The following is a 54,330-nucleotide window of genomic DNA, read 5'->3' on the forward strand; positions in this document are numbered from 1 at the left end:
AGGAGCGAGCCTGCTCGCGATAGCGGATTGTCAGTCGACACAGAGGCTGACTGATCCAACGCCATCGCGAGCAGGCTCACGCCTACAGGGTTTTTTGTTGTCTTGGCTGGCGAGTTGCCAGCAGCCTCGTCAACCCTTGTCTACACTGCCTTGACCAATGGAGGTAGCGCTCGGCAACGCGCCGGCAAAGGAGTGCGCCATGTCTCCCCGCATGCAGTTTCGCGGCCCGGCCCGGCAACGGGGGGCAATCGGTTTGATGGCGGCCGCCACCCTGGCGATAGCGCTGGGGTTCACGCTGCTGGTGATCGATACCGGCAGGCTCTACATGGAACAGCGCAAGTTGCAACGCATAGCCGATGTGGCCGCGTTGGAGGCGGTCGGCCGTCATGGTGATTGTGTGCCTCCGACGCTTAGCGCGTCGGGGTATGCCCTGGAAAGTGCCACTCGCAACGGCTACAAAGCGGCCGATGGCATGACCCTGAGTACTGACTGCGGTTCGTTGCAGACAGGGGCCGACAACCTGCGGGTTTTTGCCGTCGATTCCAGCAAAACCGACGCCGTGCGTGTGATCGTGACCCATACGGTGTCAACCAGCATTGCCTCGGGGATCCATGCTCTGTTGAGCGCTGGCCCCGTCGACCTGACGACCCAATTGACAGCCAAAGCGGTCAGTACTCCGGCAATCCTTCCACCGCTGGCCATGCTGACAATCGGCAGTACGGCACTGGTAGTTGACGCCAGCAAGTCAGCTGCGCTGAATCGGTTGCTGGGGCAGATGCTCGGAGGCAACCTGAACTTGAGCATTGCGAGTTGGCAGGGACTGGTCGATACCCAGATCAATCTATTGGGCTATCTCAATCAACTGGCCGTCGACGTGAATGTCAGCGCCGGAAACTACACCGAGTTGCTGAACAAAAATATCGCCCTGAGCAAGTTACTGGACTCAGCGATAACGGTGCTCCAGGCCGGTGGCCCCACCGCTAGCATCGCGGTCAGCGGACTGACCGGTCTAAAGGCCGCGGCTGGCAATACCTCGATAACATTGGGACAGTTGCTGCAAGTGCAGAGCGGTACTGTTTCTTCGGGACTCAACACCAATCTGCAGGTGTTTCAACTGATCGAAGCGTTTGTGCAGCTGGCCAACAGTCAAAACGCTGCCGTGGCCGATATTCCGTTGAACATTCCCGGTCTGGTCAATGGTGTTGTCAAAGTCAAAGTCATCGAACCTCCGCAGTTGTCGGCCATCGGTAACCCGGCACTGATCAATGGTCAGATCAATGACCCCAACCGCATCTTCGTCCGGACCGCTCAGGTGCGCACAGTTCTTTCACTCAACCTGCCAGTGCTCTCCGGTATCAGCGGTCTGCAGAATGCTATCAACAACAATGTTTTGGTGAATGGGCTCACCGGTACCTTGAACAGTGTGTTGAGTCTTGATCTTGGCGGGGCAATTGGCTCTGTGTTCTGTCTATTGGGCACCTGTAACACAACCGATCTGAAAATCCTGCCCACATCATCCATTGATATCGCGCTGGAGGTGGCTGCGGCCGATAGCCGCGTCACCGCTTACAGCTGCGCCAGCGATGCCACCAAGACCCTGACTACCCAGACAAACACCTCGCTGGTGAAGCTGAAAGTCGGCAGGATCGATACAGCCAATGCGTTTGCATCTTCCGCGGAAGTTGTGGTGCAACCCTTGGCGTTGATCGATATCGGTAAGGTCAGGTGCGTTGCCTTCAACTGCAACTTGTTTCCCCGAGTACCGTTTTATGGCGGCGGTCTGGGCGTGAAAGTCGACACCTCGGTGGCCAGCGCTCAAAGTAACCATGTCTACAACCAGCCCCCGGAAATCAAGCAGCCGCCGCTGTATTACAGCTTGGGCACACAAAGCATCGTAAACAGCCTGAAAACCGCCTTGGAAGGCATCCAGATCGAGGCCTACAAACCCACCGGTTCAAGCTTGCTGGGAGATTTGCTGGTGGTTTCGGCGGGAGCGCTCAATGGTGTTCAAAGCACCTTGGGTAGCACGATTCAACTGCTTCTAAGCCCGGTGATCGATCCGCTTCTCGACGGACTCCTGGCCAACCTGGGCATTACCCTGAACAAAGTCGATGTTGGTGCCAACCTGAGCTGCAAACCGCCAGGCCGGCCTTCGCTGGCGATCTAAACCGCCGGCACAATCGGCAGCTCGATACAGAACCGTGCGCCCTCGGTCGAATTCCTGACGCTGAGTTTACCGCCCATGTTCTCGACAATCCCGTAACTCACCGACAACCCCAGGCCCGTGCCCACGCCCACCGGTTTGGTGGTGAAGAACGGTTCGAAGATTCGCTCGAGCAATCGCGGGTCGATACCGCCACCATTGTCCTCGACCCACAGCCGCACCGATTGCTCGTCTCGCTCGGCGTACACCGCAATCCAGGGTTTGAAATCTGGGTTGCTTTCGCGTTTGCCGAGCAACGCATCCCGCGCGTTGACCATCAGGTTGATCAGCACTTGTTCAAGCTGATCGACATACCCGCGTACCTGTACTTCAAAAGCGCTTTCACTGATTCGCAAATCAACGCCCTTGCCGCGCATGCCTTCGGCCAGCAATGACAGCGTGCCTTCGATGGCCTGGGCCGGGTTGAACGGGTGTTGTTCGATCTCCGAGCGGCGGCCGAACACGCGCATGTGATCGACCACCCGCGCGGCGCGTTGCACCTGCGTGTCGATGCGGTTGAGCTTGTCGGTCAGGTAGTCGACCTGCACATCGCCGTTGCTCAGGCGTTTAAGCACATTGACGATGGCCATGCGCATCACGTTCAACGGCTGGTTGATTTCATGGGCCAGGCCGGTGGCCATTTCACCCAGCGTGGCCATTTTCGCGCTTTGCGTGAGCTGTTGCTGGGAGCGGCGCACTTCGGTGTTGTCGCGGCCAACGGCCTGAACTTCGAGCAATCGGCCCTGCGCGTCGAACACCCCGCGATCCGACCAGACCCACCAGGCGTGCTCGCGGCCGGGCAGTTGCAGATTGATTTCCGCGGTGCTCACCGGGAACTCCGGGCTCAACTGGCCCAAGCGCTGGAGGAACGCTTCCCGCTGTTCAGTTGACATCCAACTGCCCAGATCGACCCCCGGTAATTGCTCAGGCGCGCATTCCAGATAAGTCGCCAGCGGCCGGTTGCCGAAGGTCAAGGTCAGGTCCGGCCGGTAGCGGCAGATCATCGCCGGAGAGTCTTCCACCAGAATCCGGTAGCGCTCTTCGCTTTGCTTGACCTGTTCGGCGGCCAGGGTGACTTCGGTGACGTCCAGCCACAGGCCCACGGCCTCCACCGGCAAGCCGAGGTCATCGCGCAGCAGTTTGGCTTCGTCGAGGATCCAGTGGTAATCACCGCGATAATCACGCAACCGATAGCGCACGCTGACCGACCCTTCGCGCAGCAGCGAGCGGCTACGTTCGAAGTAGCGGTCTCGGTCGTCGGGATGAACCTTGTCCACCAGCGCGGCACCACCACAGTCGTCGAGTCCCCAGCCGAGCAGCGGCAGCAGGCTGTCACTGTAAAACGTCGGTTGCAGCGCGCCTTCGACATACTGCTGCACGTAAATAACGGCAGGGGAACTGGCGATCAGATTGTGCAGCCGGGCATGGGCGGTCGCGGCCTGTTGCTCCTGGTTCTTGATATCGCTGATGTCGAGCATGAACCCCACCACACGGCGGTTTTTGCCGATACCCACAGCCTGGCCTTGCAGGCGATACCAGATCGGCGCGGCCGTCGAACCCGGGCGATGCAAACGCACGCACATCAGCAAGGGGACGCCTTCGTCCTGTAAGGCTTGCAAGCGACTGCGCAATTCTTCGCGGTCGGCGGGATGCACCAGATCAAGCCATTCGTTTGACGGCAAGCGGGCATCTGCAAGGTTCAGAGCGTCGGCGAGCGAAGGGGCCAGTTGCACTTGGGCGCTGTCGCTGAACATCTCCCACCAACCCGTGCCGAGCAGCGCTTGCAGCGACTCCAGGCGTTCCAGTTGCAGATGGTGGTGGTGCTCGCGCAGGCGTTCCAGCAGCGGGCCGGCGAGGGCGGCGGCGAACTGAAGCCAGTCGCGGTCACTGACGTCTGGCGCCCGCTGCTGCACCGGGTAGCAGCCGCACAGCAGCCAGGCGACCACGCCCCGGGCATCGTGATAAGGCACGGCGAAACCCTCGGCATTGGCGAAGATCGCTTGCAGGCGCGGGTGTTCAATGGGGCTAAGCGCCTGCGGTGCGGAGCCGTTCAAACTGTCGAGGCCGGTGCCCAGGCGCTGAGCGTTTTGCCACAATTGTGGCCCGTCGAGCCCCGCATAGTGCTGATGAATCTGCCAGCCCTGTTCTTCTTCATCGAGCAACGCCAGGGCGATGCACGGGATGTGAAAACGCTGGGCCAGGCTTTGCAGTTGATCGGTCAGTACATCGGGTAAACGCGACAGACTGCACAGGCGCAATTGCTCACCGATCTGCACCGCGAGCAACTGGCATTGCTCGCGCAGACGCGATTGTCGACGGTCGAGGAGCAAGTCACCGATGTCCAGCAGTTGCAGCAACCAGGCGTCGGCCAAGGGTTGAATCCAGCCGCGCAAATGCAGGGGGTGGCCGCTGAGGCTGTAAAAGTCCAGGTCCAGGTTCTGGCCTTGCCAGTCTGCGGGTGCGCCCTCGACCACCAGGCTGCAATGGGGCAAGAGAAAATCGAGCAGGTGCGGCGCTCGCGCGGTGGGCGTCTGTTGGGCCAGCGAATGCCGCAACGGGCCGGTCAAATGCAGCACACGACCTTCGGCATCCAGATGCATCTGCAAGCCGACGCCCATGCCTACTGGCTCCGGGAGAGGTTGCGGCACGGGTGGATGGCGATTGAGCAGACGCCCGAAGAGCTTGTCGCCGGCACTCAAAATTGCAGGCTCGAACTGGCGGTGAGTGTGGCTGGCAAGTTCGGCACCTGGCCGATCCCCGGCAAGGTCAGAAACGGGATGACGTCACTCAATTTGGTGGTCGGGTAGTTGATACTGACCTTCAGCACGCCGGCAGTGTAGGTCGTGGTCGCATCCGTATCGACATTGAAATTCAGAGCAACAGGAATCCACGCCAATTGTCGGCTCAGTTCGTCTTTGACCACGGTCTTGAGTGCGGCTTCATAACCGGGTGTGTTCGGGTCCAGCGCCACACTTCGGCGCACGGCTTCGGCAGTCGACTGGTTGAACGACTGCATCAGCAACAGCGGCAGGCTGTAAGTGACGATTGCGTAGAACACCGCGAAAAAGATGACGAACACCAGGGCGAATTCAATCGCCGCGGCGCCTTTTTGTTTGTGGGGGAGGCTGGTTTTCATGAGTGCGTCTACCCTGACCATCACGAGGTAATGTCAGCATAGAATCATTCAGCCAAAACGGACGTTTTTTACCGGATGCAGAGTATTGTCCTACTGATCTGGCTGGCACTGTGCGCGGCGCAGGATGCACGGCAACGGCACATCGCCAACAGTTTGACCCTGGGCGCAGGGGCTTTTGCATTGGCGTATCTGCTGTGGAGCGGCAGCACCTGGCTGGGCGCGCCGGCAGAGCAGGGTGGCTGGGCGGCATTGCTCGCGCTGGCTTTCACCTTACCCGGTTACGCCATGCGAAAACTCGGCGGTGGTGATGTAAAACTCATGATCGCCCTTGGGCTGGCGACCGACGGTCGGCATGTTTTAGGCGTGTTTATCGGTGCAGGATTGGCCAGTGTCGTATGGCTGCTGCTGGCGCCAAGAGTCTGGCTTCATTTCGGTCAAGGGCTTAGAGATCGTTTGCTGTACTTGGAGCCTGGAATGTCAAAAAAACAGCCCTTTGCGCCCTTCCTGTTGGTGGGGTTGCTGTTGACGTTTGCCTGGCTCCGCTAGTCATTCGGTTTTGTACAGAGTCGAAAAGTACGACTACTTTCATACAACAAGTAGCTGTACAGCCAGCGGCTGCATGTACAGGAACGGTCAGCCTTTTGACCTTGCAGGGAGTTGCACGTGAACAAGCGTATCTCAGCAGTAAAAGTCCTTGTGGTCGACGACCAGCCATTGATCGTTGAAGAACTCTGCGAATTTCTCGAGAGCAGCGGCTACCGTTGTGTACCTTGTGAGTCCGCTCATCAAGCCATCGAACGTTTCAACGAAGACACTGACATCGGTTTGGTGCTGTGTGATTTGCACATGCCTGGGCTGGACGGGATTCAACTGGTTCAGGAGCTGCAACGCCTGTCCGGCAAGCACCGTGCATTCGAAGCGATCATGCTCACCGGGCGTGCCGACAAGCAGGACGTGATCAAGGCACTGCGAGCCGGTATTGCCGATTACTATCAGAAGCCGATTGACCTGGGTGAGTTGCTCGAAGGCTTGCAGCGCCAGGAAATAGCCTTGCAGGAGCGGCACAAGACGTTGCAACTGGGGCATCTGAACCAGAAGTTGCAGTATTTGTCGGAATCGATCGATGACCTGTATCAGGATCTGGATCGGGTTCGCCGTGCTCCGTTTGTCTCAGGCACTGCGGATTCGGAAGACGGCGCGGTCAGTGAGGCTGACCGGGAGGAGATCCCGGCGATTTTCAATCAGCTGTCGCCTCGGCAGCTGGATGTGGCGCGGTTGGTGGGCAAGGGGCAGACCAATTATCAGATTGCCTGTGAGTTGGGGATTACCGAGAACACGGTGAAGTTGTATGTGTCGCAGGTGTTGCGGTTGACGCATATGCATAATCGCACGCAGTTGGCGTTGGCGTTGTCGCCGAGTAATTCGGGGATGCGGCAGAGGGTTACGGCGCATTGAGTTTTACTGGTCTTTCACTGAACAAACTGTGGGAGCTGGCTTGCCAGCGATGGCGCCCCGCCAACCAATCAATCTCTTCCAGATGCACCACAAATCCAATTGTGGGAGCCAGCCCTGCTGGCGATGGCGGCCTGACAGCCGACCGGGATTTTGATCCAGTGCATATCCGTTGCTGCGGTAACGGCCACTTGTGGTTTCGCCCTTACGGCGAGTCCCTTTTGGCAAACGCCCCAAAAGGAACCAAAAGGTCTCGCCCCTTACGTACGGTCCCTCGCTAAAGCTCGGGATTCCTTCGCTCCGGCGTTCATCCGGGGGCATCGCCTCCGGTCTGCTTCGCGACGACCTCCTCTCGATGTGTGCGGCTGCGCCGCACGGCGCTGCGCGCCCACCCCCGGATAAACGCCTCCACTCAGCCTGCCGATGGGGCGGGTGAATCAAGAGGGCCGAGGCGGCCTACCGGCCGGCCTGTTTGTCTGGTTTATACGCATTTCAACTGTGGGAGCCCGCCTCGCTGGCGATGGCGGCCAGACAACCGACAAATTTCCTGGAATGTACCTCACCCCCTGTGGGAGCTGGCTTGCCAGCGATGACGCCCCGCCAACCAATCAATCTCTTCCAGATGCACCACAAATCCAATTGTGGGAGCCAGCCCTGCTGGCGATGGCGGCCTGACAGCCGACCGGGATTTTGATCCAGTGCATATCCGTTGCTGCGGTAACGGCCACTTGTGGTTTCGCCCTTACGGCGAGTCCCTTTTGGCAAACGCCCGGAGTGCCGGCCCAGCCAAAAGGAACCAAAAGGTCTCGCCCCTTACGTACGGTCCCTCGCTAAAGCTCGGGATTCCTTCGCTCCGGCGTTCATCCGGGGGCATCGCCTCCGGTCTGCTTCGCGACGACCTCCTCTCGATGTGTGCGGCTGCGCCGCACGGCGCTGCGCGCCCACCCCCGGATAAACGCCTCCACTCAGCCTGCCGATGGGGCGGGTGAATCAAGAGGGCCGAGGCGGCCTACCGGCCGGCCTGTTTGTCTGGTTTGTACGCATTCCAAACTGTAGGAGCTAGCCCTGCTGGCGATGGCGGCCTGACAGCCGACCAATCTCTCTCAGCCACCCCAATCCAACTGTAGGAGCTAGCCCTGCTGGCGATGGCGGCCTGCCAACCAACCTATCTCTGCCAGGCGTACTCCGTCCCTGTGGGAGCTGGCTTGCCAGCGATGACGGTAGAACAGGCAAAGTTGTTTAACCGCCAATAAAAACACCAGAACCTTCCCACACGTTTTTCAGGTTGTCCGTCGGACCTGCGATCTCTAGCCTTTGTCTGTCACTGCAAAATCAGTGATCGGGTTTGGTCGCCCGGGTTTAGAATGGCGCACAGTGCCGCGCGAGCGGCATTTTCGTGCTTGCTTAATGGCGAGCTGTGCGTGGGAGGGCTTCGGCCCTGCCGGGTTTCCATTCCCTGGTCGACCAACCTGCGTTCAGTTCGCCACCCTTCTGCTTGGTCGCAGTGATGGCGAACTCCCAATCTTCGAATGGAGCTCCACCATGATCAAACCAATCCCAAATCCCCCCGATACCGACCCCGCGTCCCCCTACGAATCCGCCTACTCGAAAAAACTCCACGAAGCCGCCGACCGTGCGCTGGACTACCATCTCAATCCCTCGAAAGACGCGGCGTTATCACGCCAACCCAGCACGATGTTTGCCATCGTTCCCGATATCAACACCGAAACCCTGTTGGCCCACGCCTGCGAATCCCTGGCTTCGGCCAGCGTCATGGCCAGTGACCTTGCAGGGTTTCTGGACAGTCCGCATCGCAATGCGCTGCTGGGCATTGCGCAGATCATCATGCTGGGTGAACTGGCGGTGAATCGGGCGCTGGATAATCTCGATCCGCCGTAGTAGGCCGCGTTAGCGTTCATCGACGGCAGAGATGCATTCCAACCCATCCTGTGGCGAGGGAGCGTGCTCCCGCGCCACGATTAGTCAGGTGCGGCTATTCCCCCGACCCACTGTCCACCGCACCCCCCGCATCCTGATCAAAAAACGCCGGAATCTCATGCTGGTAGCTCTTGAGCCAGCGTTGCATGGCCAGTTCCCGTTCGGTCGCGGTGGCGGTTTGGGTTTTTTGGGAGGCGGCCATATTGCTGCTTTGCAGCTGCAACCAGCCTTCGGTTTCCTGTTGTTGCGGTGACGCGGGGCCAGGGCCGATAGCGTGGGCATTGAGTGGCAAGGCCAGGAGGCCGAGGCAGCAGAGGGTAGTGGATTTCATCCTGGGATCTCCCTACTGAAGGGGCACGGTGGTGACCGCTGCAACTTGCGCGGCGGCGGTCGCGGCAGGTTTGGCCGGGGTCTTGAGTTTTTCCGCGCGGGCCTGGGCTTCGGTGACTTGCGCCGGGCTCAGGCCGAGGCGGCTGACCAGTTCGGCAGCGCGGCTCCAGTCGTCCTGGTAGATCAGCAGCGTCACCAGATTCTGCGCGGCCAGCAGGTCGCTTTGCTTGAGTTCCATGGCGGTGAGGAATTCGAATCGGGCATCTTCGACACGCAGTTGGTTGAGGTACACCACGCCCAGGTCATTTCGGATTTTTTCGTCGGTGGGCGCCAGTCGCGCGGCCCGTTGCAAGTGGGCCTGCGCCAGGCCGTTGTCGCCCCTGGCGGCGGCGAGTTGGCCCAGGCCGTGTTCGGCTTCGGCGGCCATGCAACCGCCGAGCAGGCTGCGGTACAACGGTTCGGCTTCGCTGCGGCCGAGCAATCGGTAGACCTTGGCTTTGCGCAGGCGCACATCGGCGAGGTTGTCCGGCAGGCTTTGCAGGTTGGCCAGGCTGGCGTGCAGTTTGCCTTCCTTGGCCATGTCCTCGGCCAGGTTCAGCGACAGCTGTTGCTCGGAGCTCAGCTTGCTGCAACTGGCGGAGTCGGTCAGGGCGCTCCAGGGTGTTTGACCGGTGCTCGCGCAACCGCTGAGCAACAGCAGACTCAAACCGGCAATCAGTGCTTTCATCAGAATCCCTCTACGAAGCAAAAGCCCGGGCCAGGGCGGTGAGCCCCGGGCCGGCCAGGACGATCAATAACGCCGGGAAGAGGAACAGCATCATCACGACGGACATTTTCGCGGACATCTTGGAGATGTATTCCTGCAGGCGCGTCAGGCGCCGATCATCGAGCAATAACTTGAGCGCCAGCAGGGATTTCATCGCGCCGCCGCCCTGATGTATCAGCTGTTGCAGGATCACGCAGGTGTCAGTGAATTCGTCCACCGCGAGCATGCGCGAGGCCTTGTTCAGCTCCTCGGCCAGTTCCAGGCCGGAGTCGACGCGGGTCAGCACCAGGCGTAATTCATGGGTCAGAATCGGCAGCAGTTGTTTGCCTTCGTTGCTCAAGACGCGCAGCGATTGCTCCACGGCCATGCCCGACTCAAACAGAATGCGCAGCAGTGGAATGAAGGTGGAGATTTCGATCGCCAGTTTTTTCCGCCGACGGTGAGCGGCGGCAGCAAGCAGACGTTTTGGCAGCAGATAACCGATGCCAACGGCAAATGCCGGGACAATCCACGGATTGGCGACCTGCGGGAAGAACAGCCCCTGGATCAGTGCACTCAGGGCCAGTGCCAGCACCGGAATCCCCACTTGGCACGCCGCGAAGATCGAGCGTTTGCGGGCGGTGCGCCAGCCGAGGGCGTTGAGCAGCGTTTGGGTTTCGTTATCGAGGCTGACCGTTTGCCGGCCCACACGACTGTTGCCCAGCGCATGCAGCCATTGGTTGAAGCGGTTATCCGCCGGGTTTTTACCGTCCAGCCGTTGCACCACTTGGCGGGCACGCCGACGCAGTTCCAGCACGACACTGAGCAGCATCAGCGATGCCAACAGAAACAGCAGCGAGCTCAACAGCAATGACAGGTTCATAGGCTACGCAACATGCGCCACAGCGCCAGACAGCCAAACACCTGAAAGCCCAGCGCGGCCATCAGCATCATTTGCCCCGAGCCATCGCTCCACATGGTCATCAGGTATCTGGGATTGGCGATCAGGAAGTAGCCGGCGACAGTGACCGGCAACGCCGCCAGGACCACCGCCGTGACGCGGGTTTCGCCGGTCATGGCGCTCAGTTGACGCGCCGCCTGTTCGCGTTCGCGGATCATCTTGATCAGGTTTTCCAGCAATTCGCTGGCGTTGCCGCCGTAGCGGTGGTTGACCTTCAGGCCGAGGGCAAACAGACGCAGTTCGTCTTTGTCGTAGAGTTCGGCGAAGTCCGATACCGCATCGGGCAGGCTGATGCCCAGTTGTACGTTGCGTTGCACCCGGCCCAAGGCATTTTTCAGTGGGTCCTGGGCGGCATCGATCGCACCCAGCACGGCATCGGCCAGGGTGCGTCCGGACTTCAGGCTGCGCACGGTGTGATCGAGCAGCGGCGGCAATTGTTCGATCATGCGCTTTAGCCGACGTTGGTAGCGCCATTCGACAAACACTTTCAGGAGCAAGGGCGGCAGCAATAACGCCAACAGCAAGCCGATCCAGCCGCCCGCTACGACGGCGACTAAAACAAGCAGCCCCCACAGGGCGAGCCACTGTTCGATACGTTCGGTCGGGCGCCCGAGACCTGCGCGCAAGAAGGCCCGCTCCAGCGCCGACCATGAGGTTTTGTGCGCCACCCGTTCCGGTTGCCCTTGGCTCAAGCGCTCCAGCACGCGCTGGGTGCCGGGTTGACGCAGGCCGCGATAGAGCAAACGCGCCGACAGGCCCAGCAAGGCCAGGCAAACGACGATGAGCAGCAGCGGTTTGAGCATGCCGTGGCCTTCAGTACGCGATAGGGGAGAGCGTCGACTCGCGACGCAATTTGTCGCCAGCCGGGTTGAGCGCCTCGCGCAGGAAACCAAAGCCACTGCGTCGGTCGAGGCGGAACAGGGTATTGGTCACGTAGACGTCTTCGCGGATGCCGATGACCTCCACCACCTCGCTGACGCAACGGCGGCCGTCGGGCATGCGGGTCAACTGAATCACCACGTCCAGCGCGGCGCAGATCATCTGGCGCAAGGTCCGTTCGGCGATGCTGCGGCCCGTCAGACCGACCAGTGTTTCCAGGCGCAGCAAAGCATCCTGGGCATTGTTGGCGTGCACGGTACTCATGGAGCCGTCGTGGCCGGTGTTCATCGCCGTCAGTACGTCGACCACTTCGACACCGCGGATCTCGCCGAGGATGATCCGGTCCGGACGCATCCGCAGGGCGTTGCGAATCAGGTCGCTGGCCTTCACCTCGCCATGGCCCTCGGCATTCGGCGGGCGGGTTTCCAGGCGCACCACGTGCGGGTGGCCCAGTTGCAATTCGGCGACGTCTTCGATGGTCACCAGGCGTTCATGGGGGTTGATCAACTGGCTGAGGATGTTCAGCAGCGTGGTCTTGCCGGTGCCGGTGCCGCCACTGATCAAGATATTGCAGCGCTTGCCCACGGCTTCCTGGAGGAATTCGTAGATCGCTTGATCGATGGTTTGCATGGCCATCAGGTCGGTGCTCTTGAGCATGTCCTGGCGGAACTTTCGAATCGACAGGCAAGGGCCGTCCAGCGCAATCGGGGGAATGATCGCGTTGACCCGGCTGCCGTCCGGCAGGCGCGCATCGACCATCGGCGATGACTCATCGAGCCTGCGTCCCAGTGGCGCAAGAATGCGTTGCATGACGCGTTCGACGTGGTGCGCATCGATGAAACGCAAATCGCTTTGGTGCAGCACACCGTCACGCTCGATGAACACCCGATGCGGGCCATTGACCAGAATTTCGGTCACGGCTGAATCACGCAGCAGCACTTCCAGCGGGCCGAAACCGGTGAGCTCGTCGACGATTTCTTCGGCCAGGCGCTCCATCTCGTAGCGGGAAATCGCCAGGTGCAGGCGCGCGATGTATTCGGCCACTTTGTCGATGACGAACTGCGACAACACTTGCCGCGAACCTTCCAGCAGGTTTTTGCCGGACTCTTCGATGGCATCGATGATGTAGCGGTGCAGCACCAGTTTCAGGCCTTCATGATCGGTATTGCCGACCACCGCGCGCGGGCTGGCGCCGAACAGTTTTTCTGCGTTCATTGCACACCTCTCAAACGACTGAACCAGGACTTGGGTTTGGCCAGGCTTTCGGAGCGTTTGGCCAGGCGTTCACCGAGGGTGCGCAGGCTTTGGGTGAGGACTTCCCGGGGTGCCAGTTCAAACAGGGTCACACCCTGGTTCTTCGCATTCAGACGCACTTCGGGGCAGTAGGCCAGGGTGGCGATGATTTCCATACCGAAGCTTTTGCCCAGGGCATCTGAGTCCGGCGCCACGCTGCGTAGATAACGGTCGACCAGCAGTTTGGCGTGATCGAGCTTCACACCTTTTTCGCGCCACAGGTTGAGCACCGCCAGGTTGCGGCGGCAATCAAGCACGTTCTGGTCGGTGTACCACAACAGCTTGTCGCAATGGCTGACGAAGGTGCGCAGGGCTTCACTGTCGGGCTGGCCGGTGAGGTTCACCACGATGTGCTGGAAGTGTTGGCGCAGGGCGCTGAGCAGCATGTACAACTCGGCAGCGCTGGTGTGTTCCAGCGGTTCATCGTTGTTGGCGTAGGCGAGGATGCGCAGGCCGACTTCGCAGCGGGTGAAGGCGCTGTCGATCAGCGTGGCATCGAGGCGGCGGACATGGCGCAAGGCATCGCCAAAATGAAACGAACTCTCCAGACCGAGCAAGGCCAGGCTGTCGCCGCGGGGTAATCCGAGGTCGAGCAGCAGCGTCTGCTGGCCGCTCTTCTGCACCACTTGCGCCATGTGATTGGCGAGCAGCGCACCGTCGGCATTGCTCTGCACGCCATACAGCACGGTCAGACCGCCCAAATGGTTGCTGGGCGCCACGGCCGGCAGGCGCTTGCTCAGGCGCCGCACCAATCCGGCGACCTCACTGGAACGTGAACCATAGGCGACAAAGTCCCGCGCGCCGGCCCGCATGGCATTGAGTACCAGTTGGTTGTCCATGCCGTCGCCCAGCGCGACGATGGCCAGCATCGGTTTGGCTTCCAGCGCGCCTTCGATCAACGCGCACTGCGCGACCACGTGTTCACGGTCAAGGCCCACGAACACCAGGTTGGCGAAGGTCACGTCGACCAGCGCCAGCAGTTCATCGAGGCTACCGCCCCCGGCACTGACCACCTGGCCCAACGGCGCGAGGGCGCCTTGCAGCCATTCAAGATCGGTGCTGTTGCGCGTGATCGCAAGAAAGGTCTGGCTGAGGTTCTGGCTCATTGCGATAGCCCGCTGCGTTTATCGAAGTCGCCGTTTTCAAGGAAGTACAGGCGATACCAGTTGGGATCGTAGTTGCGCAGTTTTTCACCGGGCAGCGATGGCAGCTGTGCATTCACCGCCAATGGTTGCACCAGGTGCGGGGTGACGATCATCAGCAGTTCCCGTTCTTCGCGATTGATCGCGGAACTGCGGAAGAACGCACCGAGGATCGGGATGTCGCCCAGCCCCGGAAACTTGTTCACCTGCGAGGTGTTTTGCGTGCTGATCAAGCCGCTGATGACGAAGCTCTCGCCGTCGGCCAGGGAGATGCTGGTGTCGGTGCGGCGAATGGTGAAGGCCGGCACGGTGGTGCCGCCGATGGTCACCGCGTTGTTGTAGTCCAGTTCGCTGACTTCGGGTGCGACCTTGAGGGCGATCTGGTCATTGCCGATCACAGTGGGTGTGAGCGTCAGGCGGATGCCGAATTCCTTGTATTCGATGGAATAGCTGTCGCTGTTGGCGCTGGGAATCGGGATCGGAATTTCACCGCCCGCCAGGAAGCTTGCGCTTTGTCCGCTGAGCGCCACCAGGCTCGGCCGGGCCAGGGTATAGGCGAAGCCACTGCCCTCCATGGCATTGATGATCGCGAGGAAGTTACCGCCACCGGCGACGATGTTGTACATATCATTGGCCAGCGGAATGCTCGGCACGGCAATGCGCGGGTCAAGGTTGCGCAGCGGGAATACCCGTGGTGTCACCGCGGTGTTCGGCACCGTGCCGGGGGAGCCGAACAGGAAGTTCGAGCTTTTGCCGTAGATCGACGTGCTGGCTTCCTTGAGTTTGGTGCGGCTGACTTCGACGAAGCGAATGTCGGTCTGTACCTGCGATGGCAGCAAGGGATCAGCGGAGGGTAGCTGTCGTGCGGTGGTCATGGCCGTCGTCGCGCGACCCTGGACGAACACCATGCTTTGGCGGGGTGCGCTGGCGCAGGCCGTCCAGACCATCAGGCTGGTCGTGCCGGAGGCGACGCCGGTGATCAGGAACGCCTGATTGCCGTTGACCCGCACATCGGCGATTTTCGGGTCACCCACGGCGATCCGGGTAATCGCTACGGGCGATTGCAACTCCTGTTGCTGCCCTTCGCCCACTTCCAGCGCGGCCGGCAATGGGCCGAGCGTGGCGCAACTGCCGGTTGCAGCGGTTGCTGACGCCAGCGGTAAGCTGCCCAGCAAGGTGGCCCAGATCAAGCCGTTGAACAACGGCGTAAAACGTCTGCGCATTAAAAGGCGTCCTTGCTCGATTCAGGGGGTCTGTTGAGTGATTTCATTACCGCGGATCACTTCCACAGCGGACTTGCGTGGTGTGGTTGCGCCACTGTTGGTGATCGGTTTGGGAGGAGCTGTCATGGCCAGTTGATTGAACTGCACCAGTTCGCGATTGGCGTTGGCGATGTTGGCCGGGGATTCGCTCTGGCCGGCCCAGTAACGGGCCAGGCGTTTTTCATCGGCGCTGCGCACCGCCAGGCGCAATACCCCGGCCTGTGCTGCGAGCATCAAGCGGCTGAGCAGTTGTTCGGGCACGGCGAGCAGCACGGTGCGGGCGCCAGCGCGTTGTTGTTCCTGCCTGAGTTTGTCGTCGTTACTGCGAGCCGGGCTGGCGGGCTGGCCGTTATTGGTCAAGCCCATTTGCTCGCCCACGCCCAGTACACGCAAGGCCGGTACCACCAGTTGCGCCGACGGTTGCAGGTTGATGGCGTCGCCGCGCAAAAACAGCAGCACATCGACATAATCGCCCGGCGTCAGTTGACCCCCGGCGTTGATCACTTCATCCACGGCGACGGCCAGAGCGCGTTCATCGGGACGAATCATCCGCGCCAAGTTACTGCCAGCTTCGAAACTTTCATCGCTCAGCCAGCTGCCGGCGCGAAGGGCGCGCCAAGGCGTGCGGCCAATGGCCTGGTCAAGTTGGGTGAGGCTGCCCGCGGGGACGGTACGAAGTTTTTCCAGGGCGACATCGTCGGCGGTGATTTGTACAAACGGCGCGATGTCCCGTTGCAGTACTACGACGGGTTGGCGAGTGGTGTCTTCTTCAACAGGCGCGGTCGTTTGTACGGTGGCGGTGGTCGTATCGGTCCCGGTTTGCACAACGGGCGCGGCGACGGGTTGGCGGGTCAGTGTGAAGCCCAGGTAACCGGCAATGACCGCACCCACCAGAGATAATCCGGCAAGACCCAGGATGAAACGGCTGTTCATGACGGCTCTCCCTTTCCTGCTGCTTAAAGCCTCGCTTTCCAACGAGAAAACTTCGCAATCAGGCAGCTATGAACATAAAACGATTTCGCTATTTGACCGTAGCGCAGCTAGAGCAAAACGCCATTACCCAGAGCGAAATATCTGGGCAAAGTTAAAGAATTCGATGAAATGCAGGGTTTTTTGACGTCAACGAAACGACTAATACTTTCGTATTAATGCGTTGTTACAGTTGTTGGAAGGGGGAATGCCGACAATGCTGATGCTGGCATAGGGGAATCATGTTGCGCTTGTGCAACACCCGGGTGCTTCAGGAGACATGTCATGCCTTTTTCCAAGCTGGTTCAGAAGGTCAAATCGGAGTTCGTTTTCTACAAGGGGCTGGTCAAGGATACCGAGGGTGCTTCGGGTATTGAGTATGCGATTATTGCGGCCATGGTGGCGGTGGTTCTCGCCGGGTTCAGCTCAGGCGTCAAGACCGCCATTTCCACTACCTTTACATCGATCAAGGCTGCTTTGTAACAGTCAGCCATGCGCCTGTTTCGAGTGATCCAAAGTCAGCGTTCAGTCCAATGCAGGGTTGCCTTATGAATGCTCCAGCAGCGCCACGACAGCAACTTCTTCTGGTCGATGACGAAGAGGACGCAGTGCTTGAGTTGGCGGAGTTGCTGGAGGGTGAGGGCTTCGTTTGTTTCACGGCGACATCGGTCAAGCTGGCGCTGCAAACGCTGACGCAGCATCCGGATATTGCGCTGGTCATCACTGATCTGCGCATGCCGGAGGAAAGTGGCATGTCGTTGATCAAGCGGTTGCGCGAGCATACGTCGCGTCAGCATTTGCCGGTGATTGTGATGTCGGGGCATGCGGACATGGATGATGTCAGTGACATGTTGCGCTTGCAGGTGCTGGATTTGTTTCGCAAGCCGATTTATCACGTGCGGTTGTTGGAGACGTTGAATAATCTTTTTCCTTTGCCGCAGGTTTATTTGGTCAAGGGGTGATTGCGGTCTTGGCCTTGGCGGCCTCTGGGCCGACCAGGCTCTTGGTTGGTTGCGTACACATCCATTCCTCCGGTAACGGCGGCTTATGGTTCCGCTTTTACAGCGGGTCACTTTTGTCAAACGACACAAAAGTAACCAAAAAGTCTCGCCCTGTACGTACGGCCCCTCGCTGAGGCTCGGGGTTCCTTCGCTCCGGCATTCATCCGGGGGCATCGCCTCCGGTCTGCTTCGCGACGACCTCCTCTCGATGTGTGCGGCTACGCCGCACGGCGCTGCGCGCCCACCCCCGGATAAACGCCTCCACTCAGCCTGCCGAGGGGGCGGGTGGATCAAGATCAAAAGCTGCAGGCGAGCTAACGCTTGGCCTGTTGAGTGGTGAGAAGCAACGGCGGTTGGGTGGTGTTCTGCTTCTGCTTCTGCTTCTGCTTCTGCTTCTGCTTCTGCTATTGCTTTTGCTCTTCTGTGGGAGCTGGCTTGCCAGCGATGACGGCCTCACAGCCGACCAACCTCTATCAGATGTCCCCAATCCAATTGTAGGAGCCAGCCCTGCTGGCGATGCCGGCCTGACAGCCAACCAATCCCTACCAGATGCACTCCAACCCTGTGGGAGCTGGCTTGCCAGCGATGACGGCCTGACAGCCGACCATTCTCCAAAAGATGCCCCCATCCCTCACCCACCCTACAACTGATAACTGAAACTGATGCTGTACCGCGGCTTGCGGTTGAAGGTATCCAGTGCCTCATCGGACATGGGTTTGGCCGCCTCGAGTGCAATGTTGTAGTACCTGGCATCGCCAAATCGCAAACCCACGGCTGCCGATGACATGTCGCTGCCTTTGACCGGCAGTTGGTTGAACCAGGTCTTGGCCCGGTCCAGGACCACATAAGGTTGCAGGACCCTGACCCAGTTCCCGTCGCGGTTGAAGCTGTAGTTCACTTCGTAAGCCGCGCCCCAGCCCTTGTCGCCGGATGCCTGGTCGTCAGGGTAGCCGCGGCCGAAGTTTTGTCCGCCGAACACAGCGCGTTCGCTGTCGGGCAGGGTGTCGTCGCTCCAGTACCACGCGGCCGACAGCACGCCTTGCCAGTGGTCGAAGAATTTATCGCTTTGCACCCCTGACAGGCGCAGACGGAAGAAGTCCAGGTCGAGGGCGCTGTTGTTGGTTTCTGCGCCCATGCTGTCGAGTCCTTGATACAGCCCGCCGCTGAGGATGCGCAGTTGTTGCGCATCGGCCTTGCGCCAATCGCTTTCGAACGCCAGGGCGCGGACGTCGGTGCGTTCTTCAACGCTGAGCGGGAAACCCACCACTTTGTAGCGGGTCTTGTCGTTGACGGCATATAACCGCGCGCCGGCACTGAGCAGTTCGTTGGGCGAGGCAATGACCGGATGGCTGAAGCCAATGGAATACCGGTCGTTTTCCCGGTGGGGTTCGAGCTCAAGGCCGTTATCGAGTCTGATATTCGTACCAAGGTCGGCGCGGTAGCGGGAGGCGGACAGTGCCAGTTGCGTGCCTTCGGCATTGAGGAACTGGTTGTAGTCCAGACGATAGTAATGTTCATCGTCATCCCCCGGTGGAAACAGGCCGCTGAGGCTCAGTTGTTCTCCCATGGCGGTCTGGGAGTTGCTGCTCACGCCGAGCAAGGCCTGGGTGCCGTTGCGGTTGTCGTCGGTGGTGCTCAGGCTGCTGGTGAAGGGCTTGCGGCTGGCCTGGGCGATAAGGTCGGTCGCGCCATCGGTGGTGCCCGGCGGCGGGACTTGCGCTTGCAGGGTCACGCCGGGTATTCGGCTCATCAACGTGGTGTAACGTTCGAACGTTTTGCGGGTCAGCGGCCGTTCGGTCTGGAGTTTGGCCACCAGTTTGTCGAGCAGGCCTTTGACCCGTCCGATGTCGCCCTGCAGTTGGTAATTCCTGATGTAGCCTTCCACCAGCACCACCCGCGCCACACCGATATCGAACGACTGCCGTGGCAGAAACGCGTAGGACAGCAAGTAGCCATCCTGTTGATAGCGGCGGGTGATGTTGCGGGTCGCTTCGATCAGGTCGGCCAGGCTGGTTTCGTGGCCCAGCAGCGGTTGGTAAATGGCGGCCAGTTCCGTCAGCGGGTAAATGGTCCCGCCTTCGATCTGCACGGTTTTGAGATTGACCTTGGTACCCATCATCAACGGTTGCGCTTGTGTGGCGCCGGGCTCCGGCACTTGCAGGGGGGCGGCTGTTGGACGATAGGCGTCGGCGGGCAGGTTGGGTACCGGCAGGTTGCGGATCGTGTCGTTGCTGTTGAGGAAGCTGGGGAGGGTGTCGGCGAAAGCGGTGCAACTGAGGGGCAGTAACAGCAGGCAAGGCAAAATGCGCATAGGACACTCCCTGTTCAAACCGCTGTGTCGCGTGGGTCTTCGTGACCCAAAGAAAAAGACGGAAGACTGATCAGAATCTTCCGCCTCCAACCAAGCGTAGGCGCTGTAGGTAAGGCCGTCGAATCGGCCAGGTGCAATTCAGCGTTGGTTTCCTCCCAGTGCGCCGGTCAGCCCACCCAACACGCCGCCCAGGCCACCGGAGGTGCCGGTGCCGGTGCCGCTGTTGACCAGCCCGCCGACCGCCGCAACGGTGCCGCCCACGGTGGTGACTGTGGTGCCGACTGCGGCGACAACCGGGTTGGCGTTGCTGCCGGTAATCGCGCCGCCGAGGTTGGCAACGGCGCCGCCGACCTGGCCGGTGAGGCTGGCGACCGGGGAGCCAATGCCGGTCGCGCTGCCGATGTTTTGGGTCAGGCCGGTCACGCCAGTGGTGACGGGATTGATCGCGGCCCCGATGCTTGTGGCGACGGTGCCCAGCGCCGCGGTCGGTCCGGTATTGGCGATACCGCTACCGCCCAGAGCACTTCCCACCGAGGCGATCAGATTACCGCCTGCCGCACCGTTCACGCCGACCGCGCTGACCACGCCATTGGTGTTGCCGATGTTCAGCCCGCTACCGACGTTGACCACAGCGCCGCCGACGGTTTCCAACAGGCCGTTGCCACCCAGGCCGCCGCCAGATCCGCTGCCGTTGGCCAGCAGGCCTCCGACCTTGCCGACCGCTGTGCCGGTGTTGCTCAGGGTGCCACCGACGGTGTTGGTCAGTGCGTTGCCGTTGCCGGCATCGGTGACTTTTCCACCTATGCCATCAACCGTGTCGCCGACTTTCTGCACGATGCCCTTGAGCGGATCGCCCAGGCCGGTGGCGTCGCCGACCTTGTCGGTGGTGCTCTCGACCATGGCGATCACCGGCACCAGTTTGTTGCCGACTTCCTGGGTCACTGAGCCCAGCGGACCGCTGGTGGTCGCGGTGCTCAACGTGTCGCCAAGCATGGTGACTCGCTCGCCGACCCCATCGAGCACCGGCGCAACGCGGGTCACTACGCCACCCACCACCGGCACGCTGTTGGTGGCGGTCGCGAGTTTGCCGCTGACATCGGAAACGCCGTCACCGACATCCTGCACGACGCCGCCGACTGCCGAGGCGGTGACACCGAGGCCATTCGGATCGGTGCCGAGTTTGCCCAAGCCATCGGCCACGCCGTCACCCAATGTGCTGACCACGTTGCCGGTGGTGTTGACCACGCTTTGTACCACGCCACCGACCACCGGAACCGAGCCCAGCGAATCGCCGATCTGCCCTACGCCATCGCCGACGCCACCGACAGTGGTGCCGACGTCCTGAAGCAGGGTGGTGGTCACCAGCGGCGTTACCGTTGGATTGGTCGGGTTGGTGGGGTCGGTTGGATTGGTCGGACTGGTCGGGTCAGTGGTGCCGCCACCGCCAGTGCCTCCTGTTCCACCTGTACCTGCCCCGCCTGTGCCAGCGGTGCCGTCTGAACCACCGGCTGCACCACCAGCACCCGCAGAGGTCTGGCCATCGGGTGAGGAACTGTCGGAGCTGCTGTCATGACCGCCACCGCCGCTGCTGCAACCGGCCAGACCTAGCGAGAGAATGAGCGCCAATGCAATTGCGGATTTGCACAAAACTTGAGTTTTCATGATTGAAAGTCCTTGCACCTGTAACAACGTCGTTGTCTTCGATGGCTGACCGGTTCTGTCGCCGGCCATGCCTCCGTCCGTTGTCCACATATCAATCGCAAGGCTTCTGCAACGCCATTCCCCACTTGGTATTAAACCGTTTTATACACGCGCGCGCGTGCTGCCTAAGGGCTAATACCTTGGGGTTAGCCGCGGGTGAAAATGCCTTTTAAATCAAGAAGGGTGTGGCTGGAGAGGGAGAAGGCGAGGAGGGAGAAAACTTAAGTGATATATACACAATTGACCATGTTTGGGAGCCGAAAAGATCGCAGCCCCGCAGGCTGCGACCTGTTGATCTGTCAGGCAACCGGTCGCCAATGCCCGACCATGTGTTCAAGATCCCCAGCCCCGATCAATTGCAGATCACCACTGGACCCCGCCGCGCTGGAAAGCAATGCGACTTCGCTGGGCAGGCGAACCGGCTTTTTGAATTGCACCGCGATCTCGATGTTTGCCGCCGGCAGATGTTCGGCCAGCGCGGCCAATGTGCGGGCCTTGTTCCAAAGCCCATGGGCGATGGCCGATGGAAAGCCGAACAGTTTGGCGCTGGCCGAGCTCAGGTGAATCGGATTGTAGTCCCCGGACACCTTGGCGTATTGTCGGCCAATATCCGCTGGCGCCTTCCACTGGGCCACTTGCGTGAGCGTCAGCGTCGACGCCAACACTTCCTCCACGGGCTCGCCTTCGAGTTTGACCCCTCGGCACAGCATCTGGCTTTGCGCCTCCCACAGCGGCCCGAGTTGATCATCCAGGGTGGTCACCAGATCGAACGTCGCGCCTTTGGCATGGGGTTGCAAGTTTTCCACATGCACGCTGACACGCGCCCGATTGAGTCCACCCATGGGGCGCAGCACGCGAATGCGATTGCTCAGATGAATCAGCCCCAGCAACGGAAACGGAAAGTCCTTGGCAGTCAGCAATTGCATCTGCAAGGCGAAGGCGAGGATATGTGGATAAGTAGGTGGCAGCAGGCTGTTGTCGGCAAAACCGCAGACCTTGCGATAGGCCGCCAGACGCTTTGCATCGACATCGACCCAGCAGCGCAGGCCAGTGGTCGGCAAGCTGGTCCCCGTGATTTTTCGTCGCGTCGCCGCCTGTGCGTACAGTCCCGGCAGGCTGGGTTCGCGATTGAGTGTGTGCCAGTCGATGCTCATGCCTAAGCCCCCAAAACACTTTGCCCGCACACACGCAAGGCTTGCCCGGTGAAGGCCCCGGTGCCCGGTTGAGCCAGCCAGGCCACCGCTTCGGCAACGTCTTGCGGCAAGCCGCCCTGGCCCAACGAACTCATGCGCCGCCCGGCTTCGCGAAGGCCAAACGGGATGTGCGCGGTCATTTGGGTTTCGATAAAACCCGGCGCCACGGCGTTGATGCTGATACCCCGCGCTTGCAACAGCGGTGCCCAGGCTTGCGCCAGACCGATCAGCCCAGCCTTGCTCGCCGCGTAGTTGGTTTGCCCGCGATTACCGGCGATGCCGCTGATCGACGCCAACAGAATCACCCGGCCGTTGTCGCGCAGGGTGCCGTTATCGAGCAAGGCTTTGGTCAACACTTGTGGCGCGTTGAGGTTGACTGCAAGCACCGCGTCCCAGAATTCCGGGGTCATGTTGGCCAACGTTTTGTCGCGGGTGATGCCGGCGTTGTGCACCACGATATCGACCCCGTCGGGCAGTTGTTCGACCAGGTGCGCGGCGGCGTCTTCGGCGCAGATATCCAGGGTGATGCTACGTCCACCCAAGCGGGCGGCGAGGGCCTCCAGATCATTTTTGGCCGGTGGCACGTCCAGCAGAATGACGTCGGCACCGTCCCGGGCCAGGGTCTCGGCAATGGATGCGCCGATGCCTCGCGCGGCACCGGTGACCAGCGCCTTGCGTCCGGCCAGCGGTCGCGTCCAGTCCGTCACCGGCGTATCGCAGGGATTCAGGCGAATTACTTGGCCGGAAACGAACGCGCTTTTTGGCGAAAGGAAAAACCGCAGCGGGCCTTCCAGTTGATCCTCGGCCCCTTCGCCGACATGGATCAGTTGCAAGGTGCCGCCGCTGCGCAGTTCCTTGGCCAGCGAGCGACTGAAACCTTCGAGCGCACGTTGGGCGCTGGCGGCGAACGGGTCGGTCAAGGTCTGCGGGTCACGCCCGAGAATCACCAGGTGCGCACTGTGATCGAGGTTTTTCATCAATGGCTGGAAGAACTCGCGCAGCTGCTTGAGCTGATCGGTGTGCAGCAGATTGCTGGCGTCGTACACCACGGCTTTGAGTTTCGGGCCGTGCCCGGGAATCCACGCCGTCGCCATCGAGGGTTCCGTGCCGTAGCTGTAGATCGCGTCGGTCAGGCGATTGGCAAAGGCGCTGACGTTCTCCGCCAATGGCCCGCCGCCAATCAGCAGAGCACCCTCCACCGGACGCAGCCGACCGGCTTGCCAGCGCTCCAGCCGAGTCGGTGAAGGCAGGCCCAAGGCGCCGACCAGACGATGGCCGATGGATGAATTGGCAAAGTCGATATAGCGGTCAGACATGGAACGCGCTCCGAAAGCTGGGGTTCAAAGTGTGGACCACGAATGGCAATCAGTCGTTCGATCCACGAGATAAGGCCTACGCTTGAACCAGGCGGGATATAAATGACAACCGAATCCCTGTAGGAGCGAAGCTTGCTCGCGAAGGTGTATCAGTTGACATAAATGTAGCTGACACACCTTCGCGAGCAAGCTTCGCTCCTACAGAGGACGGTTTCCACATCGGATATTTCATCAGGGGATTTTCATGACTCAACTGCGTCGCGTCGCAATCATCGGCGGTAACCGGATTCCCTTCGCCAGGTCCAACGGGCCATACGCCACCGCCAGCAACCAGGTGATGCTCACCGCCGCGCTCGAAGGCTTGATCGAACGCTACAACCTGCACGGTCAGCGCATCGGCGAGGTGGTCGCCGGCGCGGTACTCAAGTTGTCGCGAGACATGAACCTGACCCGCGAATGCGTACTCGGCTCGCGCTTGTCGCCTGCCACCCCGGCCTATGACATTCAGCAGGCGTGCGGTACCGGACTGGAAGCTGCGTTGCTGGTGGCCAACAAGATTGCCCTGGGGCAGATCGAGTGCGGCATTGCCGGTGGCGTTGATACCACCTCCGATGCGCCGATCAGCGTCAGCGAAGGGCTGCGCAAAATCCTCCTGCAGGCCAACCGCGCCAAGAGCACGGGCGACAAACTGAAAACCTTTCTGCAATTGCGACCGCGCCATCTGATCCCCGAATTCCCGCGCAACGGCGAGCCGCGCACCGGTTTGTCCATGGGGCAACATTGCGAGTTGATGGCGCAAACCTGGAACATCCCCCGCGCAGAACAGGATCAACTGGCTCTGGAAAGTCATCAGAAGTTGGCGGCGTCCTATGCCGAAGGTTGGCACAACGATCTGATGACGCCGTTCCTCGGTCTGACCCGTGACAATAATTTGCGGGCTGATTCGACACTGGAAAAACTTGCCGCGCTTAAACCGGCCTACGAAAAAAGCGCCAAGGGCACGCTGACTGCAGGTAACTCAACGCCGCTGACCGATGGTGCGTCGCTGGTGTTGCTGGGCAGTGAACAATGGGCCAATGAGCGTGGCTTGCCGATTCTGGCGTACCTGCGTGACGGCGAGGCCGCGGCGGTGGATTTCGTCAATGGTGCCGAAGGCTTGTTGATGGCGCCGGTTTACGCGGTTCCGCGTTTGCTGGCGCGCAACGGCCTGAGCTTGCAGGACTTCGACTACTACGAGATTCACGAAGCCTTCGCCGCCCAGGTGCTGTGCACGTTGAAGGCCTGGGAAGATCCGCAATACTGCAAAACCCGCCTCGGCCTCGATGCTGCGCTGGGTTCGATCGATCGCAGCCGGCTCAACGTCAAAGGCAGTTCACTGGCGGCGGGGCATCCGTTCGCCGCCACGGGAGGGCGCATTGTTGCGAACCTGGCGAAACTGCTGGATGCGGCGGGTAAGGGAAGAGGGCTGATTTCAATTTGCGCGGCAGGCGGCCAAGGCGTGACAGCAATCATCGAGCGCTAAGGTCCCCGTAGGAGCAAAGCTTGCTCGCGATAGCGGTGAATCAGTCAGCAACAATTTGCCTGGCATTCCGCTATCGCGAGCAAGCTTTGCTCCTACAAAGAATTGTGGTGTTGATTCGATGGGGGACATGGCCTAACGTCCGCCCATCAGCCGCCTCGCAACACAAGGCCAGTCAATGCCGACCAACGGACAAATTTCCCTCGAACGAAGCATCCCGCCGATCACCGTGCTGCCGCGTCCGTTGTATGCCCGGGTCGAGAGCCTCAATGCCGGTTCATGGACCCCTTCCCATCGCCACGACTGGGTGCAGTTTTCCTATGCCATCAGTGGCGTTCTCGGGGTGCACACCGCTGAAGGCAGTTTCTTTGCGCCACCGCAGTGGGGCATCTGGATTCCAGCGGACCTTGATCACCAAGTGGTGACGTCGATGCGCGCCGAGATGCGCAGCCTCTATGTGCGACGTGAAGATTGCCAGTGGGCGGACGGGCGTTGCCGGGTGCTGGAAGTGACACCGTTGGCGCGGGAGTTGATCAAGAGTTTTTGTTTGCTGCCTGTGGAGTACCCGCAGGGCGACAGCCAGGAGGCGCGGTTGGTGAGTGTGTTGCTGGATCAATTGGCCGGGTTGCCGGAAGTCGGTTTTTCCCTGCCATTGCCTCGCCACGAACGGTTACTGGGTTTATGCAACGAGCTGATTGAAAACCCCGACCGCAACGTGACGTTGCAGGCATGGGCAGAGCGCCTGGGCACATCGGAAAAAACCCTGATGCGCCTGTTCCAGCGTGAAACCGGGTTGAGCTTCCGTGGCTGGCGGCAACGTGCGCGCTTGCTGTCATCATTGAGTTTGCTGGAAGAGGGTGACAGCGTGACCAATGTCGCGCTGGCTTGTGGATATGACTCGACGTCGGCGTTTATTGCGGCGTTCAAAAGTCTGTTCGGGTTTACCCCGGGAGAGTTGTTTCGGCAGTAAGGGCCCCATCGCTGGCAAGCCAGCTCCCACAGAGAATGATGTGAGCCGCATGATTTCGGCTCGACGCATAACCTGTGGGAGCTGGCTTGCCAGCGATTGACCGCGCAGCGGTCCGCCGGTCAGGTGCGGAAACGGCGCACCAACCCGTCCAGCTCATTGGACAACCCGGCCAGGCTCTGCGAATCCAGGCGCGCCGAGTTCGCCAGCTCAGCCACCAGTTGCGCATCGCCATGGATCTGGCTGATGTGCCGGTTGATGTCTTCGGCCACTTGGTGCTGTTGTTCCGCCGCGGTGGCGATCTGCGTGTTCATGTCGCGGATCACGTCCACCGACTCGCGGATCTGCCCGAAGCTGCTGCGCGCTTCGCCGATGCGTGATACCGACTGTTGCGACACTTCCAGGCTGGCGTGCATCTGTTGCGTCACCTGGCTGGTGCGCTTGGCCAGGTTACCCAGCAGCCCGTCGATCTCCGCGGTGGAGTCGGCCGTGCGTTTGGCCAGTGCCCGTACTTCGTCCGCTACCACCGCAAAACCACGACCTTGCTCACCGGCCCGCGCCGCTTCGATGGCCGCGTTCAACGCCAGCAGGTTGGTCTGTTCAGCGATTGAGCGAATGGTGCCGAGGATCGACTGAATGTCATTGCTGTCGCGCTCAAGCTGTTGCATCGATTGCGCGGACTGTTCGATTTCCTGGCTCAGGCGATCGACGCTGCTCACTGCCGCGTCGATCTGCTGCTGGCCTTCGCGGGCCTGACGCTGGCCACTGTCGGCGGATTCGGCGGCCTGGCTGCAGGAGCGTGCCACTTCGTTGGCGGTGGCGACCATTTCGTGGAACGCCGTGGACACCATGTCCACCGCTTCACGCTGGCGCCCGGCGGCTTCAGCCATATCGCTGGAAACCTGGGTCGAGCTTTTGGACGTGGCGAGAATCTTCGTCGCGGCACCGCCGATGCTCTGGATCAGGTTGCGAATCGCGGTGAGGAACTGGTTGAACCAGCTGGCCAGTTGCGCGGTTTCGTCGCTGCCACGGATCTGCAGGTTTTTTGTCAGGTCGCCTTCACCTTGGGCGATGCCTTCCAGGCCATCGGCCACGCTGCGGATCGGACGCACGATGACGCTGGCGAAACTGGCGCCGACCACGGCGAAGATCACCGCCAGCACCGCTGCAATGATCGCGATCAACCAGGTCAGCTGGGTCGCGGTGCTCATTACGTCGCTTTGCTTGATCAGGCCGATGAAGGTCCAGCCCAGTTGCTCCGACGGCCAGACGTTGGCCATGTAGCGCTCGCCATCGAGTTCGACTTCGACCAGGCCTTTGCCAGCCTTGGCCAGCTGCGCATAACCTTCGCCGAGGCTGCTCAGGGCCTTGAAGTTGTGCTCCGGTTGCTTCGGGTCCACCAGCACGGTGCCGGTGTTTTCCAGCAGCATCAGGTAGCCGGTTTCGCCAAGCTTGATCTGTTTCACCAGTTCGGTGAGCTGTTTGAGCGACACGTCGATGCTGACCACGCCGCCATTGCTGCCCAGCTTGTTATCGATGGTGCGTACGGTGCTGACGTAGGACGTGTCGTTTTCGGCCCAGTAATAGGCCTCGGTACGGAACGGCTTGCCCGGTTTTGCCTGGGCCGCCTTGTACCACGGACGCTGGCGCGGGTCGTAGTTGGCCAGCTTGGCATCGTCCGGCCACGACACGTAGCCACCGGCGGCGGTGCCGAGAATCGCGTAGGCATAGGATGGGTGAGCATTGCCCAGGTCCTGCAGGAAGCCGAAGATCTTTTTGTCCATCTCGCCTTGGGGGATGGTCTCGGCGTTGGCGGCCATGTAGGTCTTGAGGCTGTCGTCGGAATTCTTGATCAACGGTTGCTTGGCCAGGTACTCGACGTTCTGGCTGATACCGTCGAAAAACAGTTGCATGGCATTGCTGACCTGACGGATTTCTCGGCCGCTGCTGTCGACGAATCCGTCCTTGGCATCACTGCGCAAGTTCAGCACAACGAGGGTGGCGACCAGCACCACGGGCAAGCAGGCGATGATTGCAAACGCCCAGGTCAACTTCTGTTTGATGTTCATCCGCGCTCCAGATTTTCTTGTAGGCCCACGCAGTGCAGATGACTCGCGGATTTTTGGCAGCCGAAAACGTTCTTGGTCTACTCGAATCCTTGAGTGCGATGCGCTATTTGTTGGGGAAGCGTTTGTCGGACAATTCACTTTGTCACTTAGGACTTCGGCTGTTGTCGGAGGAAATTGAGGGGCGCCAGGAAAAATCCTGCGAAGCGCGGGAAGGCGGATGTTAGCTTCTGTCACAAATGCCCTCGCAGGCCCTGAAGAACAAGCGACACAGCCTCGGCTATGATCATTGGCGCCCGGCGATGGACGTCAGGTTTTTGTGAGGAATCCGGCACATTGTGTGCTTTGTGTTGCTCCTGGCAGTGTTCATAGGTCGGCCCCCCCTCCCACCGGTGAGTGGATTGCCGTATAACGAATGACTTTCGCGTGTTTGGTAATAAAGGACCCACAATAAAAGCTGATGAAGACTCCAAAACGCATTGAACCCCTGATCGAGGACGGTCTGGTCGACGAGGTGCTGCGCCCACTCATGAGTGGTAAAGAAGCAGCTGTTTATGTAGTGCGCTGCGGCAACCAGCTACGTTGCGCGAAGGTCTACAAGGAGGCGAATAAACGCAGTTTCCGCCAGGCAGCCGAGTATCAGGAAGGCCGCAAGGTGCGCAACAGCCGTCAGGCCCGGGCCATGGCCAAGGGCTCCAAGTTTGGCCGCAAGGAAACCGAAGACGCCTGGCAGAACGCCGAAGTGGCGGCGCTGTTCCGTCTGGCCAGTGCCGGCGTGCGGGTGCCCAAGCCGTATGACTTCCTCGAAGGCGTGCTGCTCATGGAGCTGGTGGCCGACGAATACGGCGACGCCGCGCCGCGATTGAATGACGTGGTGCTGGAGCCTGATCAGGCCCGCGAGTATCACGCCTTTCTGATTTCGCAGATTGTGCTGATGTTGTGTACCGGTTTGGTGCACGGTGACCTGTCCGAGTTCAACGTTCTGCTGACGCCGACCGGTCCGGTGATCATCGACTTGCCGCAAGCGGTGGATGCCGCGGGCAACAACCACGCGTTCAGCATGCTGGAACGGGATGTGGGCAATATGGCGTCGTACTTCGGGCGGTTCGCACCGGAGTTGAAAAAGACCCGTTATGCCAAGGAAATGTGGGCCTTGTACGAGGCCGGCACCCTGCATCCGGCCAGCGTCCTGACCGGCGAGTTCGACGAGCCGGAAGAGCTGGCCGACGTTGGCGGCATCATGCGTGAGATCGAGGCGGCGCGCCTGGATGAAGAGCGCAAGCAAGCAGCCCGTGCCGCTGACGATGCGCCAGCCAGCAAAACCGAAGAGCCGCCTCCGCCATGGATGCAGTGATCGGCTAAACAAAAACCCGGCTTCGGCCTAATGCTGTTCACTTAAGGGAAGAACACTGTACCCGTGGCGAGGGAGCTTGCTCCCGCTGGGGCGCGAAGCGGCCCTAAAAAGGACTGCTGCGCAGCCCAGCGGGACGGTGCGGCGATGCGACGAGCTCCCTCGCCACAGGATACTAACGTTCTCTTAAGTGAACAGCATTACGGCTTCGGCCGGGTTTTTTATGCACAACACACATCCTCCTGTAGAAGCTGCGATCAGGCGCAGCAGCCGGATTCGAGGCTCTTGAGAATCGGACAATCCGGGCGATGATCGCCCTGGCAGTGCTCAACCAGGTCCTGCAAGGTATCGCGCAATTGCCCCAACTCGCGGATCTTCTGGTTCAGTTCATCGATATGCTGGCGGGCCAGCGCCTTCACATCGGCACTGGCACGTTGGCGATCGTGCCACAGGGCCAGCAGCTTGCCGACTTCTTCCAGGGAAAACCCCAGGTCCCGCGAGCGCTTGATGAAGGCGAGGGTGTGCAAGTCGTCATCACCGTACACCCGATAACCGCTGTCGGTACGGTGGGCTGCCTTGAGCAATCCGATGGATTCGTAATACCGGATCATTTTTGCGCTCAGGCCACTGTGCCGGGCCGCTTGACCGATGTTCATCGATTGTTCTCCAAGTCTGCGGGTTTCCAGGTTTTCAACAGTAACGCATTGCTCACCACGCTGACGCTCGACAACGCCATCGCTGCGCCGGCCAGTACCGGGTTGAGGAAACCGAATGCTGCCAGCGGAATACCAATCAGGTTATAGACGAACGCCCAGAACAGGTTTTGGCGGATTTTCGCGTAGGTCTTGCGACTGATCTCCAGTGCAGCGGGCACCAAGCGCGGGTCGCCGCGCATCAGGGTGATGCCGGCGGCGTGCATGGCCACGTCGGTGCCGCCGCCCATGGCGATGCCGATGTCGGCCGCAGCTAAGGCTGGGGCGTCGTTGATGCCGTCGCCGACCATCGCCACCACGCCGGTCTGTTTCAGCGCAGCCACCGTCGCGGCTTTGTCCGCTGGCAACACTTCGGCGTGCACGTCTCTGATGCCCAGTGCCTGGGCAACCACGTTGGCACTGCCGCGATTGTCGCCGGTCAGCAAATGGCTGCTGATGTGCCGTGCGCTCAATTGCTGTACCGCTTGCAGAGCACCGGGCTTGAGCGTGTCGCCAAAGGCAAACAGGCCCAGCACCCGTGGTTCGGGTTTTTGTTCGATCAGCCAGGACAAGGTACGGCCTTCGGTTTCCCACGCTGCGGCGGATTCAGCCAGGGCACCGGCGTTCAGGCCGCTTTCTTCAAGCAGACGCCGGTTGCCCAGCGCCAGTCGTCGACCTTCAAGGGTGCCGGCAATGCCGCGTCCGGTCAGCGATTGGCTGTCGGTGACGTCGTCCACCTGCAACCTGCGTTCAGTACAGGCGTCCAGTACGGCTTTGGCCAAAGGGTGTTCACTGCCCCGTTGCAGCGCGCCGGCCCATTGCAGCAGGGTGGCTTCGTCACCGTCCACCGCACTCAAGTGCGCGATGCGTGGGGCTCCGGAGGTCAGGGTGCCGGTCTTGTCGAACACCACCGCACTGACTTCATGGGCACGTTCCAGCGCTTCGGCGTCCTTGATCAGAATTCCGTAACGCGCCGCCACCCCGGTGCCGGCCATGATCGCCGTGGGTGTGGCCAGGCCCAACGCACAAGGACAGGCGATCACCAGCACCGCAACGGCGTTGATCAGCGCCGTTTCCAGTGGTGCGCCATACAGCCACCAGCCGATCAGCGTCGCCAGGGCCAGCAACAGCACCACGGGCACGAAGATCTGGCTGACTTTATCCACCAGTTTCTGGATCGGTGCCTTCGCTGCCTGAGCGTCTTCCACCAGGCGAATGATGCGTGCCAACACGGTTTCCGCGCCGAGCGCCCGAGTGCGGACCAGTAATCGACCTTCACCGTTGATCGCACCGCCGGTCACTTTATCGCCGGGTTGTTTCGGTACCGGCAGGCTTTCACCGCTGATCAACGCTTCATCGGCATGGCTTTGGCCTTCGATCACTTCGCCGTCCACCGGAAAGCGTTCGCCGGGTTTGACCAGCACCAGATCATTCAAGCGCAGGGCACTGATGGCGACATCTTGTTCACGGCCATCGATTACCTGAATCGCCCGCTCCGGGCGTAACGCTTCGAGTGCGCGGATGGCGCTGGCAGTCTGGCGCTTGGCGCGGCTTTCCAGGTACTTGCCCAGCAACACCAAGGCAATCACCACCGCCGACGCTTCGAAATACAGATGCGGCATGCGTCCGGCAGCGATGGCCCACTCGTAGACACTCAAGCCATAACCGGCGCTGGTGCCCAGTGCGACCAGCAAATCCATGTTGCCGGCACCGGCGCGCACAGCTTTCCACGCCGCCACATAAAACCGCGCGCCGAAGATGAATTGCACCGGGGTGGCCAGGGCAAATTGCGCCCACGCCGGGAGCATCCAATGCACACCGAACGGTTGCAGGAGCATCGGCAAGACAAGCGGCAAGGCGAGGGTGATGGCCGCGATCAAGGCCCAGCGTTCGTGTTGCAGGCGGGACTGTTGATTGTCGGTTTGCGGGTGTTCGGCTTCCCGGACGCTGGCGCCATAGCCGGCCTTGGTCACGGCGCCGATCAAGGTTTGCGGATCGATCTGCCCGAGCAGTTCAAGATGAGCGCGCTCGTTCGCCAGGTTGACGCTGACGCTTTTCACCCCGGGCACTTTGGTCAGCGCACGCTCGACGCGGCCGACGCAGGACGCGCAGGTCATGCCGTCGATGTTTAATTCAAGGGTTTGCTGTGGCACGCTGTAGCCAGCCTTTGCCACGGCATCCATCAAGGCTGGCAGGCTATCGGCTGGCGCCTGAACCCGCGCCTGTTCGGTGGCGAGGTTGACGCTCACGGCGCTGGCCCCGATGACCTTGCTCAAGGCGCGCTCGACACGGCCGGCGCAACTGGCACAGGTCATGCCGGCAATCGGCAGATCGAACGTGGTGGAATCGGACATCGGTCGCACTCCCTGTAGTAGATGTCTACAGGATCAACCTTGCCATGCTGGCAAGGTCAAGCGCAAAGTTTTGCCTATGCAGGAGCGAGGCTTGCCCGCGAAGGGCGCGCCACATTCAATAATCGATATCGAATGAAATGACCCCTTCGCGGGAAAGCCTCGCGCCTACAGGGTGGTGGTCTTCAGTAACCGAGCCCTGCGCGCTTCAGGTACATCCCTTCCTGCGTCATCGCAATCCGGTACTTGAGCACATCGCCCGCCCGGAGCTGAATGTCCTGCGAGCCCGGCGCCAACATGCCCGGATTGCAGCCAGGCACCTGACCCGGCAGCAGTTTGAGGCGCAGAGACACATTGCCCGGCGGCAGATTGAATGAGGTGCTTTGTTCCTGGAACAGCCGCGCCGCCAATTGGTCCTGGATGTACACGCCGATTTCGCAGCTGGTCGCGACTTCCAGGCGCTCGCGGGAAATTATCAGCACGCCATAGTCCTCCCCGGCGGCACTGGCCGACGGCACGGCGGCGAAAAGGCTGAGGAAGCCAAACAGGCTGAAAACTGACCAGCGCATGGCTGAATCTCCTGAGATCGAGTCATTGATGCTCGCAGCTTGGCCGAGCGCGACGATGATTGCCAGCCCGGCAGATCACTTCAGAACTTGACCTTGCCATGGTGGCAAGCTCGAGACTGTACTCAACCTCATTCAAGAGCCACATCCAGGGAGTTTTCCATGCAAGTGTTCAATGTTGAAGGTATGTCCTGCGGTCATTGCGTCAGGGCCATCACGGAGGCCGTTCAGGCTAAAGATCCTGCGGCCAGCGTACGGGTCGATCTGGCGGCGAAAGAGGTCGGCGTCGAGAGTGCCCTGACAGCGCAACAGGTGATCGAGGCGATCAGCGAAGAGGGCTATGGCGCCAAACTCGCCTGATCTTTTTAATAGTTAGCGAGCTATCGTAATGTTCAAGGCGTCCATGCGCGGCTAGACTGTCGGGCTGCCGACTAATGCCCCTGGGTGCCTGATGAACTTCCGTACCATTCTGATTCTTGGCGCGTTAAGCGCTTTCGGTCCATTGGCGATCGATTTCTACCTGCCGGCTTTCCCGGCCATGGCGCTCGCGTTCGGTACGGATGAAAAACACGTTCAGCTGACATTGGCCGCCTACTTCCTCGGCCTGTCCATCGGCCAACTGGCTTACGGGCCGGTGGCGGATCGTTTCGGGCGGCGCATTCCTTTGCTCACCGGCGTGGGGCTGTTCACCGCCGCTTCGCTGGCGTGCGCCTATGCGCCGAACCTGGAATGGCTGATCGGTGCACGTTTTGTCCAGGCATTGGGCGGATGCGCGGGAATGGTGATTTCCCGGGCGATCGTCAGCGACAAATGCGACGCGGTGGGTTCGGCGAAAGTGTTTTCACAGCTGATGCTGGTGATGGGGCTGGCGCCGATTCTGGCGCCGATGCTCGGCGGCCTGTTGGTCAATACGACGGGCTGGCAGTCGATCTTTCTTGCGCTGACCGGTTTCAGTGCTCTGGCAGGGTTGGCTGTGGCACTCGGCTTGCCCGAGAGCATGCCGGCCCATTTGCCACGCCAACCGCTATCGGGGGCGTTGCGCCAATATGCTCGGCTCTTGAAAGAACCGGTGTACCTCGGCCACGCGTTGACCGGTGGTATCGCCATCGCCGGGATGTTTTCCTACATTGCCGGTTCACCGTTCGTCTTCATCAAACTTTATGGCGTTCCGGCCGAACATTTCGGCTGGTTCTTCGGTGCCAATGCCGCGGGTTTCATTCTGGTGGCGCAGGTCAATGCGCGTTTGCTGGCCAAGCGCGGGCCGGCATTCCTGCTTGCGCGTGCCGTGTGGGTCTACCTGGGTGCCGGCCTGACTCTGCTTGGCGTCAGTGCATTGCACACGACACAGCTGTGGCCGTTACTGATCCCGCTCTTTGTCTGTATCGCCAGCCTCGGCTGCATTCTGCCAAACGCATCGGCGTGCGCCATGAACGGCCAGGGCGCTCGCGCCGGCAGCGCTTCGGCGATGCTCGGATGCCTGCAGTTCAGCGTGGCCGCCGGTGCTGCCGCGCTGGTGGGAGTTCTGCACGACGGCAGCGCCATGCCGATGGCCATGGTCATCAGCCTGTGTGCAATTCTGGTGGTGAGCGTGGCGATGTTCACCCGGCGTTTGCAAAATGCCCGGGCAATGGCGCAAGCCCCGGTTTAAGGGTCAGCCGGCAGCACGCTGTGGTTGGAGTACGGGGATTGAGTGAGGCGCTTGAATGCGTGATTCCAGGGTGCGCATGAAATTGCGGGCTTCGGACTCGCTGCGGAACGTTACGACATGTTGATCCAGGCGGACTTGCCACTGGGATTTTGCCAATTCTTTTAACAGGATCTTCATTACCGAATTCCTCTTGTAAAAGATGTCTCGTAGAAGGTGGCCTCGCAGGAGATTCGATTGTAGACCTGAATGCGATCGCTATCGTGACAGGGCATAACTGTCGGACTGACGGTTTGTAACAAAACACATCGCAGGCTCTGGGGCGGCCTGCGATGTTTTTTACCGGTGGTTAAAACCCTTCCAGCACAATCTTGCCCTTGGATTTGCCGCTTTCCAGCAAGGCATGTGCACGGCGCAGATTCGCCGCACTGATGGTGCCGAAATGTTCGCCTACCGTGGTTTTCAATGTGCCAGCATCGATCAACTGCGCCACGCGGTTGAGCAGATGGTGCTGCTCGATCATGTCCGCCGTTTCAAACAGTGAGCGGGTGTACATGAATTCCCAGTGCAGCGACAGGCTCTTGCGCTTGAGCTTGGTTACGTCGAGGGTTTTCGGATCGTCGATCAGCGCCAGTTTGCCTTGCGGTGCCAACGCCTCGACCAATTGATCCAGGTGATGATCGGTCTGGGTCAGACTGGCAACGTGAGTGACCTGGTTGATGCCTGCGCGCTTGAGTGCTTCGCTCAGTGGCTGGCTGTGATCGATCACGTGATGGGCGCCCAGTTCTTTCACCCAGCTTTGCGTCTGTGGACGTGAGGCGGTGCCGATGACGCTCAGCCCGGTAAGCTGCCTGGCCAGTTGCGTGAGAATCGAGCCCACTCCACCGGCCGCGCCGACGATCAGCAGGCTTTGGTTTTCGTCTGTATTACCTTCGGGCACTTGCAGGCGTTCGAAGAGCAACTCCCAGGCGGTAATCGCGGTTAACGGCAGGGCGGCGGCTTCGGCGAAACCCAGGGTTTTCGGCATATGGCCGACGATCCGCTCATCCACCACGTGCAGTTCGCTATTGGCACCGGAGCGGGCGATGGAGCCGGCGTAGAACACCTTGTCGCCGGCCTTGAACAACGTCACTTCGCTGCCGACCGCTTTGACCACACCGGCCACGTCCCAGCCCAGCACTTTGGCTGCGCCGCCTTCAGGCTGGACGTTCTGGCGGACCTTGGTATCCACCGGATTGACCGAAATCGCTTTGACCTCCACCAACAGATCACGCGGCCCGGCGACCGGCTCAGGCAGTTCGATGTCCTGCAGGGATTTTTCGTCGCTGATTGGCAGGGACGCGTAATAGGCAATGGCTTTCATGTGTGGCTCCGCAACATTAAGAGAACAAGCTATCAGGCGATCGAGCGCAGGCGCGTGAGTTCGAAGTGTTCGAGAAAATCAGGGGCCTTGGCGCGAAAGTTCTGGATGTGCGCACTGTCGTCATGGGCTTGCAGGGCTTCGTCGCTGCTCCACTTCTCGATCATGTAGAAGGCAAGGGGATTGGCCAGGTCCTGATGCAGGTCATATTGCCCGCAACCGGCTTCGGCTCGGGTCGGTTCCACCAGCGCTCGCAGGTGTTGCTCGAGGGCATCCTGTTGGCCGGGCTTGGCGATGAGGGTGGCGATAGCGGTAAAGGGCTGGGACATCTGCGACTCCGGAGCGGGTGATTTCGATGGGCAGATGATTGGCTATTTCTCCTGAAGATAAAAGCCGTTAAAAGAGCAGTCTCTTTCAATATTTTTTTGATAATTGGGTGTTGGGATGCTGCGTTTCGATGACTTGCAGTTGTTTGTTCGGGCTGCGGACCTGGGCAGTTTGTCGGCAGCTGCACGGGGTATGGACATGTCGGCAGCGGTGGCCAGCGCAGCGTTGAAACGCATCGAACAGCAACTCGGTGCCCGCTTGCTCGCCCGTTCGACCCGCAGCCTGCGTTTGACCGCTGAGGGGGAAGGCTTCCTTGAATACGCCCGGGCAGCGCTGAGCAACCTCGATGAAGGCCGGCGTTTGCTGGCCAGTGGTCAGGATCAGGTCAGTGGCGTGTTGCAGCTGTCGGCGCCGTCAGACTTCGGTCGCAACCTGCTGTTGCCGTGGCTGGACGAGTTTCAGCGCGAGCACCCGAAACTCACCGTGCGTTTGCTGTTAGGCGATCGCATCGCCGATCTGTTCCGGCAACCGGTGGACATAGCCTTGCGTTACGGCGAGCCAGAAGACTCCAGTCTGGTGGCGCTGCCTATCGCCCCGCAAAACCGCCGCGTGTTATGTGCGGCGCCGGGTTATCTGGCCCGGCATGGCGAACCGCGGCAACTGGAGCAGTTGGCGCAACACAATTGCCTGCTGTTCATGCTTGGCAGCCGCGTTCACGATCATTGGAGCTTTCACGATGGCAAGCGGGAGATCGGTTTGACCGTCAGCGGCGACCGTTTCAGCGACGACGCCGATGTCGTGCGGCTGTGGGCGGTGGCGGGGGCTGGCATCGCCTACAAGTCTTGGCTGGATGTTGCCGGGGATGTGCTTGCCGGTCGTTTGAAAATACTGATGCCTGAGCTGGTTTGTGAGCGCGCACCGCTGAATCTGTTGTGCGCCCATCGCGCACAATTGAGTAAGCCAGTGAACCTGTTGCGGGAAATGCTTGCCAGTCGATGCGCAAAATTGAGCAGTCATTTTCCGGGGTTGGCGGGTATCGATGATTAGTCGCAGTTAAAAAGCGAAATTTCCCTCAGGAACTATCACCACCAACGGTTTGCGGAGGGCAGGAACCGGCCGTCAACCCGCCTATACTAGCGCTCGCCCGAAGTACCCACCGTCGATCGCGATGGCGAAGCCCCGCTGGCGTCGGCCTGGTCACGCGTCCCAATGCCTGCCCTCTGTAACAGATACCCGGTGATGGCTTGGGTGAGCAAAGACTTTGCCCGGGCTATGGCGGTTTCTGCGTCTTGGCCGACGACACATTACTGGTCAAGATGTCTCTGAGCAGTAGACGAAACGATTCAACAGGGAGTGAATACATGGAACATGCACCTTGCATCAGCCAGATAGCCACCTTGCTGGCTGACCCAAAGCGCAGCGCAATGATGTGGGCCTTGATGGATGGCTCGGCGCGTCAAACCGAAGAGCTGGCCTTGTTGGCCGGCCTTTCTCCTTCTTCGGCCAGTGCACACCTGGGGCGTTTATCCGCCGGGGGACTATTGAAAGTCGAGACCCGAGGGCGCAAGCGGTTTTTCCGTCTGTCAGCCCCTGAAGTCGGTGCCGCGATCGAAGCACTGGCCAGCGCAACACTGGCCAGCGCGCCGCAGGACATTCCGGACATTTTCAAACGCTCCGCTCCCCTGGCCAAGCCGCAGGCTCTGCGCTCATCGATGTTGCGCGCGCGACTGTGCGGCGACCATCTGGGCGGAACCCTGGCGGCTGATCTTTATCAGCGTTTGCTGGATGCGGGGTGGATCGAGCAGTTTGATCATCGAGTGACGATCACCCTCAAGGGCTCCAACGAGTTGGCGACACGCGGTGTATATATTCAGGCGCTTGCCCATCGTCAGGGCAAGGCGGCATGTGCTTGCCCGGACTGGAGCGAGAGACGTCCACACATGGGCGGGTCATTGGGCGCTGCGTTGTTGCAGTTGTTCATGCAGTCGGGCTGGTTGAACCTGCCCAATGATTCGCGTGCCTTGCAGGTCACCGCCGCCGGGCAACGTGAAATCCAACGCTTCGTTGAGCAAACCGAGCTGGAAATGGCTTTTTAACGGCCTGACATCAAACCTGTGGAAGCTGGGTAGCCAGCTCCCACAGAGGCTGTTTTATCCGTCAGGGTTTTACCAATCGCGCATCCAGGCTGTTCTGCGCCAGGCGCTTGGCCTGGTCTTGAGTCATGCCCAAATGCGTGTGCAGCGCATGGAAGTTCTCGGTGACATAACCGCCAAAGTACGCCGGGTCATCGGAGTTCACGGTCACTTTCACGCCGCGTTCGAGCATGTCGAGAATGTTGTGCTGCGACATGTGATCGAACACGCAGAGCTTGGTATTGGACAGCGGGCACACGGTCAGCGGAATCTGCTCGTCGATGATCCGCTGCATCAGGCGCTCGTCTTCGATGGCGCGCACGCCATGGTCGATGCGCTGGATTTTCAGCAGGTCGATGGCTTCCCAGATGTACTCGGGCGGGCCTTCTTCACCGGCGTGGGCGACGGTCAGGAAGCCTTCGTCACGGGCTCGGTCGAACACGCGCTGGAACTTGCTCGGCGGGTGGCCCATCTCGGAACTGTCCAGGCCCACGGCGACAAACGCATCGCGGAACGGCAGCGCCTGGTCGAGGGTTTTCTGCGCTTGTTCTTCGCTCAGATGGCGCAGGAAACTCAGGATCAAACCACTGGTGATACCCAGTTGCTGCTCGCCATCCTTGAGTGCGGCGGCGATGCCGTTGAGCACCACTTCAAACGGGATGCCCCGGTCGGTGTGGGTCTGCGGGTCGAAGAACGGTTCGGTGTGAATCACATTCTGTTCTTTGCAGCGCAGCAGGTAAGCCCAGGTCAGGTCGTAGAAATCCTGCGACGTGCGCAACACATCGGCACCCCGGTAATACAGGTCGAGGAATTCTTGCAGGTTGTTGAAGGCATAGGCCTTGCGCAAGGTTTCGACATCGCTCCACGGCAGGGCGATCTTGTTGCGGTCAGCCAGGGCGAACAGCAATTCGGGCTCGAGCGAACCCTCCAGGTGCAAGTGCAGTTCTGCCTTGGGCAGTGCGTTCAGCCAGTCGTACATAATTCTTTTCTCATCAGGTGCAGATGGCGGACATTCTACAGGTGCTGGCGCGAACAATTGGCAAAACCTGACCAGCCGGTTCACTACACGGCTTCTTGCTCCCGTCGATAAGCATAGGTATCGGCGAAGCGCGAGAGCAGAAATTGCGCGCACGTGGTGGCCGGGTATTTCGCCGGATGCAATTCGTCCTGACACCCCGGCAGGCATTCGATGCGGGTGTCCGGGTGCGGTTCGGCGAAGAATGGCATCGAGTAGCGGTCCACGCCGAGGGGGCTGATCACCCGGTGCGGCGTCGACAGGTAACGGTCGTTGCTCCAGCGCGCCATCATGTCGCCGAGGTTGACCACGAACGTGCCTTCGATCGGTGGCGCATCGATCCACTCACCTTTGACATTGCGCACTTGCAAGCCGCCGGCAGCATCCTGGTAGAGCAGGGTGATACAACCGTAGTCGGTATGGGCCCCGGCACCTTGTTGTTCTGCGCAGCTGGCGGTATGGCGCGGCGGGTAGTGAATCAGGCGCAACACGCTGACCGGCTCGCTGAAGCGCGTATCGAAAAAATCCCGTTCAATGCCCAGTGCCAAAGTCATTGCCCGCAAGAGGGTCTGCGCCAAGGCCTGCATGTCGAAGTAATGCTGTTCCATCAGCGTTGCCCAACCGGGCAGTGACGGGTGACGGTTGGGGCCGCGCAAGGGTTTTTCCGCCAGCACGTCTGGATGGTCGGCGGGCAGATGCAGGCCCATGTCGAAAGTCTCTTTCAGATCGCTGGGTTTGCCCGGGTCGAGTTGTTCGGTGGCGATGGCGCCGTAACCACGATGGTGGCGGGTCTGGGTAATGTCGATCTTGAGCTTTTCGGCGGTTGGTTGGGCGAAGAAGCGTTTGGCACTTTCTAGCAGCGCGTCGATGCGTTCGGCGCTGATCGGGTGACCCTTGATGTAGAAAAAGCCCCACTCGCGGCAGGCGTGGTCGATTTCAGTGGCGACGGATTGCCAGGCGGTTTGGTCGTCACTGTACAGCGGGGCGATGTCGATGATCGGAAGACTGTTCATGCACAATCCTTGAAAACGTTAAGATGTGATCGTTCCCACGCTCCGCGTGGGAATGCCTCAACGGACACTCTGCGTTCGGCCTTTTGGGACGCGGAGCGTCCCGGGCTGCATTTCCACGCACAGCGTGGGAATGATCAGATGTTCCGTCATCGCCTGCAGGCTGGCTCCCACAGGGTTTGTGTGGGGGGCAAATTTACTTCGGCATCTCGGCCTTCATGCCTTCCACGTAATAATTCATCGACGCGAGCTGCGCATTGGTCGCGCTCACACCGGCAGGAATTTTCTCGGCCCCGGCCTGATCCTTGATCGGGCCGGTGAACGGATGCATTGCACCGCTCTTGATGTCGGCGATGATCTGCTCGGCTTCTGATTTCACTGCGGCCGGTACCAGGTCGCTGATGGGCAGCTCAACCGTTCCTTCCTTCAAACCGCCCCAATAGTCCTGGGACTTCCATGTGTGGTCGATCACGCTTTGGGTTGCCTGAATGTAGTGCGGTGCCCAGTCGTTGACGATGGAAGTCAGCACGGCTTTCGGCCCGAAGTGCGCCATGTCCGAAGCGTAGCCCACGGCATATACGCCGCGGCGTTCGGCCGCCTGGATCGGTGCCGGGCTGTCGGTGTGCTGGAAGACCACGTCCACGCCCTGGTCGATCAGCGCGTTGGCGGCGTCCGCTTCTTTACCCGGATCGAACCACGAGTTGACCCACACCACTTTGATCTCGGTGCCGGGGTTGTATTTGTTCAAGGCCAGTTGAATGGCGTTGATGTCGCGGATCACTTCCGGGATCGGGAACGAAGCGACGTAGCCGATTTTCTTGCTCTTGGTCATTTTCGCTGCGAGGAATCCACCGACGTAGCGCCCCTCATAGGTGCGTGCCAGGTAAGTGCCCAGATTCTTGTCCTGTTTGTAGCCGGTGGCGTGTTCGAAGATCTCGTTGGGAAACTGCTTGGCGACTTTCAACGTCGGATTCATGTAGCCGAAGGACGTGGTGAAGATCAGGTCGTATTTATCCTTGGCCATGTTGCGGATCACCCGCTCGGCGTCAGCGCCTTCAGCGACGTTTTCCACGTAGTTAGTGGTGATCCGGTCGCCGAACTTTTCCGCCAGTGCCTTGCGCCCCTGTTCATGCTGATACGTCCAGCCGTGGTCACCGATCGGACCGATATAGACGAAGCCGACTTTCAGCGGATCGGCAGCACTGACGGTCAGGCTGGCGCCAAGACCGATGGCCGCGACAACGGCGCCAAGCAGCTTCTGCAACGGACGTTTGTGCATGAATCCAACTCCATTTTGTTTTGAGGTTGGCAGGGGCAATGCAAATTGCTGACCAATAAGACAACAAAGTCGTGAAAGCGCGTTACGCCCATCGCGAGCAAGCTGTGCTCCTACAGGATCGGGTTGCTTTTGCAGGAGCAAGGCTTGCCCGCGATGAGGCCGTCCGGGTCGATAAAAGTGCAGGGTCTGGCCCGGCTGCCATTCACTGGTGCGCTAAGGTTTAACGAAACGTTAGCGCCGCACCGCAGTCAGTGGCTTATCGCACCCCACGGCAAAAGGCCCGCCATGCTCACGATTTTCAAGCAAGAAAGCTTTCTGCTACTGGCCTTGATCGCCGCCATCGTTGCGTTCCCGCTGGAACACTGGCTGCTGCACAGCGGCCAGATGGTCGCGCTGATCGGCGGGCTGGTACTGATTGCCTTCATCGTCGCCGCGTCCATGCGCGTTGCCCATCAGGCCGAATTGCTCGCGGAAAAAGTCGGCGACCCCTACGGCACCATGATCCTGACCTTGGCCGCCGTGCTGGTGGAAGTGGTGATCCTGGCGATCATGATGAGTAACGAAGCCTCGGCGACCCTGGTGCGCGACACGATTTACTCGGCGGTGATGCTCGACATCAACGGCATCCTCGGCCTGGCGGCGTTGATGGGTGGGCTCAAGCACGGCGAACAGTCGTACAACGATGATTCTGCGCGCAGCTACAGCGTGATGATCCTCACCGCCATGGGCGTTTCCATGGTGGTGCCGGAATTCATTCCCGAAGCCAACTGGAAGCTTTATTCGGCGTTCACCATTGGTGCGATGGTGGTGCTTTACACATTGTTCCTGCGCATGCAGGTCGGGCCGCACAGTTATTTTTTCAGTTACAGCTACCCGGACAAGCGCCGCAAGAAAACGCCCATGGACGAGGAACCGACGCCGGTCAACCTGACGCTGTCGATCGGCCTGCTGGTGTTGGGTGTCGTAGTGATTGGCGCGTTGGCCGAGGTGATGTCCAAGACCCTCGACCTGGGCCTGGAAGGAGCGGGCGCGCCGCCGGTGGTCACGGCAATTCTGGTGGCGGCGATCTCGGCGGCGCCGGAGATTCTGACCGCATTACGCGCGGCATTGGCCAACCGTATGCAGTCGGTGGTGAACATTGCCATGGGGGCGTCGTTGTCGACGGTGATCCTGACGGTGCCGGTGATGGAGGCCATGGCGCTCTACACCGGCCAACCCTTCCAGATGGCCATGACCCCGGTGCAGACCGTGATGATCTTCCTCACGCTGATCGTCAGCGCGATCAACCTCAACGATGGTGAAACCAATGCCATCGAAGGCATGACTCACTTTGTGCTGTTCGCGACATTCATCATGTTGTCGTTGCTGGGTCTTTGAACCGCCAGAGAAACCTGTGGGAGCGGGCTCGCCCGCGATGAGGCCGTCACATTCAACATCTCTGTTGGCTGACAGTCTGCTATCGCTGGCAAGCCAGCTCCCACAAGGATCGTGGCGATCAGGTGCCGGCAATCAACTGCCGAGCCGCCTGGCTGTGATCGGCGATCAGACCTTTGAGATCCAGCCCCTCGACCTGTCCATCGATCACTCGCCACTTGCCGCCGACCATCACCCGATCCGCACGGTCCGCGCCGCACAGCAGCAACGCTGACACCGGGTCATGGCTGCCGGAGAACCGCAGCTCATCAAGCTTGAACAGCGCCAGGTCGGCTTGCTTGCCCACCGCGAGTTCGCCGATATCGGTACGCCCCAGCAGACTGGCCGAACCTTTGGTTGCCCAACCCAGCACACGTTCCGGCGTGATCTTTTCAGCGCCGTAGCGCAAGCGTTGGATGTACAGCGCCTGACGCGCTTCGAGCATCATGTTCGAGGCGTCGTTGGACGCCGAACCGTCCACGCCCAAACCGAGCAGCGCGCCGGCGTCAGTCAGTTCGATGCTCGGGCAAATGCCGGAAGCCAGGCGCATGTTCGAACTCGGGCAATGGCAAATACCGGTGCGGGCACCGCCGAGGCGGGCGATTTCGTCCGGGTTGAAATGAATGCCGTGTGCCAGCCACGTGCGCGGGCCGAGCCAGCCGACGCTGTCCAGATAATCCACGGTGCGCAGGCCGAAACGTTGCAGGCAGAAGTCTTCTTCGTCGAGGGTTTCGGCCAGGTGCGTGTGCAGGCGAACGTCGAGTTTGTTCGCCAGTTCGGCGCTAGCGGACATGATTTCCGGGGTCACTGAAAACGGTGAGCACGGCGCCAGGGCGATCTGGATTTGCGCGCCGTCGCCACGTTCGTGGTACTCGGCGATCAGGCGTTGGCTGTCGTCGAGAATCACCTGGCCTTCCTGTACGGTCTGCTGCGGCGGCAGCCCGCCGTCCTTTTCGCCGAGGCTCATGGAGCCGCGCGTCAGCATCGCCCGCATGCCCAGTTCGCGAACACTTTCGACCTGTACGTCGATCGCGTTCTCCAGGCCTTCGGGGAACAGATAATGGTGATCGGCCGCGGTTGTGCAGCCGGACAACAGCAACTCAGCCAGCGCGACTTTGGTGGCGAGGGCGAGCTTTTCCGGGGTCAGCCGAGCCCATACCGGGTACAGGGTTTTCAGCCACGGGAACAACGGCTGATTGACCACCGGTGCCCAGGCGCGGGTAAGGGTTTGATAGAAGTGGTGATGGGTGTTGATCAGGCCCGGCAGAATCACATGTTCGCGGGCATCGAACACGGCATTGCATGGCGCCGATGGTTGTTGACCGAGGCCGAGCACTTCGACGATCACACCGTCTTGCAGCACAAGGCCGCCACGGGCATCGAGATCGTTGGAGGTGAAAATGGCGAGGGGATTTTTTAACCAGGTACGGGTCGCAGGCATGTTGGCCGGCTCCTCTGAAAGTTGGGTTCAGGGTTGCCAGCTCAGTGTTGCCCTGTCTGCTGATCCAGGGTCGCCGGGGAGGCGAGATGCGAAGTTTCGATCAAATCGCCGCCATGGGCAAGCCCGGTCCGACCGAACAACCCATGCTCCTGTGTGAGCGAGCAAGCTCGCTCACACAGGGGCGGCGGATTACCAGGGAATGGTTTCACCCCGATAATTGACGAAGTGATGCCCGCCCTTGCCGACGTACGCGTTCACCTGATCGACCAGACCACGGGTGCTGGTCTCGACATCGATGTCCGCACCTTCACCGCCCATGTCGGTTTTCACCCAGCCCGGATGCATCGACAGCACCGTGAGTCTGGTTTCGCCCAATTGCGTGACGAAGCTGTTGGTCATGGAGTTCAGCGCGGCCTTGCTCGCCTTGTACAGTGCCAGCTCCGGCGCGTCGGGCATGGTCACGCTGCCCAGCACCGAGCTCATGAACGCCAGGACGCCGGTGTCCGGGCGGATCTGCCCGACAAAACGCTGGGCCAGGTTGATCGGTGCCACGGCGTTGGTGAAAAACAACTGACCGACGTCGGCCAGCGTTGCACCACCATTCGGCGTCTGGACGTCCGGGCCCTTGACCCCGGCATTGACGAACAGCAGGTCGAACACCTCGCCCTTGAGCTGTTGGCTCAAGGCGAGCACCGCTTGCTGATCGTCCATGTCGAGTTTCTCGATCCGTACTTCGCCCAGCGCCTTCAGCGCATCGGCATTCTGCGGGTTGCGCACGGTAGCGGTGACTCGCCAGCCATCGGCCAGAAGGGTCTTTACCAGGCCAAGACCCAAGCCGCGGGAGGCGCCGATGATGAGTGCGGTTTTTGCCGTAGACATGAGTGGCTTCCTTGTAGATTCAGAATCGTGGATTCAATGGACACTGTTGCCCAAGCCGTTGTTGCAACTCTTCGCGCAGGGCGCCGAGTTCGGCCATGCGGGTTTCGATCAGTTTGAGTTTGTCTTGCAGCAATTGCGTGACGGCGCTGTCGGGATCAGGCGACTGCGAGATGGCCGCGACGCTGTCACCGATCTCGCCGAGGGTAAAGCCCAGCCGTTGAGCGGTCTTGATGTACTGCACCAGTTGCACCATGTCGGGCGGATAGTCGCGATAGCCATTGGCGCTGCGTTGCGCCGCGATCAATCCGCGCTGCTCATAGAAGCGCAATGTGTCACGGCTGACGGCGCTGGCCTGGGCTAATTCACCGATGCGCATTTTCTCGACTCATGGAGGGCTTGACCCTGGAGCATACTCCAGGCTTTAGCCTTGTTGCTCCCTGAATTGATGGAGCAATGTCGATGTGGACTTCAACGCAATACCGTCGCTTGGTGCAAGGCAGTGCCTGGTATGACCTGATCGTCACGGCGGCGTTTGTCACGCCCTGGAGTTTCGCCCTGTTGCATGGGCTTCTGACGGGGGTGAGCCAGGCCCTGAATTTGCCCGGTGAGCTGCCACCGTTCGAACCGGTACACCTGTTGATGGCGAATTTGTTGGGCTCGATTGTCTGCGTGTGGTCGGTGTTGCGGATTCGTGATCCGCAGCAGGTTTATGGACGCTATGACGCGGTGGCGCGGTTTTTGTTCGCCGCGTGGCTGGCATATGCCCTGGCCCACGGCGCCAGTTCGTTGGTGGTGGGTTTCCTGGTCCTCGAACTGGCGTGGGGCATTGCTCAGGTGTTGCCTGTCAGGGCCTCATCGCGGGCAAGTCGAATCGTCGCACCGCTGCTCCCACCAGGCGCTCGGGTTTAAGCGAGGTCTGTGTCACATCATAAAAACCTGTGGGAGCTGGCTTGCCAGCGATGAGGCCGGTGCAGTCGTCATCAATGTCCGGCCTGCCACGGCTGCCCCAGCGATACCGGCGCATACAACCGCGTGCGCAATGCATCGCGCGACAGCAACACCAGCACCACAATAGTCGCGACATACGGCAGCATCGCCAACAGACTCGACGCAATCGCCAGCCCCAAGCCCTGTGCCACCAGGTGCAGGATGCTGGCGAGGCCGAACAGATACGCACCGAGCAGCAGGCGCCACACCCGCCAACTGGCAAACACCACCAGCGCCAGCGCTATCCAGCCGCGTCCGGCGCTCATGTTCTCCGCCCACATTGGGGTATAGGCGAGGGATAAATAAGCCCCGGCCAACCCGGCCATGGCACCCCCGAACAACACCGCCAGCGTGCGTACGCGCAACACCGGCAACCCCATGGCGCTCGCTGCATCGGGGTTTTCCCCGACGGCCTGAATGATCAGCCCGGTGCGGCTTTTCAGTACCACCCAGGCCACCAGCGCGAATAACGCGAATGACAGATACACCAGCAGATCCTGGGCAAACAGCATCCGCCCGATCAGCGGAATGTCGCTCAAGTACGGGATCGCCAGCGGCTCGAATCCTGTCAACGGTTTGCCCACCCACGCCGCGCCGACAAAGGTTGAAAGCCCCACGCCGAAAATCGTCAGGGCCAATCCGGTCGCGACTTGATTGGCGTTGAACATCAGTGCCACCAGTGCAAACAGGGACGCTAACAACATCCCGGCCAGCATCGCCAGCAACACACCCAGCCACAGGTTGCCGCTGTTGAAGGCGACGATGAACCCGATCACCGCACCGAACAGCATCATGCCTTCCTGGCCCAGGTTGAGTACGCCGCTTTTTTCGCAAACCAGTTCGCCCAGCGCCACCAGCAACAACGGCGTACCGCAGCGCACCATGGCGTAGAAAATATTGCTCAGCAGATCGATATCCATCAAAGCGCTCCTGCGTGTACGGCGGTGGCGGGTGCGCGGCGTGCCCAGCGCAGGTTCAATCGCGGTCGATAAAGAATCAGCACATCACAGGCCAGCAGGAAAAACAGCATCATTCCCTGGAACAGCTGAGTGATGGCCTGTGGCAAATTCATGCTCATTTGCGCGCCCTCGCCACCGATGTACAGCAGCGCCATCAACAGGCTGGAAAGCAGAATTCCGACGGGGTTGAGCCGCCCAAGAAACGCCACGGTGATCGCCGCGTAGCCGTACCCCGGAGACACCTGCGGTACCAACTGGCCAATGGGACCAGTGACTTCGCAAACCCCCGCCAGTCCCGCCAGGCCACCGCTGATCAACAGCGCCAGCCAGATCAGGCGTTTCTCGCGAAAGCCGACGAACCCGGCCGCGCGCTTGTCCAGCCCGAGCACTTTTATCTGGAAACCGACAAAACTTTTCTGCAACAACACCCACACCGTTACCAAGGCGAGCAGGGCGAAATACACCCCGGCGTGCAACCGGCCATCCTCCGTCAGCAGCGGCAACCGGCTGGCGTCACCGAACATCGCCGATTGCGGAAAGTTGAAGCCTTCGGGGTCTTTCAGCGGACCGTGGACGCAATACAACAACAGGTTCAGGGCAATGTAGTTGAGCATGATGCTGGTGAGGATTTCATTGGCGTTGAAGCGGGTTCGCAACCACGCGGTCAGGCCGGCCCATGCCGCGCCGGCCAGAACTCCGGCCAGCAGGATCAGAACCAGTGCCCAGCGGCTTTGCATATCAATGATGTTTACCGCCAGCGCACTGCCAGCCAATGCGCCAAGCAACAGTTGACCTTCGGCACCGATGTTCCAGATTCGCGCCCGGTACGCGACCGCCAGGCCCAGTGCGCACAGCAGAATGGGCAAGGCCTTGACCAGCAACTCACAGACGCCATACAAGTCACTGACCGGCGCGATCAGCAGGGTATGCAAGGTCAGCCAGGGGGCATGTCCCAATGCCAGGAACAGCAATGAGCCACAGCCCAGCGTGAGGACCGCCGCCAGCAATGGCGAACACCACAACATCACCTGTGATTGCTGGCCCCGGGGTTCAAGAGAAAGCAGCATGTGACTCTCCGTTAAAGTGTGGCGGACACCGAGGATTGAGGGGTATCGAACTGGCCGGCCATCCAGCCACCGACATCGGTCAGGCGGGTATCGACGGTGGCTTTGAGTGGCGACATTCGTCCGCTGCACAAGGCGCCAAGGCGGTCGCTGATCTGGAACAGTTCGTCGAGATCTTCAGATATCACCAGGATCGCCGCACCTGCATCGCGCAAGGCAATCAGCGCGCGATGGATCGTCGCGGCGGCCCCGACGTCAACGCCCCAGGTCGGGTGCGCGGCGACCAATAGCCTGGGCTGCTGGAGGATTTCCCGGCCGAGAATGAATTTCTGCAAGTTGCCACCGGACAGGCTGCGGGCCGGTGCTTGCGCGCCCGGAGTCTTGACCCCGAAACGTTCGATGATGGTGTTGGCCAACGCCTGGACTTTGCCGCGCTGGATCAGGCCGTGGCTCACCAGTCCTTGCTGGAAAGCAGTGAGCAGTGCGTTGTCCGCCAGATTCAATTCCGGTACGGCGCCATGCCCCAGCCGCTCGGCAGGGACAAATGCCAGCCCGCGCTGGCGGCGTGCGTCGGGGCGCAAATGCGCGACCGGTTCGTGGCCGAAACTGATCCTGGCGCCATCGGCGCGAGCCAATCGTTGTTCACCGCTGAGCAACGCCAGCAATTCATCCTGACCATTGCCGGCAACCCCGGCGATGCCGACGATTTCACCGCTGCGCACTTCAAGGTTGATGCCGTTGAGCGAACAGCCGAATGGATCCGGGTTGTGCCAGGACAAACCCTGCACATTCAGCCAGACATCCCTTCCCGTCGCTTTTGCATAGTCAGTGATCAACGCCGCCGCTTCGCCGACCATCAATTGCGCCAGTTGCTGATCCGAACACTCGGCCGGCACACAGTGCCCGGCTACCCGACCAGCCCGCAGCACAGTCGCGCTATGGCACAACGCGCGGACTTCAGCGAGTTTGTGGCTGATGAACAAAATGCTGCAGCCCTCTGCAGCGAGCCTGCGCAAGGTGACGAACAGCTCATCGGCCTCTTGCGGGGTCAGCACCGACGTCGGCTCATCAAGAATCAGCAGGCGGATGTCCTGCATCAGGCAACGAACGATCTCCACCCGTTGCCGTTCGCCGATCGACAGGCTGTGGACAAGTCGCTCCGGCTCCAGGGCCATGCCATAGCGCTGCGACACTTCACGAATCTTCGGTTCCAGCTGTCTTGGCGTTCCAGCCGCCGCACCCATGGCCAGGGCGATGTTTTGCGCCACGCTAAGCGTTTCGAACAGCGAGAAATGCTGGAACACCATGCCGATTCCCAGGCCACGCGCCTGGGCGGGATTGCGCATGCTCACCCGCTGCCCTTGCCATATCACCTCGCCTGAATCGGCATGGGTGACGCCGTAGATGATCTTCATCAGGGTACTTTTACCCGCGCCGTTCTCCCCCAGCAGGGCGTGTATTTCACCGGGTGCAATGCTCAGGTCGATAGCGTCGTTGGCCAGGCAGCCGGGGTAGCGCTTGCTGATTCTGCGCAATTGCAGGCGAAGGGTTGCATCGACAATGGGCGCGGCGTGGGTCATGACAGGCTCGGTTCGATTGAAGTTATGCCTGTGGATAAAGCAATTTTCTGGCCAGTAGGTCAGGAAATCATCCGAGCCGTTTGAACCGGAGCGTTGAGTCCGGCACTTCGCTGGGCGGGATGTAAACCGCGGCACCATCTGAGGGCAAAGCCGTTGATCTGGCTCCGGTTTTGCGCGTGCGTTTTTGGTCAAAAAATGAGCAGTGCGCTGCAAGCCATGCCGGATATGGGGCCGCGTCAGCCATGAACGGGTTATCCACAGATTGCTCCACAGTATTTGTGCGCAAGCTTGAAACTTGGGCATAAGCGCTGTGTGGCTTTCTTCTAAAGGTGATAAACCGATCTAACTAATTGTTTTTACTTTGGTTTTAACGTTTTGACAGTGAATTGGATGAAAAATGAGCAAAGTCCGCAAAGCCGCATGACAGAAGGGTTACAGCAGTATGTGCTCAGGTTATCCACAGTCGGGTGCACAGTAGATGTGGGCAAATATGGAATAGGGGATAAAACCCTGTGCCCCAAAAGATCGCAGGGGAAAACTGCGATCTTTTGACTCAGTCAGCGCTGCAAGAGAATGCGCCCACGGCTCAAATCGGCGAGTTGAGTTTGCAAGGTGGCGATCTGCTCGGCCCCTACAGCCAATTGCAGTTCTACGCCATTGGCCGTGAAGTCCTCTTGCACCACCAGCCCGCCGTTTTCCACGACGCGCAACTTCACCAGCACGAGTTCGCCAAATGCACAGGCGCACCGCAGCGGCACGCGGCTGATCAGTTCTACCTTCGGCGCCGCTTGCAGACATTTGTTGGCGCCACCGCCATAAGCCCGGGCCAATCCGCCGGTGCCCAGTTGAATGCCGCCGTACCAACGAATCACCAGCACCGCGACCTGATCGCAATCCTGCGCTTCGATCGCCGCCAGGATGGGTCGTCCCGCAGTGCCGCCGGGTTCTCCATCATCGGTGCTGCGGTATTGATCGCCGAGCTTCCATGCCCAGCAATTGTGCGTGGCATTCAGGTCGCTGTGCTGTTCGATGAACGCCTGGGCCTCGGCAGGGCTGCTGATCGGCGCGGCGTAGGTGATGAAGCGGCTTTTGCGAATCTCTTCGCGGTATTCGCAAAAGTCGCTGAGGGTAAAAGGCATAGTCGTCTTAGAGAGTTGGCGTCAGGCCGCAGCCTTTGAGAATGATGCGAATCAGGTTGTTGCCGGCGTCTTCCATGTCCTGCCTGGTCAATTTGGTACGACCGCTGACTCGGCAGATCTGCGTGGCGAAGTCAGCGTAATGCTGAGTGCTGCCCCACAACAGGAATATCAGATGCACCGGGTCGACCGGATCCATTTTGCCAGCGTCGATCCAAGCTTGAAACACGGCGGCACGACCCTGGAACCAGGTGCGATAGTCCTGGTTGAAATACTCGGTCAGGCATTCGCCGCCGCTGATGACTTCCATGGCGAAGATTCGCGAGGCTTGCGGCTGGCGCCGGGAAAACTCCATCTTGGCGCGGATGTAACGCGTCAGCGCTTCGGCCGGATCATCGTCGGCGGTCAGGGTATTGAAGGTGCTGTCCCACAACTCGATGATGTTGCTCAGCACCGCCACATACAAACCGAGCTTGTTGGTGAAGTAGTAATGCAGGTTGGCCTTGGGCAGCCCGGCATTCTGCGCGATGGTGTTCATGCTGGTGCCTTTGAACCCGTGACGGGCGAACTCGTCTTCGGCGGCTTTGATGATGGTCTCTTCGTTTTTCTGACGAATGCGGCTGGCGGGTTTTCCGCCGTGGGCTGGGACTTCAAAGGTCATGGGCACTTCCGATCAGGTGGGTGGGTGCGGGCATTGCGTTGATAGCGCACCCACAGGCTCCAGACAAGTCCTTATGCGGCGCAACGATCATTAACGCGTCGCCGCCAGACTCTCCAGAAAACTCTCCAGCACCAAATGTGGGCGACGCCCCTTGCGCGTGACCGAGGCGAGACTCAAATCGTAGAAGCGCGTTTTTGATTTCAGCGCGCGCAATCGACCCTGTTGCACCCAGAGACTCGCGTAATGGTCGGGCAGGTAGCCGATATAACGGCCGGTCAGAATCAGGAACGCCATACCTTCGCGGTCCGACGCGCTGGCGGTGCAATTGAGTGCCTGGTAATGGGCCTGGATCTCCGCCGGCAGGCGGAAAGTCGGGGCGATGGCGTCCTGACTGTTGAGGCGCACATCGTCCAGTTGCTTGTCGTCGACATAAAACAGCGGGTGGCCGACCGCGCAATACAGCAGCGAGCGCTCGCTATACAGCGGTTGATATTCCAGCCCCGACAGGGCACTGGCCTGCGGCACCACGCCGACATGCAGGCGACCGTCGAGCACACCTTGCTCCACTTCATTGGGCGCGATCATGCGAATCTGGATTTGAACGTCCGGGCCACGTTCCTTTAATTGCGCGAGGGCGTGGGTGATGCGCATGTGGGGCAGGGTGACCAGGTTGTCAGTCAGACCAATGGTCAACTCGCCGCGTAAATGCTGATGCAGACCATTGACCTCGGTGCGGAAACTTTCCAGTGCGCTCAGCAACTGCAGCGCTGATTGATAAACCTCCCGGCCTTCTTCGGTCAGGGAAAAACCGGCACGCCCGCGTTGGCAAAGACGCAAACCCAAGCGCTGCTCCAGGTCGCTCATCTGCTGGCTGATGGCCGAGCGACCGATGCCGAGCACTGTTTCCGCCGCAGAGAAGCCGCCGCATTCGACGACGCTGCGAAAGATCCGCAACAAGCGAATATCAAAGTCGCTGACTTGCGCCAGTGGATCGGGACGGCGGCTGGACATAGTTTAGTGATGACCTGACTAAAGGTTAGAAAAGTTGGATTTCACCGACTTTATCCCCGTGGCAATTTAGCTGCAAGAACGGTTTTTATATCCCTATGTCGCTTATCGCCTTGCGAGGTTTCGCTCATGAACTTGCCTGAAAACGCTCCGACATCCCTGGCCAGCCAGCTCAAACTGGATGCTCACTGGATGCCGTACACGGCCAACCGCAACTTCCAGCGCGACCCGCGCCTGATTGTCGGTGCAGAAGGCAGCTGGCTGTTCGACGACAAGGGCCGCAAGGTTTATGACTCGCTGTCCGGTCTGTGGACGTGCGGCGCCGGGCACACCCGCAAGGAAATCCAAGAGGCGGTGGCCAAGCAACTGGGCACCCTGGATTACTCGCCAGGCTTCCAGTACGGCCATCCGCTGTCCTTCCAATTGGCAGAGAAAATCACCGACCTGACCCCGGGCAACCTGAACCACGTGTTCTTCACAGACTCGGGTTCGGAGTGTGCTGACACGGCCGTGAAGATGGTCCGCGCTTACTGGCGCCTGAAAGGCCAATCGACCAAAACCAAGATGATCGGTCGTGCCCGCGGCTACCACGGTGTGAACATTGCCGGCACCAGTCTCGGCGGTGTGAACGGTAACCGTAAGTTGTTCGGTCAGGCGATGATGGACGTCGATCACCTGCCGCACACACTGTTGGCCAGCAACGCTTACTCCCGTGGCATGCCGGAGCAGGGCGGTATCGCACTGGCTGACGAACTGTTGAAGCTGATCGAACTGCACGACGCTTCGAACATCGCCGCCGTATTCGTCGAACCAATGGCGGGCTCCGCCGGTGTCCTGGTTCCGCCTCAGGGGTATCTCAAGCGCCTGCGCGAAATCTGCGATCAGCACAACATCCTGCTGGTCTTCGACGAAGTGATCACCGGTTTCGGGCGTACCGGCACCATGTTCGGCGCCACCACTTTCGGCGTCACCCCGGACTTGATGTGCATCGCCAAGCAAGTCACCAACGGTGCTATCCCGATGGGCGCGGTGATCGCCAGCTCCGAGATCTACCAGACCTTCATGAACCAGGCGACGCCTGAGTACGCGG

Annotated in this window: 49 protein-coding genes; 16 read left to right on the forward strand and 33 right to left on the reverse strand. The window is 60.3% G+C overall.

Annotation, left to right across the window (positions count from 1 at the left end; all coding sequences use genetic code 11):
• The first annotated feature begins 199 nt into the window (after positions 1 to 199).
• Positions 200 to 2,167 carry a pilus assembly protein TadG-related protein gene (locus tag D8U18_RS25570; protein WP_131108884.1) on the forward strand — a complete coding sequence of 656 codons (1,968 nt, stop codon included), beginning with the start codon at positions 200 to 202 and terminating at the stop codon, positions 2,165 to 2,167.
• Here D8U18_RS25570 and D8U18_RS25575 read toward each other — a convergent pair.
• Both D8U18_RS25575 and D8U18_RS25580 read right to left on the reverse strand, forming a co-directional pair.
• On the reverse strand, positions 2,164 to 4,902 hold the full coding sequence (locus D8U18_RS25575; protein ID WP_131108886.1) for an ATP-binding protein: 2,739 nt from the start codon (positions 4,900 to 4,902) through the stop codon (positions 2,164 to 2,166). The genes D8U18_RS25570 and D8U18_RS25575 overlap by 4 nt on opposite strands.
• The gene (locus tag D8U18_RS25580) at positions 4,899 to 5,339 is read right to left on the reverse strand and encodes a TadE family protein (protein WP_131108888.1); all 441 of its coding nucleotides are present in this window, start codon (positions 5,337 to 5,339) and stop codon (positions 4,899 to 4,901) included. The genes D8U18_RS25575 and D8U18_RS25580 overlap by 4 nt, the downstream gene beginning before the upstream one ends.
• 75 nt (positions 5,340 to 5,414) lie before the next feature.
• Here D8U18_RS25580 and D8U18_RS25585 point away from each other — a divergent pair, with 75 nt between their 5' ends.
• The 3 genes from D8U18_RS25585 to D8U18_RS25600 all read left to right on the forward strand — a co-directional run bounded on the left by D8U18_RS25585 (position 5,415) and on the right by D8U18_RS25600 (position 8,690).
• Entirely contained in the window at positions 5,415 to 5,885 is a 471-nt protein-coding gene (locus tag D8U18_RS25585) for an A24 family peptidase (RefSeq protein ID WP_056852483.1), read from the forward strand.
• A 117-nt stretch (positions 5,886 to 6,002) separates the two neighbouring features.
• Complete coding sequence (locus D8U18_RS25590) at positions 6,003 to 6,794, forward strand: response regulator transcription factor (RefSeq protein WP_056852484.1); 792 nt, start codon at positions 6,003 to 6,005, stop codon at positions 6,792 to 6,794.
• Positions 6,795 to 8,333: 1,539 nt separating this feature from the next.
• Positions 8,334 to 8,690 carry a DUF6124 family protein gene (locus D8U18_RS25600; RefSeq protein WP_131108890.1) on the forward strand — a complete coding sequence of 119 codons (357 nt, stop codon included), beginning with the start codon at positions 8,334 to 8,336 and terminating at the stop codon, positions 8,688 to 8,690.
• A 94-nt stretch (positions 8,691 to 8,784) separates the two neighbouring features.
• Here the strand turns inward: D8U18_RS25600 and D8U18_RS25605 are convergent, their stop codons facing one another.
• Genes D8U18_RS25605 through cpaB form a run of 8 tightly spaced genes read right to left on the reverse strand, consistent with a single transcriptional unit; the run spans position 8,785 to position 16,274 of the window.
• Positions 8,785 to 9,060, reverse strand: coding sequence for a DUF3613 domain-containing protein (locus D8U18_RS25605; RefSeq protein WP_056852487.1), 276 nt, complete (start codon positions 9,058 to 9,060; stop codon positions 8,785 to 8,787).
• A 12-nt stretch (positions 9,061 to 9,072) separates the two neighbouring features.
• Positions 9,073 to 9,786 carry a tetratricopeptide repeat protein gene (locus tag D8U18_RS25610; RefSeq protein ID WP_056852488.1) on the reverse strand — a complete coding sequence of 238 codons (714 nt, stop codon included), beginning with the start codon at positions 9,784 to 9,786 and terminating at the stop codon, positions 9,073 to 9,075.
• 10 nt (positions 9,787 to 9,796) lie between these two features.
• Complete coding sequence (locus D8U18_RS25615; protein WP_131108892.1) at positions 9,797 to 10,687, reverse strand: type II secretion system F family protein; 891 nt, start codon at positions 10,685 to 10,687, stop codon at positions 9,797 to 9,799.
• Entirely contained in the window at positions 10,684 to 11,568 is an 885-nt protein-coding gene (locus tag D8U18_RS25620; protein ID WP_131108894.1) for a type II secretion system F family protein, read from the reverse strand. Before D8U18_RS25620 ends, D8U18_RS25615 begins: the two co-directional genes overlap by 4 nt.
• A gap of 10 nt (positions 11,569 to 11,578) precedes the next feature.
• Positions 11,579 to 12,859, reverse strand: coding sequence for a CpaF family protein (locus D8U18_RS25625; protein ID WP_131108896.1), 1,281 nt, complete (start codon positions 12,857 to 12,859; stop codon positions 11,579 to 11,581).
• Positions 12,856 to 14,043 carry a pilus assembly protein gene (locus D8U18_RS25630; protein WP_056852492.1) on the reverse strand — a complete coding sequence of 396 codons (1,188 nt, stop codon included), beginning with the start codon at positions 14,041 to 14,043 and terminating at the stop codon, positions 12,856 to 12,858. Before D8U18_RS25630 ends, D8U18_RS25625 begins: the two co-directional genes overlap by 4 nt.
• On the reverse strand, positions 14,040 to 15,302 hold the full coding sequence (locus tag D8U18_RS25635; RefSeq protein ID WP_130905760.1) for a type II and III secretion system protein family protein: 1,263 nt from the start codon (positions 15,300 to 15,302) through the stop codon (positions 14,040 to 14,042). Before D8U18_RS25635 ends, D8U18_RS25630 begins: the two co-directional genes overlap by 4 nt.
• Positions 15,303 to 15,323: 21 nt before the next feature.
• Positions 15,324 to 16,274, reverse strand: a complete 951-nt coding sequence (gene cpaB / locus D8U18_RS25640) for a Flp pilus assembly protein CpaB (protein ID WP_131108898.1) — start codon at positions 16,272 to 16,274, stop codon at positions 15,324 to 15,326.
• A gap of 321 nt (positions 16,275 to 16,595) precedes the next feature.
• Here cpaB and D8U18_RS25645 point away from each other — a divergent pair, with 321 nt between their 5' ends.
• Both D8U18_RS25645 and D8U18_RS25650 read left to right on the forward strand, forming a co-directional pair.
• Entirely contained in the window at positions 16,596 to 16,793 is a 198-nt protein-coding gene (locus tag D8U18_RS25645; RefSeq protein WP_130905761.1) for a Flp family type IVb pilin, read from the forward strand.
• 65 nt (positions 16,794 to 16,858) lie between these two features.
• The gene (locus tag D8U18_RS25650) at positions 16,859 to 17,272 is read left to right on the forward strand and encodes a response regulator (RefSeq protein WP_130905762.1); all 414 of its coding nucleotides are present in this window, start codon (positions 16,859 to 16,861) and stop codon (positions 17,270 to 17,272) included.
• A 679-nt stretch (positions 17,273 to 17,951) separates the two neighbouring features.
• Here D8U18_RS25650 and D8U18_RS25655 read toward each other — a convergent pair.
• The 4 genes from D8U18_RS25655 to D8U18_RS25670 form a co-directional block, all read right to left on the reverse strand.
• Complete coding sequence (locus D8U18_RS25655) at positions 17,952 to 19,622, reverse strand: POTRA domain-containing protein (protein WP_131108900.1); 1,671 nt, start codon at positions 19,620 to 19,622, stop codon at positions 17,952 to 17,954.
• Between the two features lie 138 nt (positions 19,623 to 19,760).
• Positions 19,761 to 21,284, reverse strand: a complete 1,524-nt coding sequence (locus D8U18_RS25660) for a collagen-like triple helix repeat-containing protein (protein ID WP_131108902.1) — start codon at positions 21,282 to 21,284, stop codon at positions 19,761 to 19,763.
• A 338-nt stretch (positions 21,285 to 21,622) separates the two neighbouring features.
• On the reverse strand, positions 21,623 to 22,477 hold the full coding sequence (locus tag D8U18_RS25665; protein ID WP_131108904.1) for a MaoC/PaaZ C-terminal domain-containing protein: 855 nt from the start codon (positions 22,475 to 22,477) through the stop codon (positions 21,623 to 21,625).
• A 2-nt stretch (positions 22,478 to 22,479) separates the two neighbouring features.
• The gene (locus D8U18_RS25670) at positions 22,480 to 23,832 is read right to left on the reverse strand and encodes a 3-oxoacyl-ACP reductase (protein ID WP_056852501.1); all 1,353 of its coding nucleotides are present in this window, start codon (positions 23,830 to 23,832) and stop codon (positions 22,480 to 22,482) included.
• Between the two features lie 244 nt (positions 23,833 to 24,076).
• Between D8U18_RS25670 and D8U18_RS25675 the strand changes: the two genes are divergently transcribed.
• Together D8U18_RS25675 and D8U18_RS25680 are read left to right on the forward strand one after the other, a co-directional pair.
• Positions 24,077 to 25,354, forward strand: a complete 1,278-nt coding sequence (locus D8U18_RS25675) for an acetyl-CoA C-acetyltransferase (protein ID WP_131108906.1) — start codon at positions 24,077 to 24,079, stop codon at positions 25,352 to 25,354.
• Positions 25,355 to 25,529: 175 nt separating this feature from the next.
• Entirely contained in the window at positions 25,530 to 26,321 is a 792-nt protein-coding gene (locus D8U18_RS25680; RefSeq protein WP_056852503.1) for a helix-turn-helix transcriptional regulator, read from the forward strand.
• Between the two features lie 119 nt (positions 26,322 to 26,440).
• Here D8U18_RS25680 and D8U18_RS25685 read toward each other — a convergent pair whose 3' ends face one another.
• On the reverse strand, positions 26,441 to 28,387 hold the full coding sequence (locus D8U18_RS25685; RefSeq protein WP_131108908.1) for a methyl-accepting chemotaxis protein: 1,947 nt from the start codon (positions 28,385 to 28,387) through the stop codon (positions 26,441 to 26,443).
• A gap of 457 nt (positions 28,388 to 28,844) precedes the next feature.
• Between D8U18_RS25685 and D8U18_RS25690 the strand changes: the two genes are divergently transcribed.
• A complete protein-coding gene (locus D8U18_RS25690) occupies positions 28,845 to 29,738 on the forward strand; it encodes a PA4780 family RIO1-like protein kinase (RefSeq protein ID WP_056852506.1) in 894 nt (297 codons plus the stop codon).
• 254 nt (positions 29,739 to 29,992) lie between these two features.
• Here D8U18_RS25690 and cueR read toward each other — a convergent pair whose 3' ends face one another.
• The 3 genes from cueR to D8U18_RS25705 form a co-directional block, all read right to left on the reverse strand.
• Positions 29,993 to 30,391, reverse strand: a complete 399-nt coding sequence (gene cueR, locus D8U18_RS25695; RefSeq protein ID WP_130907150.1) for a Cu(I)-responsive transcriptional regulator — start codon at positions 30,389 to 30,391, stop codon at positions 29,993 to 29,995.
• Entirely contained in the window at positions 30,388 to 32,781 is a 2,394-nt protein-coding gene (locus D8U18_RS25700) for a heavy metal translocating P-type ATPase (RefSeq protein WP_131108911.1), read from the reverse strand. Before D8U18_RS25700 ends, cueR begins: the two co-directional genes overlap by 4 nt.
• A 182-nt stretch (positions 32,782 to 32,963) precedes the next feature.
• On the reverse strand, positions 32,964 to 33,347 hold the full coding sequence (locus D8U18_RS25705) for a hypothetical protein (RefSeq protein WP_056852509.1): 384 nt from the start codon (positions 33,345 to 33,347) through the stop codon (positions 32,964 to 32,966).
• Between the two features lie 159 nt (positions 33,348 to 33,506).
• Here D8U18_RS25705 and D8U18_RS25710 point away from each other — a divergent pair, with 159 nt between their 5' ends.
• Positions 33,507 to 33,704: a cation transporter gene (locus tag D8U18_RS25710; protein ID WP_056852510.1), complete on the forward strand. Its 198-nt coding sequence runs from the start codon at positions 33,507 to 33,509 to the stop codon at positions 33,702 to 33,704.
• A 91-nt stretch (positions 33,705 to 33,795) separates the two neighbouring features.
• On the forward strand, positions 33,796 to 34,992 hold the full coding sequence (locus D8U18_RS25715; protein ID WP_056852511.1) for a multidrug effflux MFS transporter: 1,197 nt from the start codon (positions 33,796 to 33,798) through the stop codon (positions 34,990 to 34,992).
• A 3-nt stretch (positions 34,993 to 34,995) separates the two neighbouring features.
• Here the strand turns inward: D8U18_RS25715 and D8U18_RS28835 are convergent, their stop codons facing one another.
• The 3 genes from D8U18_RS28835 to D8U18_RS25725 all read right to left on the reverse strand — a co-directional run bounded on the left by D8U18_RS28835 (position 34,996) and on the right by D8U18_RS25725 (position 36,678).
• Positions 34,996 to 35,169 carry a hypothetical protein gene (locus D8U18_RS28835; RefSeq protein ID WP_177336546.1) on the reverse strand — a complete coding sequence of 58 codons (174 nt, stop codon included), beginning with the start codon at positions 35,167 to 35,169 and terminating at the stop codon, positions 34,996 to 34,998.
• A gap of 169 nt (positions 35,170 to 35,338) precedes the next feature.
• Entirely contained in the window at positions 35,339 to 36,352 is a 1,014-nt protein-coding gene (locus D8U18_RS25720; protein WP_131108913.1) for a zinc-binding alcohol dehydrogenase family protein, read from the reverse strand.
• A gap of 32 nt (positions 36,353 to 36,384) precedes the next feature.
• Positions 36,385 to 36,678, reverse strand: a complete 294-nt coding sequence (locus tag D8U18_RS25725) for a putative quinol monooxygenase (protein ID WP_056852513.1) — start codon at positions 36,676 to 36,678, stop codon at positions 36,385 to 36,387.
• Between the two features lie 115 nt (positions 36,679 to 36,793).
• On the opposite strand from D8U18_RS25725, the gene D8U18_RS25730 reads away from it, so the two are divergent.
• Both D8U18_RS25730 and D8U18_RS25735 read left to right on the forward strand, forming a co-directional pair.
• Entirely contained in the window at positions 36,794 to 37,723 is a 930-nt protein-coding gene (locus D8U18_RS25730; protein WP_056852514.1) for a LysR family transcriptional regulator, read from the forward strand.
• 314 nt (positions 37,724 to 38,037) lie between these two features.
• Positions 38,038 to 38,772, forward strand: a complete 735-nt coding sequence (locus D8U18_RS25735; RefSeq protein ID WP_056852515.1) for a helix-turn-helix transcriptional regulator — start codon at positions 38,038 to 38,040, stop codon at positions 38,770 to 38,772.
• 61 nt (positions 38,773 to 38,833) lie between these two features.
• On the opposite strand, the gene D8U18_RS25740 is transcribed toward D8U18_RS25735, so the two are convergent.
• From D8U18_RS25740 to D8U18_RS25750, 3 genes are all read right to left on the reverse strand, one after another.
• On the reverse strand, positions 38,834 to 39,787 hold the full coding sequence (locus D8U18_RS25740) for an adenosine deaminase (protein ID WP_131108915.1): 954 nt from the start codon (positions 39,785 to 39,787) through the stop codon (positions 38,834 to 38,836).
• An 83-nt stretch (positions 39,788 to 39,870) separates the two neighbouring features.
• On the reverse strand, positions 39,871 to 40,836 hold the full coding sequence (locus D8U18_RS25745) for a 2-oxoglutarate and iron-dependent oxygenase domain-containing protein (RefSeq protein WP_131108917.1): 966 nt from the start codon (positions 40,834 to 40,836) through the stop codon (positions 39,871 to 39,873).
• Between the two features lie 193 nt (positions 40,837 to 41,029).
• Positions 41,030 to 42,112: a BMP family ABC transporter substrate-binding protein gene (locus D8U18_RS25750; RefSeq protein ID WP_056852518.1), complete on the reverse strand. Its 1,083-nt coding sequence runs from the start codon at positions 42,110 to 42,112 to the stop codon at positions 41,030 to 41,032.
• 285 nt (positions 42,113 to 42,397) lie between these two features.
• Between D8U18_RS25750 and D8U18_RS25755 the strand changes: the two genes are divergently transcribed.
• On the forward strand, positions 42,398 to 43,489 hold the full coding sequence (locus tag D8U18_RS25755) for a calcium:proton antiporter (RefSeq protein WP_131108919.1): 1,092 nt from the start codon (positions 42,398 to 42,400) through the stop codon (positions 43,487 to 43,489).
• Positions 43,490 to 43,607: 118 nt separating this feature from the next.
• Here D8U18_RS25755 and D8U18_RS25765 read toward each other — a convergent pair whose 3' ends face one another.
• The 3 genes from D8U18_RS25765 to D8U18_RS25775 form a co-directional block, all read right to left on the reverse strand.
• Positions 43,608 to 44,966 carry an 8-oxoguanine deaminase gene (locus D8U18_RS25765; RefSeq protein WP_131108921.1) on the reverse strand — a complete coding sequence of 453 codons (1,359 nt, stop codon included), beginning with the start codon at positions 44,964 to 44,966 and terminating at the stop codon, positions 43,608 to 43,610.
• 189 nt (positions 44,967 to 45,155) lie between these two features.
• On the reverse strand, positions 45,156 to 45,845 hold the full coding sequence (locus D8U18_RS25770) for an SDR family oxidoreductase (protein WP_056852521.1): 690 nt from the start codon (positions 45,843 to 45,845) through the stop codon (positions 45,156 to 45,158).
• A 19-nt stretch (positions 45,846 to 45,864) separates the two neighbouring features.
• Complete coding sequence (locus tag D8U18_RS25775) at positions 45,865 to 46,221, reverse strand: MerR family transcriptional regulator (RefSeq protein WP_056852522.1); 357 nt, start codon at positions 46,219 to 46,221, stop codon at positions 45,865 to 45,867.
• A gap of 83 nt (positions 46,222 to 46,304) precedes the next feature.
• Between D8U18_RS25775 and D8U18_RS25780 the strand changes: the two genes are divergently transcribed.
• On the forward strand, positions 46,305 to 46,754 hold the full coding sequence (locus D8U18_RS25780) for a hypothetical protein (RefSeq protein WP_131108923.1): 450 nt from the start codon (positions 46,305 to 46,307) through the stop codon (positions 46,752 to 46,754).
• A gap of 71 nt (positions 46,755 to 46,825) precedes the next feature.
• Here the strand turns inward: D8U18_RS25780 and D8U18_RS25785 are convergent, their stop codons facing one another.
• The 6 genes from D8U18_RS25785 to D8U18_RS25810 all read right to left on the reverse strand — a co-directional run bounded on the left by D8U18_RS25785 (position 46,826) and on the right by D8U18_RS25810 (position 53,243).
• On the reverse strand, positions 46,826 to 47,752 hold the full coding sequence (locus tag D8U18_RS25785) for an ABC transporter permease (RefSeq protein WP_056852524.1): 927 nt from the start codon (positions 47,750 to 47,752) through the stop codon (positions 46,826 to 46,828).
• Positions 47,752 to 48,858 carry an ABC transporter permease gene (locus D8U18_RS25790; RefSeq protein WP_056852525.1) on the reverse strand — a complete coding sequence of 369 codons (1,107 nt, stop codon included), beginning with the start codon at positions 48,856 to 48,858 and terminating at the stop codon, positions 47,752 to 47,754. The genes D8U18_RS25785 and D8U18_RS25790 overlap by 1 nt, the downstream gene beginning before the upstream one ends.
• 11 nt (positions 48,859 to 48,869) lie before the next feature.
• Positions 48,870 to 50,435: an ABC transporter ATP-binding protein gene (locus tag D8U18_RS25795; protein ID WP_131108925.1), complete on the reverse strand. Its 1,566-nt coding sequence runs from the start codon at positions 50,433 to 50,435 to the stop codon at positions 48,870 to 48,872.
• 557 nt (positions 50,436 to 50,992) lie between these two features.
• Positions 50,993 to 51,574, reverse strand: coding sequence for a YigZ family protein (locus D8U18_RS25800; RefSeq protein ID WP_056852527.1), 582 nt, complete (start codon positions 51,572 to 51,574; stop codon positions 50,993 to 50,995).
• 7 nt (positions 51,575 to 51,581) lie between these two features.
• Complete coding sequence (locus tag D8U18_RS25805; RefSeq protein WP_131108926.1) at positions 51,582 to 52,232, reverse strand: TetR/AcrR family transcriptional regulator; 651 nt, start codon at positions 52,230 to 52,232, stop codon at positions 51,582 to 51,584.
• A gap of 90 nt (positions 52,233 to 52,322) precedes the next feature.
• Positions 52,323 to 53,243, reverse strand: coding sequence for a LysR family transcriptional regulator (locus D8U18_RS25810; RefSeq protein WP_130905783.1), 921 nt, complete (start codon positions 53,241 to 53,243; stop codon positions 52,323 to 52,325).
• A gap of 126 nt (positions 53,244 to 53,369) precedes the next feature.
• Here D8U18_RS25810 and D8U18_RS25815 point away from each other — a divergent pair.
• On the forward strand, positions 53,370 to 54,330 hold a 961-nt coding region (locus D8U18_RS25815; RefSeq protein ID WP_131108927.1), incomplete at its 3' end, for an aminotransferase class III-fold pyridoxal phosphate-dependent enzyme.

The organism is Pseudomonas sp. Sample_10, from assembly GCF_004321495.1.
Taxonomy (GTDB): Bacteria; Pseudomonadota; Gammaproteobacteria; order Pseudomonadales; family Pseudomonadaceae; genus Aquipseudomonas.

What these genes read in the sequence shown, in the direction of transcription:
- D8U18_RS25780 (WP_131108923.1), top strand. Translation starts at nt 46,305, where the DNA reads ATGTGGACTTCAACGCAATACCGTCGCTTGGTGCAAGGCAGTGCCTGG.
- D8U18_RS25805 (WP_131108926.1), bottom strand. Translation starts at nt 52,232, where the DNA reads ATGACCTTTGAAGTCCCAGCCCACGGCGGAAAACCCGCCAGCCGCATT.
- D8U18_RS25795 (WP_131108925.1), bottom strand. Translation starts at nt 50,435, where the DNA reads ATGACCCACGCCGCGCCCATTGTCGATGCAACCCTTCGCCTGCAATTG.
- D8U18_RS25650 (WP_130905762.1), top strand. Translation starts at nt 16,859, where the DNA reads ATGAATGCTCCAGCAGCGCCACGACAGCAACTTCTTCTGGTCGATGAC.
- D8U18_RS25770 (WP_056852521.1), bottom strand. Translation starts at nt 45,845, where the DNA reads ATGTCTACGGCAAAAACCGCACTCATCATCGGCGCCTCCCGCGGCTTG.
- D8U18_RS25630 (WP_056852492.1), bottom strand. Translation starts at nt 14,043, where the DNA reads ATGAGCCAGAACCTCAGCCAGACCTTTCTTGCGATCACGCGCAACAGC.
- D8U18_RS25680 (WP_056852503.1), top strand. Translation starts at nt 25,530, where the DNA reads ATGCCGACCAACGGACAAATTTCCCTCGAACGAAGCATCCCGCCGATC.
- D8U18_RS25635 (WP_130905760.1), bottom strand. Translation starts at nt 15,302, where the DNA reads ATGCGCAGACGTTTTACGCCGTTGTTCAACGGCTTGATCTGGGCCACC.
- D8U18_RS25585 (WP_056852483.1), top strand. Translation starts at nt 5,415, where the DNA reads ATGCAGAGTATTGTCCTACTGATCTGGCTGGCACTGTGCGCGGCGCAG.
- cpaB (WP_131108898.1), bottom strand. Translation starts at nt 16,274, where the DNA reads ATGAACAGCCGTTTCATCCTGGGTCTTGCCGGATTATCTCTGGTGGGT.
- D8U18_RS25745 (WP_131108917.1), bottom strand. Translation starts at nt 40,836, where the DNA reads ATGAACAGTCTTCCGATCATCGACATCGCCCCGCTGTACAGTGACGAC.
- D8U18_RS25675 (WP_131108906.1), top strand. Translation starts at nt 24,077, where the DNA reads ATGACTCAACTGCGTCGCGTCGCAATCATCGGCGGTAACCGGATTCCC.
- D8U18_RS25665 (WP_131108904.1), bottom strand. Translation starts at nt 22,477, where the DNA reads ATGAGCATCGACTGGCACACACTCAATCGCGAACCCAGCCTGCCGGGA.
- D8U18_RS25645 (WP_130905761.1), top strand. Translation starts at nt 16,596, where the DNA reads ATGCCTTTTTCCAAGCTGGTTCAGAAGGTCAAATCGGAGTTCGTTTTC.
- D8U18_RS25685 (WP_131108908.1), bottom strand. Translation starts at nt 28,387, where the DNA reads ATGAACATCAAACAGAAGTTGACCTGGGCGTTTGCAATCATCGCCTGC.
- D8U18_RS25740 (WP_131108915.1), bottom strand. Translation starts at nt 39,787, where the DNA reads ATGTACGACTGGCTGAACGCACTGCCCAAGGCAGAACTGCACTTGCAC.
- D8U18_RS25785 (WP_056852524.1), bottom strand. Translation starts at nt 47,752, where the DNA reads ATGGATATCGATCTGCTGAGCAATATTTTCTACGCCATGGTGCGCTGC.
- D8U18_RS25800 (WP_056852527.1), bottom strand. Translation starts at nt 51,574, where the DNA reads ATGCCTTTTACCCTCAGCGACTTTTGCGAATACCGCGAAGAGATTCGC.
- D8U18_RS25755 (WP_131108919.1), top strand. Translation starts at nt 42,398, where the DNA reads ATGCTCACGATTTTCAAGCAAGAAAGCTTTCTGCTACTGGCCTTGATC.
- D8U18_RS28835 (WP_177336546.1), bottom strand. Translation starts at nt 35,169, where the DNA reads ATGAAGATCCTGTTAAAAGAATTGGCAAAATCCCAGTGGCAAGTCCGC.
- D8U18_RS25750 (WP_056852518.1), bottom strand. Translation starts at nt 42,112, where the DNA reads ATGCACAAACGTCCGTTGCAGAAGCTGCTTGGCGCCGTTGTCGCGGCC.
- D8U18_RS25790 (WP_056852525.1), bottom strand. Translation starts at nt 48,858, where the DNA reads ATGCTGCTTTCTCTTGAACCCCGGGGCCAGCAATCACAGGTGATGTTG.
- D8U18_RS25710 (WP_056852510.1), top strand. Translation starts at nt 33,507, where the DNA reads ATGCAAGTGTTCAATGTTGAAGGTATGTCCTGCGGTCATTGCGTCAGG.
- D8U18_RS25610 (WP_056852488.1), bottom strand. Translation starts at nt 9,786, where the DNA reads ATGAAAGCACTGATTGCCGGTTTGAGTCTGCTGTTGCTCAGCGGTTGC.
- D8U18_RS25580 (WP_131108888.1), bottom strand. Translation starts at nt 5,339, where the DNA reads ATGAAAACCAGCCTCCCCCACAAACAAAAAGGCGCCGCGGCGATTGAA.
- D8U18_RS25615 (WP_131108892.1), bottom strand. Translation starts at nt 10,687, where the DNA reads ATGAACCTGTCATTGCTGTTGAGCTCGCTGCTGTTTCTGTTGGCATCG.
- D8U18_RS25810 (WP_130905783.1), bottom strand. Translation starts at nt 53,243, where the DNA reads ATGTCCAGCCGCCGTCCCGATCCACTGGCGCAAGTCAGCGACTTTGAT.
- D8U18_RS25660 (WP_131108902.1), bottom strand. Translation starts at nt 21,284, where the DNA reads ATGAAAACTCAAGTTTTGTGCAAATCCGCAATTGCATTGGCGCTCATT.
- D8U18_RS25720 (WP_131108913.1), bottom strand. Translation starts at nt 36,352, where the DNA reads ATGAAAGCCATTGCCTATTACGCGTCCCTGCCAATCAGCGACGAAAAA.
- D8U18_RS25725 (WP_056852513.1), bottom strand. Translation starts at nt 36,678, where the DNA reads ATGTCCCAGCCCTTTACCGCTATCGCCACCCTCATCGCCAAGCCCGGC.
- D8U18_RS25690 (WP_056852506.1), top strand. Translation starts at nt 28,845, where the DNA reads ATGAAGACTCCAAAACGCATTGAACCCCTGATCGAGGACGGTCTGGTC.
- D8U18_RS25620 (WP_131108894.1), bottom strand. Translation starts at nt 11,568, where the DNA reads ATGCTCAAACCGCTGCTGCTCATCGTCGTTTGCCTGGCCTTGCTGGGC.
- D8U18_RS25700 (WP_131108911.1), bottom strand. Translation starts at nt 32,781, where the DNA reads ATGTCCGATTCCACCACGTTCGATCTGCCGATTGCCGGCATGACCTGT.
- D8U18_RS25775 (WP_056852522.1), bottom strand. Translation starts at nt 46,221, where the DNA reads ATGCGCATCGGTGAATTAGCCCAGGCCAGCGCCGTCAGCCGTGACACA.
- D8U18_RS25735 (WP_056852515.1), top strand. Translation starts at nt 38,038, where the DNA reads ATGGAACATGCACCTTGCATCAGCCAGATAGCCACCTTGCTGGCTGAC.
- D8U18_RS25670 (WP_056852501.1), bottom strand. Translation starts at nt 23,832, where the DNA reads ATGTCTGACCGCTATATCGACTTTGCCAATTCATCCATCGGCCATCGT.
- D8U18_RS25705 (WP_056852509.1), bottom strand. Translation starts at nt 33,347, where the DNA reads ATGCGCTGGTCAGTTTTCAGCCTGTTTGGCTTCCTCAGCCTTTTCGCC.
- D8U18_RS25625 (WP_131108896.1), bottom strand. Translation starts at nt 12,859, where the DNA reads ATGAACGCAGAAAAACTGTTCGGCGCCAGCCCGCGCGCGGTGGTCGGC.
- D8U18_RS25570 (WP_131108884.1), top strand. Translation starts at nt 200, where the DNA reads ATGTCTCCCCGCATGCAGTTTCGCGGCCCGGCCCGGCAACGGGGGGCA.
- D8U18_RS25765 (WP_131108921.1), bottom strand. Translation starts at nt 44,966, where the DNA reads ATGCCTGCGACCCGTACCTGGTTAAAAAATCCCCTCGCCATTTTCACC.
- cueR (WP_130907150.1), bottom strand. Translation starts at nt 30,391, where the DNA reads ATGAACATCGGTCAAGCGGCCCGGCACAGTGGCCTGAGCGCAAAAATG.
- D8U18_RS25600 (WP_131108890.1), top strand. Translation starts at nt 8,334, where the DNA reads ATGATCAAACCAATCCCAAATCCCCCCGATACCGACCCCGCGTCCCCC.
- D8U18_RS25730 (WP_056852514.1), top strand. Translation starts at nt 36,794, where the DNA reads ATGCTGCGTTTCGATGACTTGCAGTTGTTTGTTCGGGCTGCGGACCTG.
- D8U18_RS25715 (WP_056852511.1), top strand. Translation starts at nt 33,796, where the DNA reads ATGAACTTCCGTACCATTCTGATTCTTGGCGCGTTAAGCGCTTTCGGT.
- D8U18_RS25605 (WP_056852487.1), bottom strand. Translation starts at nt 9,060, where the DNA reads ATGAAATCCACTACCCTCTGCTGCCTCGGCCTCCTGGCCTTGCCACTC.
- D8U18_RS25655 (WP_131108900.1), bottom strand. Translation starts at nt 19,622, where the DNA reads ATGCGCATTTTGCCTTGCCTGCTGTTACTGCCCCTCAGTTGCACCGCT.